This window comes from Rappaport israeli (assembly GCF_001888055.1).
GTDB lineage: Bacteria > Pseudomonadota > Gammaproteobacteria > Cardiobacteriales > Cardiobacteriaceae > Rappaport > Rappaport israeli.
Genome location: NZ_LXHZ01000022.1, coordinates 57,672 through 115,342 on the forward strand (window position 1 = coordinate 57,672; position 57,671 = coordinate 115,342).

At 44.8% G+C, this 57,671-nt stretch carries 61 protein-coding genes, 1 other RNA gene and 5 pseudogenes (2 of these 67 cut by a window edge); 23 read left to right on the forward strand and 44 right to left on the reverse strand.

From position 1 onward, the window contains the following. A protein-coding gene (locus A5N84_RS05615; RefSeq protein ID WP_072281586.1) for a sensor histidine kinase crosses the window boundary here: on the forward strand, positions 1–357 show its final stretch. 396 nt of this gene lie to the left of the window's left edge; 357 of the gene's 753 nt are visible here — the last part of the coding sequence; its start codon lies beyond the left edge, outside the window; its stop codon occupies positions 355–357. A gap of 62 nt (positions 358–419) precedes the next feature. Here the strand turns inward: A5N84_RS05615 and A5N84_RS12720 are convergent, their stop codons facing one another. The 29 genes and pseudogenes from A5N84_RS12720 to ruvX all read right to left on the reverse strand — a co-directional run bounded on the left by A5N84_RS12720 (position 420) and on the right by ruvX (position 31,091). Beyond that, entirely contained in the window at positions 420–551 is a 132-nt protein-coding gene (locus tag A5N84_RS12720) for a hypothetical protein (protein WP_269844304.1), read from the reverse strand. A gap of 371 nt (positions 552–922) precedes the next feature. Then, positions 923–1,101, reverse strand: a non-coding RNA gene (ssrS, locus tag A5N84_RS05620) — 6S RNA. A 138-nt stretch (positions 1,102–1,239) separates the two neighbouring features. Beyond that, entirely contained in the window at positions 1,240–1,563 is a 324-nt protein-coding gene (locus tag A5N84_RS05625) for a type IV pilin protein (RefSeq protein WP_233119981.1), read from the reverse strand. Next, complete coding sequence (locus A5N84_RS13425) at positions 1,542–1,700, reverse strand: prepilin-type N-terminal cleavage/methylation domain-containing protein (protein ID WP_198923823.1); 159 nt, start codon at positions 1,698–1,700, stop codon at positions 1,542–1,544. The genes A5N84_RS05625 and A5N84_RS13425 overlap by 22 nt, the downstream gene beginning before the upstream one ends. A gap of 15 nt (positions 1,701–1,715) precedes the next feature. After that, positions 1,716–2,141, reverse strand: a complete 426-nt coding sequence (locus A5N84_RS05630) for a GspH/FimT family pseudopilin (RefSeq protein ID WP_332882141.1) — start codon at positions 2,139–2,141, stop codon at positions 1,716–1,718. Continuing rightward, positions 2,136–2,192: pseudogene (locus tag A5N84_RS11790) on the reverse strand (prepilin-type N-terminal cleavage/methylation domain-containing protein); the annotation flags it as partial. The gene A5N84_RS05630 and the pseudogene A5N84_RS11790, both read right to left, overlap by 6 nt. Before the next feature lie 30 nt (positions 2,193–2,222). Further along, positions 2,223–2,846 (reverse strand): pilus assembly protein, encoded by a 624-nt coding sequence (locus A5N84_RS05635; protein ID WP_072281588.1) that lies wholly within the window; start codon positions 2,844–2,846, stop codon positions 2,223–2,225. 18 nt (positions 2,847–2,864) lie between these two features. Next, the gene (locus A5N84_RS05640; RefSeq protein WP_072281589.1) at positions 2,865–3,863 is read right to left on the reverse strand and encodes a PilW family protein; all 999 of its coding nucleotides are present in this window, start codon (positions 3,861–3,863) and stop codon (positions 2,865–2,867) included. A gap of 17 nt (positions 3,864–3,880) precedes the next feature. Continuing rightward, entirely contained in the window at positions 3,881–4,420 is a 540-nt protein-coding gene (pilV, locus tag A5N84_RS05645) for a type IV pilus modification protein PilV (RefSeq protein WP_072281590.1), read from the reverse strand. A gap of 50 nt (positions 4,421–4,470) precedes the next feature. Then, entirely contained in the window at positions 4,471–5,727 is a 1,257-nt protein-coding gene (locus tag A5N84_RS05650; RefSeq protein ID WP_332882142.1) for a PilC/PilY family type IV pilus protein, read from the reverse strand. A 28-nt stretch (positions 5,728–5,755) separates the two neighbouring features. Continuing rightward, the gene (locus A5N84_RS12725; protein WP_072281592.1) at positions 5,756–6,109 is read right to left on the reverse strand and encodes a PilC/PilY family type IV pilus protein; all 354 of its coding nucleotides are present in this window, start codon (positions 6,107–6,109) and stop codon (positions 5,756–5,758) included. Then, on the reverse strand, positions 6,106–6,927 hold the full coding sequence (locus A5N84_RS05660) for a pilus assembly protein (RefSeq protein ID WP_072281593.1): 822 nt from the start codon (positions 6,925–6,927) through the stop codon (positions 6,106–6,108). The genes A5N84_RS12725 and A5N84_RS05660 overlap by 4 nt, the downstream gene beginning before the upstream one ends. A gap of 167 nt (positions 6,928–7,094) precedes the next feature. Then, a complete protein-coding gene (locus tag A5N84_RS05665; protein WP_072281594.1) occupies positions 7,095–7,667 on the reverse strand; it encodes a hypothetical protein in 573 nt (190 codons plus the stop codon). Positions 7,668–7,905: 238 nt separating this feature from the next. Beyond that, positions 7,906–10,545, reverse strand: coding sequence for an aconitate hydratase AcnA (gene acnA / locus A5N84_RS05670; RefSeq protein ID WP_072281595.1), 2,640 nt, complete (start codon positions 10,543–10,545; stop codon positions 7,906–7,908). A 154-nt stretch (positions 10,546–10,699) separates the two neighbouring features. Beyond that, positions 10,700–12,544: an ABC transporter ATP-binding protein gene (locus tag A5N84_RS05675; protein WP_072281596.1), complete on the reverse strand. Its 1,845-nt coding sequence runs from the start codon at positions 12,542–12,544 to the stop codon at positions 10,700–10,702. 36 nt (positions 12,545–12,580) lie between these two features. Continuing rightward, positions 12,581–13,066: an FtsB family cell division protein gene (locus A5N84_RS05680; RefSeq protein WP_072281597.1), complete on the reverse strand. Its 486-nt coding sequence runs from the start codon at positions 13,064–13,066 to the stop codon at positions 12,581–12,583. Beyond that, positions 13,066–14,355: pseudogene (gene eno / locus A5N84_RS05685) on the reverse strand (phosphopyruvate hydratase). The gene A5N84_RS05680 and the pseudogene eno overlap by 1 nt, the downstream one beginning before the upstream one ends. Positions 14,356–14,430: 75 nt before the next feature. After that, positions 14,431–15,243, reverse strand: a complete 813-nt coding sequence (kdsA, locus tag A5N84_RS05690) for a 3-deoxy-8-phosphooctulonate synthase (protein ID WP_072281598.1) — start codon at positions 15,241–15,243, stop codon at positions 14,431–14,433. Further along, complete coding sequence (locus A5N84_RS13060; RefSeq protein WP_072281752.1) at positions 15,240–16,874, reverse strand: CTP synthase; 1,635 nt, start codon at positions 16,872–16,874, stop codon at positions 15,240–15,242. The genes kdsA and A5N84_RS13060 overlap by 4 nt, the downstream gene beginning before the upstream one ends. Before the next feature lie 87 nt (positions 16,875–16,961). Then, positions 16,962–18,182: pseudogene (gene tilS / locus A5N84_RS13065) on the reverse strand (tRNA lysidine(34) synthetase TilS); the annotation flags it as partial. A gap of 219 nt (positions 18,183–18,401) precedes the next feature. Continuing rightward, the gene (locus A5N84_RS05715; protein WP_072281599.1) at positions 18,402–19,361 is read right to left on the reverse strand and encodes an acetyl-CoA carboxylase carboxyltransferase subunit alpha; all 960 of its coding nucleotides are present in this window, start codon (positions 19,359–19,361) and stop codon (positions 18,402–18,404) included. A 3-nt stretch (positions 19,362–19,364) separates the two neighbouring features. Then, a complete protein-coding gene (locus A5N84_RS05720; protein ID WP_072281600.1) occupies positions 19,365–19,820 on the reverse strand; it encodes a hypothetical protein in 456 nt (151 codons plus the stop codon). Next, positions 19,820–24,841, reverse strand: a complete 5,022-nt coding sequence (locus tag A5N84_RS05725; protein WP_072281601.1) for a response regulator — start codon at positions 24,839–24,841, stop codon at positions 19,820–19,822. The genes A5N84_RS05720 and A5N84_RS05725 overlap by 1 nt, the downstream gene beginning before the upstream one ends. After that, a complete protein-coding gene (locus tag A5N84_RS05730) occupies positions 24,835–27,942 on the reverse strand; it encodes an Hpt domain-containing protein (protein ID WP_072281602.1) in 3,108 nt (1,035 codons plus the stop codon). Before A5N84_RS05730 ends, A5N84_RS05725 begins: the two co-directional genes overlap by 7 nt. Positions 27,943–27,985: 43 nt before the next feature. Further along, the gene (locus A5N84_RS05735) at positions 27,986–29,137 is read right to left on the reverse strand and encodes a methyl-accepting chemotaxis protein (protein ID WP_233119982.1); all 1,152 of its coding nucleotides are present in this window, start codon (positions 29,135–29,137) and stop codon (positions 27,986–27,988) included. Between the two features lie 364 nt (positions 29,138–29,501). After that, a complete protein-coding gene (locus tag A5N84_RS05740; protein WP_072281604.1) occupies positions 29,502–29,834 on the reverse strand; it encodes a chemotaxis protein CheW in 333 nt (110 codons plus the stop codon). Beyond that, the gene (locus tag A5N84_RS05745) at positions 29,831–30,196 is read right to left on the reverse strand and encodes a response regulator (protein WP_072281605.1); all 366 of its coding nucleotides are present in this window, start codon (positions 30,194–30,196) and stop codon (positions 29,831–29,833) included. Before A5N84_RS05745 ends, A5N84_RS05740 begins: the two co-directional genes overlap by 4 nt. Positions 30,197–30,203: 7 nt before the next feature. After that, the gene (locus A5N84_RS05750; RefSeq protein ID WP_072281753.1) at positions 30,204–30,590 is read right to left on the reverse strand and encodes a response regulator; all 387 of its coding nucleotides are present in this window, start codon (positions 30,588–30,590) and stop codon (positions 30,204–30,206) included. A 66-nt stretch (positions 30,591–30,656) separates the two neighbouring features. After that, a complete protein-coding gene (gene ruvX, locus A5N84_RS05755) occupies positions 30,657–31,091 on the reverse strand; it encodes a Holliday junction resolvase RuvX (RefSeq protein ID WP_233119983.1) in 435 nt (144 codons plus the stop codon). A 134-nt stretch (positions 31,092–31,225) separates the two neighbouring features. Between ruvX and trxB the strand changes: the two genes are divergently transcribed. Together trxB and lpdA are read left to right on the forward strand one after the other, a co-directional pair. Further along, positions 31,226–32,182 (forward strand): thioredoxin-disulfide reductase, encoded by a 957-nt coding sequence (gene trxB, locus A5N84_RS05760; protein ID WP_072281606.1) that lies wholly within the window; start codon positions 31,226–31,228, stop codon positions 32,180–32,182. Between the two features lie 47 nt (positions 32,183–32,229). Continuing rightward, positions 32,230–34,011: a dihydrolipoyl dehydrogenase gene (gene lpdA / locus A5N84_RS05765; RefSeq protein WP_072281607.1), complete on the forward strand. Its 1,782-nt coding sequence runs from the start codon at positions 32,230–32,232 to the stop codon at positions 34,009–34,011. Positions 34,012–34,148: 137 nt separating this feature from the next. Here lpdA and A5N84_RS05770 read toward each other — a convergent pair whose 3' ends face one another. The 4 genes from A5N84_RS05770 to A5N84_RS05785 all read right to left on the reverse strand — a co-directional run bounded on the left by A5N84_RS05770 (position 34,149) and on the right by A5N84_RS05785 (position 36,460). Beyond that, positions 34,149–34,664 carry a hypothetical protein gene (locus A5N84_RS05770; protein WP_143324849.1) on the reverse strand — a complete coding sequence of 172 codons (516 nt, stop codon included), beginning with the start codon at positions 34,662–34,664 and terminating at the stop codon, positions 34,149–34,151. Beyond that, positions 34,589–35,278, reverse strand: a complete 690-nt coding sequence (locus tag A5N84_RS05775; RefSeq protein WP_143324850.1) for a YncE family protein — start codon at positions 35,276–35,278, stop codon at positions 34,589–34,591. The genes A5N84_RS05770 and A5N84_RS05775 overlap by 76 nt, the downstream gene beginning before the upstream one ends. Before the next feature lie 45 nt (positions 35,279–35,323). Next, complete coding sequence (locus A5N84_RS05780) at positions 35,324–35,884, reverse strand: copper chaperone PCu(A)C (RefSeq protein WP_158008657.1); 561 nt, start codon at positions 35,882–35,884, stop codon at positions 35,324–35,326. Positions 35,885–35,959: 75 nt separating this feature from the next. After that, positions 35,960–36,460: a TlpA family protein disulfide reductase gene (locus A5N84_RS05785; RefSeq protein ID WP_072281611.1), complete on the reverse strand. Its 501-nt coding sequence runs from the start codon at positions 36,458–36,460 to the stop codon at positions 35,960–35,962. Positions 36,461–36,527: 67 nt separating this feature from the next. Here A5N84_RS05785 and A5N84_RS05790 point away from each other — a divergent pair, with 67 nt between their 5' ends. Continuing rightward, a complete protein-coding gene (locus A5N84_RS05790; protein ID WP_072281612.1) occupies positions 36,528–37,985 on the forward strand; it encodes a chloride channel protein in 1,458 nt (485 codons plus the stop codon). Positions 37,986–38,239: 254 nt separating this feature from the next. Here A5N84_RS05790 and A5N84_RS13640 read toward each other — a convergent pair whose 3' ends face one another. Genes A5N84_RS13640 through A5N84_RS13650 form a run of 3 tightly spaced genes read right to left on the reverse strand, consistent with a single transcriptional unit; the run spans position 38,240 to position 39,174 of the window. Next, a complete protein-coding gene (locus A5N84_RS13640) occupies positions 38,240–38,455 on the reverse strand; it encodes an ATP-grasp domain-containing protein (RefSeq protein WP_233119984.1) in 216 nt (71 codons plus the stop codon). After that, positions 38,430–38,657, reverse strand: coding sequence for an ATP-grasp domain-containing protein (locus tag A5N84_RS13645; RefSeq protein WP_233120020.1), 228 nt, complete (start codon positions 38,655–38,657; stop codon positions 38,430–38,432). The genes A5N84_RS13640 and A5N84_RS13645 overlap by 26 nt, the downstream gene beginning before the upstream one ends. 31 nt (positions 38,658–38,688) lie before the next feature. Further along, on the reverse strand, positions 38,689–39,174 hold the full coding sequence (locus A5N84_RS13650) for a hypothetical protein (RefSeq protein ID WP_233119985.1): 486 nt from the start codon (positions 39,172–39,174) through the stop codon (positions 38,689–38,691). A 91-nt stretch (positions 39,175–39,265) separates the two neighbouring features. Here A5N84_RS13650 and A5N84_RS12735 point away from each other — a divergent pair. The 3 genes and pseudogenes from A5N84_RS12735 (at position 39,266) to A5N84_RS05805 (ending at position 41,979) form a co-directional block, all read left to right on the forward strand. Then, positions 39,266–39,735, forward strand: a pseudogene (locus A5N84_RS12735) (hypothetical protein). 52 nt (positions 39,736–39,787) lie between these two features. Continuing rightward, on the forward strand, positions 39,788–40,810 hold the full coding sequence (locus A5N84_RS10745; RefSeq protein WP_143324851.1) for a glutamate--cysteine ligase family protein: 1,023 nt from the start codon (positions 39,788–39,790) through the stop codon (positions 40,808–40,810). Between the two features lie 23 nt (positions 40,811–40,833). Beyond that, a complete protein-coding gene (locus A5N84_RS05805; protein WP_233119986.1) occupies positions 40,834–41,979 on the forward strand; it encodes an aminotransferase class V-fold PLP-dependent enzyme in 1,146 nt (381 codons plus the stop codon). Positions 41,980–42,117: 138 nt separating this feature from the next. Here the strand turns inward: A5N84_RS05805 and A5N84_RS05810 are convergent, their stop codons facing one another. Beyond that, positions 42,118–43,008, reverse strand: a complete 891-nt coding sequence (locus A5N84_RS05810) for a tetratricopeptide repeat protein (RefSeq protein WP_072281613.1) — start codon at positions 43,006–43,008, stop codon at positions 42,118–42,120. A 112-nt stretch (positions 43,009–43,120) separates the two neighbouring features. On the opposite strand from A5N84_RS05810, the gene A5N84_RS05815 reads away from it, so the two are divergent. Both A5N84_RS05815 and A5N84_RS05825 read left to right on the forward strand, forming a co-directional pair. Then, the gene (locus A5N84_RS05815; protein WP_072281614.1) at positions 43,121–44,344 is read left to right on the forward strand and encodes a DUF5710 domain-containing protein; all 1,224 of its coding nucleotides are present in this window, start codon (positions 43,121–43,123) and stop codon (positions 44,342–44,344) included. Between the two features lie 118 nt (positions 44,345–44,462). After that, positions 44,463–44,846, forward strand: a complete 384-nt coding sequence (locus A5N84_RS05825) for a hypothetical protein (protein WP_158008658.1) — start codon at positions 44,463–44,465, stop codon at positions 44,844–44,846. A 927-nt stretch (positions 44,847–45,773) separates the two neighbouring features. On the opposite strand, the pseudogene A5N84_RS13435 reads toward A5N84_RS05825, so the two are convergent. From A5N84_RS13435 to A5N84_RS05845, 5 genes and pseudogenes are all read right to left on the reverse strand, one after another. Next, positions 45,774–46,604: pseudogene (locus A5N84_RS13435) on the reverse strand (hypothetical protein). An 83-nt stretch (positions 46,605–46,687) separates the two neighbouring features. Then, positions 46,688–46,807 carry a Com family DNA-binding transcriptional regulator gene (locus A5N84_RS13440; RefSeq protein WP_143324853.1) on the reverse strand — a complete coding sequence of 40 codons (120 nt, stop codon included), beginning with the start codon at positions 46,805–46,807 and terminating at the stop codon, positions 46,688–46,690. 139 nt (positions 46,808–46,946) lie between these two features. After that, on the reverse strand, positions 46,947–47,786 hold the full coding sequence (locus A5N84_RS05840; protein WP_233119987.1) for a phage portal protein: 840 nt from the start codon (positions 47,784–47,786) through the stop codon (positions 46,947–46,949). After that, positions 47,783–47,980, reverse strand: a complete 198-nt coding sequence (locus A5N84_RS11825) for a hypothetical protein (protein WP_233119988.1) — start codon at positions 47,978–47,980, stop codon at positions 47,783–47,785. Before A5N84_RS11825 ends, A5N84_RS05840 begins: the two co-directional genes overlap by 4 nt. Positions 47,981–47,992: 12 nt before the next feature. After that, the gene (locus A5N84_RS05845; RefSeq protein WP_078055600.1) at positions 47,993–49,780 is read right to left on the reverse strand and encodes a terminase large subunit domain-containing protein; all 1,788 of its coding nucleotides are present in this window, start codon (positions 49,778–49,780) and stop codon (positions 47,993–47,995) included. Positions 49,781–49,910: 130 nt separating this feature from the next. Between A5N84_RS05845 and A5N84_RS05850 the strand changes: the two genes are divergently transcribed. The 9 genes from A5N84_RS05850 to A5N84_RS09960 all read left to right on the forward strand — a co-directional run bounded on the left by A5N84_RS05850 (position 49,911) and on the right by A5N84_RS09960 (position 54,731). Next, positions 49,911–50,711: a GPO family capsid scaffolding protein gene (locus tag A5N84_RS05850; RefSeq protein ID WP_072281618.1), complete on the forward strand. Its 801-nt coding sequence runs from the start codon at positions 49,911–49,913 to the stop codon at positions 50,709–50,711. Positions 50,712–50,720: 9 nt separating this feature from the next. Further along, complete coding sequence (locus A5N84_RS05855) at positions 50,721–51,740, forward strand: phage major capsid protein, P2 family (RefSeq protein ID WP_072281619.1); 1,020 nt, start codon at positions 50,721–50,723, stop codon at positions 51,738–51,740. A 15-nt stretch (positions 51,741–51,755) separates the two neighbouring features. Continuing rightward, positions 51,756–52,400: a phage terminase small subunit gene (gpM, locus tag A5N84_RS05860; RefSeq protein WP_072281620.1), complete on the forward strand. Its 645-nt coding sequence runs from the start codon at positions 51,756–51,758 to the stop codon at positions 52,398–52,400. A 106-nt stretch (positions 52,401–52,506) separates the two neighbouring features. After that, positions 52,507–52,950, forward strand: a complete 444-nt coding sequence (locus A5N84_RS05865; protein ID WP_072281621.1) for a head completion/stabilization protein — start codon at positions 52,507–52,509, stop codon at positions 52,948–52,950. Continuing rightward, a complete protein-coding gene (locus tag A5N84_RS05870; RefSeq protein WP_072281622.1) occupies positions 52,947–53,147 on the forward strand; it encodes a tail protein X in 201 nt (66 codons plus the stop codon). Before A5N84_RS05865 ends, A5N84_RS05870 begins: the two co-directional genes overlap by 4 nt. Before the next feature lie 2 nt (positions 53,148–53,149). Continuing rightward, on the forward strand, positions 53,150–53,539 hold the full coding sequence (locus A5N84_RS05875; RefSeq protein WP_072281623.1) for a hypothetical protein: 390 nt from the start codon (positions 53,150–53,152) through the stop codon (positions 53,537–53,539). Beyond that, positions 53,536–54,015 carry a lysozyme gene (locus A5N84_RS05880; RefSeq protein WP_072281624.1) on the forward strand — a complete coding sequence of 160 codons (480 nt, stop codon included), beginning with the start codon at positions 53,536–53,538 and terminating at the stop codon, positions 54,013–54,015. The genes A5N84_RS05875 and A5N84_RS05880 overlap by 4 nt, the downstream gene beginning before the upstream one ends. Next, on the forward strand, positions 54,008–54,397 hold the full coding sequence (locus A5N84_RS09955) for a hypothetical protein (protein ID WP_072281625.1): 390 nt from the start codon (positions 54,008–54,010) through the stop codon (positions 54,395–54,397). Before A5N84_RS05880 ends, A5N84_RS09955 begins: the two co-directional genes overlap by 8 nt. Positions 54,398–54,521: 124 nt before the next feature. Further along, positions 54,522–54,731 (forward strand): TraR/DksA C4-type zinc finger protein, encoded by a 210-nt coding sequence (locus tag A5N84_RS09960; RefSeq protein ID WP_072281626.1) that lies wholly within the window; start codon positions 54,522–54,524, stop codon positions 54,729–54,731. Here A5N84_RS09960 and A5N84_RS05895 read toward each other — a convergent pair. Together A5N84_RS05895 and A5N84_RS05900 are read right to left on the reverse strand one after the other, a co-directional pair. Then, complete coding sequence (locus A5N84_RS05895) at positions 54,724–55,029, reverse strand: helix-turn-helix domain-containing protein (protein ID WP_072281627.1); 306 nt, start codon at positions 55,027–55,029, stop codon at positions 54,724–54,726. The two genes, A5N84_RS09960 and A5N84_RS05895, sit on opposite strands and share 8 nt — an antisense overlap. Positions 55,030–55,041: 12 nt before the next feature. Beyond that, positions 55,042–55,296: a type II toxin-antitoxin system RelE family toxin gene (locus tag A5N84_RS05900; protein ID WP_072281628.1), complete on the reverse strand. Its 255-nt coding sequence runs from the start codon at positions 55,294–55,296 to the stop codon at positions 55,042–55,044. Between the two features lie 56 nt (positions 55,297–55,352). On the opposite strand from A5N84_RS05900, the gene A5N84_RS05905 reads away from it, so the two are divergent. From A5N84_RS05905 to A5N84_RS05925, 5 genes are all read left to right on the forward strand, one after another. Further along, positions 55,353–55,805 carry a phage tail protein gene (locus A5N84_RS05905; protein ID WP_072281629.1) on the forward strand — a complete coding sequence of 151 codons (453 nt, stop codon included), beginning with the start codon at positions 55,353–55,355 and terminating at the stop codon, positions 55,803–55,805. Further along, complete coding sequence (locus A5N84_RS05910) at positions 55,798–56,238, forward strand: phage virion morphogenesis protein (protein ID WP_072281630.1); 441 nt, start codon at positions 55,798–55,800, stop codon at positions 56,236–56,238. The genes A5N84_RS05905 and A5N84_RS05910 overlap by 8 nt, the downstream gene beginning before the upstream one ends. Next, on the forward strand, positions 56,235–56,747 hold the full coding sequence (locus A5N84_RS05915) for a phage baseplate assembly protein V (RefSeq protein WP_072281631.1): 513 nt from the start codon (positions 56,235–56,237) through the stop codon (positions 56,745–56,747). Before A5N84_RS05910 ends, A5N84_RS05915 begins: the two co-directional genes overlap by 4 nt. Beyond that, positions 56,744–57,157 (forward strand): GPW/gp25 family protein, encoded by a 414-nt coding sequence (locus A5N84_RS05920; protein ID WP_078055601.1) that lies wholly within the window; start codon positions 56,744–56,746, stop codon positions 57,155–57,157. The genes A5N84_RS05915 and A5N84_RS05920 overlap by 4 nt, the downstream gene beginning before the upstream one ends. Before the next feature lie 184 nt (positions 57,158–57,341). Beyond that, positions 57,342–57,671, forward strand: partial view of a baseplate assembly protein gene (locus A5N84_RS05925; protein ID WP_158008659.1) — the 5' portion only. The gene runs 456 nt beyond the window's last position; the window shows 330 of its 786 coding nt (coding positions 1–330); it begins with the start codon at positions 57,342–57,344; the stop codon falls past the right edge of the window.

The following is a 57,671-nucleotide window of genomic DNA, read 5'->3' on the forward strand; positions in this document are numbered from 1 at the left end:
AACCTATTAGACAACACCGTTAAATACACCCCAAAAGGCGGTACAATCTGCCTCATCGCTAAAATTGTTAACAAAGATATCCTAATTAGCGTAACCGATAATGGGCATGGCATTCCAAGTGATAAACGCAACGACGTTTTAAAACGCTTTTACCGCCTAGATAGCGCCAGAAGCACCCCTGGCAATGGTCTTGGACTTGCGCTAGTTAGCGCCGTAGTTAATCTTCACGGTGGCGCAATTGAACTAAAAGATAATCAACCTGGACTAATTGTTAACCTCCTACTGCCCAATGTTGAAAAATTCAAAGCTCGCCTAAGCAATCAATCCATCTCCAATCATCAAGACAGCACTCAATAAATCACCAATGACAGCGCCCTTTAAAAACCCCTCATTCATACCTCGCGCCTCTATTCTAGTTTTTAAAACCGCCTAGCAGATATAGTTGAAGAAGTGAAAAAGTAGTACAAGGCGGCGAGCCGCAGACAGTACAGATAGTACGGCAAGGCGAGCCAACGCCGTAATACTTTTTCAATTCTTCGACTATAACCCAATCCATACGCCCTAAAACATCTAGCCCTTTCTAGCAAAACATTTGCGCCCATTGCTTATTTTCACAATCTTTAACCCCCATCCGTTAGAGCTCTACTCTTTAACCTATCAGACGCCCTCTTTATTTTGTCGCTAATTCTTAGTCAATTTAAACTTATCTGCAAACCAACCCATTGCTAGAGCCCATTCATATAAAAGTAAAAAGAATACCTATAACTAATATTTCAAACTAAAAATACAGTCGACCATTACCACCAGACTAAACAGAACACAGAACACGCATATTAAAATCAAAACACGCCATTTAAATAATTCAAATCATTTAAAAATAAAATACGCATAAAAAAACCAACCCTAAGGTTGGTTTTAAAAAAGCATAACCGCTTAAGCCGTTTAACCTAATGCCCTTGAACCGATAGGTTCAAGTGGGCGCCTCAGTAAGCTTTCGGGCTTCTCATCTAAAATGAGCTTGCGCACCCAGCTACGTCTGACTCCCTAGCGTATTCAATTAGGGTCAAGGGGTCTAAGGAAACACGCACTCAGCAGCTATGCGAACGCTACTTTAACGCTTTAGCCCTTGCTTGTAAAGTAACTTTCATTTCAAAATAGTATTTTAAAAAGCCATTAATGCACTAAAAATATTCGTATTTATAAATTGATTTTACATGAAATTCGTGCAGTCATTTTGAACTAGCTTTGCCAGCATTTAATAGATAAATCACCGCGACCACCTTGCCCTGCCGCTGTTTTAACGCCCGACTGATTTAAAGTAAAGGTTCCGCATTCATCGCTGTTTTGTGCAGCAGTTGGCACAGCACTAATGGTATAAGTATTTGCTGTCGTCGTAACGCTAATATCATAGCGCTTTGTTCCAGTAGCAGGCGATCGATTTAATCCCCAAGCAGCTAAATTTACATTAGTAGGATACTGACGATTTACGCTATAGCTTTGTTGTAAACGTTGGGCAATTTCTTGCATTGCATTACGCGCATCTACGCGATGACCTCGCAACACATATTGGGTATAACTAGGAACAGCAATTGAGCTAAAATGCCAATAATTGCCACTACAATAATTAATTCAACCAAAGTAAAGCCCTTAGATTGATACTTAGCAGATGCGTATTGTTTTAAACTTTTCATATTATTCATTATCTCTACTCTAAATTAACTGGATCTTATTCGCCCTGTACGTGCAATAGTTAAACTTGCTTGTAAATTACTATGCTTTGTATGCATTGCGCTTAGCGTTCCAGACGCAAAACTGCTTTGTAAGCGCCCATTATGTAAAAATATAATATCGTTTGGGGTATTTATATTAAGCTTAATCGTATTATTTTTTAATGTTGGGGATGGGGGAAAATCGCGGATTAATTGATTGTTCTCTAAATCTAACACAATCCAGCCTACAGAAAAGTCCTTTTTATTATTCGCACATGTTGCCCCATCACTGCTTGGGCAAAGTTTAATACGGTGTTTTAATCTTAAAGCTTCTGTTTGTGCTAGATTAAAGCCATCGCGCCATTGCCCTATCACACTATTGATTTCTGAAGTTGCCAACATACGGCTAAAACTAGGCGCTGCAATAGCCATAATAATGCCAATAATCGCGACAACTATCATCAACTCAATCAAAGTAAATCCAGTTTGATTTTTTTCATAAGCCTGTCCTAGCTATTGCACAGATAAAATATAAGTATTTTGCAACATAACAGTAGTTGCGTTATCACCGACAGAATTATTACCATTAATTCCAATGCCCGTTACGCGCAAAACCAATGTATTTTTATCTCTGCCACTTAATCCAAGTTTACCATCCCCTTTGAAACGTTCGATAATATACTTCCCTCTATTTTGAGCATTTGCGTTATTCGTCGCATCACCAGCACAAATCAATCCACTTGTCCCCCCACAAGCCACATTCCAATTTACATGATTAGAACATTTCTCATCTGTGCAAGGATTTGCATCGCCATCATAGACGCCATTAAGATTAAGACTTGTATTTTCTTTCCAAAAATCCACTGCTTTTTTAAGCGTCTCCTCTTCAGTTTCAATGACATTGGTTTCTAAAGACCTACCATCAGCTGATTGTCTTTGCACAAATAATTCTGCATCACGCATTATTAATAATGCAGCTTCTTTGGCATTCATTTGATCGAGATCAGCGCCTACTTTCAATTCGCTAATTCTTGCGCTCCCAATAGTAAAACGCATCAAAATAAGCAACAGTATCAAAAATATCAAGCAGCTTAACAATACAATCCCACGCTGATTAACCTGTTTTTTTCTATTCATTATTAAATCTCTATAAATTTAAGGTGACAAATACAAAGCATTCGGAACATTAAATATTTTAACGTAGCGTTGATACAAACGATCATCCTCGTTTGGTCTTGTGATATTATCTGCGAAAGTCCCATCATTTTTTCTTGTGCAGACAGGAAGAGTCGGTTGATTCTCCAGAATATTTTCTAATGAGCCTTGCAATGGCGCTCCCGCTACAACCATGCACACCTCAACCCCTGTAACCCCAGCCCATTTTAAAAGACTTGCTTCCACCTCACTAGCGGTTTTAATATCAGAAACATACAGCCCAGATTGACTGTTATAAACATTCACATCGGTTGTTTTTTCAGCTGGATTAGTTACCAAATAGCGAAACGTCATTTGTGTAATTGTCGTACCATCTACTGAATCCTCACCCACCAAAGGCTGAGATCCAATCCCTCCAGATTTTGTTACTGTTTCACATATAAACGTATTATTTTCATAAATATATTTATTTGTTATAAATTTATTACCTTGATCTTGAGAAAGACAATCCAGCCCCCAACCACTATTGGCATTAACTGCAGTAGGCAAAGTTACCGGATTGGCGCTGGTATTAGTCGTTACGGGTAAAACTTGATAGGTAATGGTTAAGCTATTATCTGTACCAACTAACCCTCTTCTCCCTGTTACTTCTTCTATTGGTGTTTTAGGGGCTATTGATGAAGCGCTTGATGTATCCATTATCCGCCCATACATATTCTGCACACCCTCATCGCTTAGTTTTACCAACTTTTCTGCTACTTTGTTACCATTTGCATCTGCATCAAAAATATCAATATAGCCCGCTAAATCCAAATCGTACTTTAAGCGGTCAAAAATTTGTCTTGCCGCATCATCTAAATCTGCATTGGCATTGCGCAATTTATTGGTATTAGAAGCAGTAAGATAGACCGAAGCTAAAGTAAGTAATAAAATAACGCCAATAGAAAGAGAGATCATGAGTTCTAATAAAGTAGCCCCTTTTTGTTTATTCAATAGCATGATTATTCCTGTAATCTTTATAAATCAAACGTAAAATCTATTGATTCAGTGCGAATGTCATCTATTCCCAGAGAATCGCTTTCTGCATTGACTTGCCACATCACGGTTACGGTATAAGTTGAGCCATGACGCCCAATAGAGGCTTGCCCACCAGGAAGAGAAGTTGCCACCTGCCCAAGCCAAGTAATCAAATCAGCTTGTGCACGTCTATAAGCAATAGATTCTGCTTGGTCTTTTAATGTGTCTTTGGTTTTACAATTAGTTACACAAGGCGTAACCGTTTGTAAAGGAACATTATTTGGATTATAACCCGTTTCCATATAATTACTACGCCCCCAAACATACCCCTGCCCACCTAATGCATTAGCACGCATGCTATCTGCAATCGATTGAATCTTATCAATCGCCATACTGCGATATTCTGCTGATTCACCATAACGGTTGCTGGCTTGTATCATCGAGGCTGCCATTACTAATCCTAACCCAATAATGAGCATAGAAACCACCACTTCTAGCAACGACATCCCAGATTGTTTTTTAAGCTTATACACTTTCATAATAAATTCCGTATTAAGCGGCTTAGCTATAAAGCCAAACCGCTAAAAGACTATTTAATTTCACGCGTTGTGGTTCGAATCAAGCGTACCCCTTCAGAACAATAGGGCACTGGCACCTCTCTAGCTTGGTAGCCCGTCCCAGCTACAGTATAGCTGAGCCGAACTGGATTGCTGCGACTCACGCATTTTGGTGCACCATCGATAGTCGCACGAACATTGCCAATCTCTGGTAACTCGCCACTCCCTATTTGACCATATACGTTTACTGCAGATTGTTCAGGTATTTTCTCTTCAACGATTACAGAAGAAGCTAATGAGCCCAAGTCAACGCCAACTACTTCTTCCTCTGTTGTTAATTTGGCAGAAGTAGCGGCATCTGGCAATGCGCCTGTTTTAATGTCAATTGCCATCAACTGACTGTCGCCTGATGATTTATCACTTTCTGTCGAAACACTACAGGTTTCTTTGGGTGTATTGCTTGTATTTCCACTAGAAGATTTAGAGCCTTTGTAGGTTCTTGTGGTAAAAAATACAGTACTAAGTAATATAGAGGGTTGTGTAACTACCATTTCACTGGTGCTAAACTCACCTGATTGACCACTGGGTAAAGCACGTCCTGTTATCAAAGGAATCCACCATCCTTTCTTTCCTTTTTCTAATTCAGAGATTCTAATAGAGGTGCGTTTATTCCCTTTAGTGGTAAGTGAACGTTGCGCCAAATCATTATTAGTCACTGCCGCTGGATTTTTATTTGTTAAATCATCATAAATCGCAAAAAATCCTTGTTGTGCGACGCGATAACGATCCCGTTCATACAAATCGCTTCCTGTTCCAAATGCGATGATTGGTTTGTTTACATCCGTATCACGATAAACGACTGGAGCTGCTGTAATTGGACGTGAAGAATCGCCATTATAGATTTTTTTAACCGTCCAATCGTTTTGATTTCCACGCAAATCAAAACGATATAAATCGCCAAAATAATCGCCTGCATAGACCACATCAATAATACCATCATTTTCAATATCATAACCAATAGGCGAAGCTAAGGCACCTTTACTATCGGCATCTTGCGCTTGAAGTTTAGTGATAAGCTCACCCGCGCTGCCATTAGATTGCAAAGCGCCTCTAGTAATATTTGTGCCTAACTCTTCACCAAGCATATTGTAGATGTAGAGCGATGGCTTATCGTCATACGCAATATTTTTATTAGCCGCCTGATGTCCGTTTGCAACAAATCCTGCCAAAATAACGTCTTGCGCCACTGTTGGGGTGTTTTGATTCCAAGTTTTTGCCAACCCATACATGAAGGGTCTGCTAACAGTATAGCCTAACTTATTTTCTTGGCTTTTTTTTGCTTTCCCATAATGGTACACCAGATAAGAGCGCACTGGACTCCAGTCCAACTTTATCACAAGCTTCAGAGGTAAGCTTGCGCTCACAACCAGAAATATTGAGCGCATAAACCCCTCTACCGCCTTGACCCATAGCACCAAACGCTACTGTGCGCTGATGGCGTTCGCCCCCTTCTGCATATTTTGGCGTTTTAACAAAACTAATGCCGCCATTAACGCCATACATATGTGGATTGCTAGGCAAACCATAATCACTTTTTGCCAAATTAGGCATATTTTTCATTAACGTATCATCACTGCTTTCACGCTCCATCGCGCCAGGAATATAATTCAATTTAAGAGCATAGGCTTATTTTTATTTCTTGTTTGCTCAAAGAGATAAACCATTCCATCATTAGCGCCAGTCATAATGTATTTAGCGCCATCAATACTTACAATATCTGCATCTAAAACATCACCCATTTGACGCTTATCATCTCTAGCGTCATCAGTACGCACGCGATATTCTGATACGGTTCGCTGTCTTAAGCGAAGATTTTTAACCTGTTGTTCAATCGTTTTATCATCTACATCATAACGAGCAATCCAAGGCAAAAACCCTTGTCTAAATTCTTTTACATCTGCAAAACCAAAATCTCTCGCTGCTTCTGAAGCCGTAGAGTTATCCATCCAATAATTTTTACTGCCATTATTTAAAATGACTTTACGTTGAGAAATATAGTTAGCAGGCACAGAAAGCGGCTCACCTTTTGCATTTGTTTTTACCTGCCCGTTTTCATCGAGCTGATGAAAATGAATTTCACTGCTCCAAATTTTAGTATCCAGCGTGAAAGTAGCCGCTAAATCATCAATTGGCGTAGTAGCTACCACAGGGGCTGTAACTGAAGTGGTTTTCTTAGACTCTTGTTGGACATTTTCTTTATCTACATTGCTAAATATTGTCTCAAAAGCATCAACCAAAGATTGCGCATTATCTGCATGAAAATAAGTTTGAACACCTCCTTCAGCAGCGCCTCCATGTTCCAAATAACTTTTACCATTACGGCTCAAGCCACTGCCAAAGCCAACCGTATACGTTTGTACATTTTGCTTACCTTTCCAAGGATTTCCCTCAATATCTGTTCCAGTGTTTTTCCAATCTCTATTGAGCATCTGTCTACTAAAATAAGCAATTCCATTATTACTACCTCCTGCTGCCGAATTATAGTAATCAGGGAGATCACCGAAAAGAGACCTACCCCCATATGGACCACGATAGAAATCGTAATTAAACCAACGAAGATACTTCCTCCCATCATTCGCATCACCATCAGATAAAACTACAATATAGTTTTTTGACAGTGATATTTCATAGCTTCTAAGGCAGTTTTAGCTGAATGGATATAACGCTGTGTTGAAGGTGTTCCACCACTTGCATACAACCTACTGATATAAGGTCTTAATTCCGCCGCTGTCATATACTCATATCGTCTTGATACATAAGCAACTGGTACATAATTATTATAACTACCATATCTACCATATCTATCACTAGCTGTTCCATTCAGGGTAATCATATTCCAATGCATCTGCAAAGGTCTACCCTGAGCATCTTTTTTGGCATTAGGATTACTGGGATCATAGTTATTCAATAGATTAAACAATGCTTCCTTTAGGATATCCATCCTAGTAGTCCGTCCTATTCGTGCTGACATAGAACCTGAATCATCCACCTGTAATAAAATATTAGGTAAAGCGGTTAATTTACTCACTTCACTTTTAATATCAATTAAATGCGGAGGTGTACTTAAAAACGGAGATTGCGGCGCGGCATAAACGCTCTGCGCTGCAAAATATATGGCAATGGCTAATGGCTGGAGTCTCATTTTTGTTAACTTATTCACTGTGGTCATGGCGTCTCTACATTTGAATGTTCTATACACGGCTGAGCTTACTGGCTTTCAGCGTTGCGCTTATTGCTTCTTAGTCGCTTAGTCGCGCTTAATAGGCGCAACTAACCTTCTTACTATACTACACAATTATCCGTTTAATCTAACAATAAAGTTACTACCCTCAAGGAATTTTGAGGCATTTATTCTCTTACGCCATAAAAAACCCCCTTTTACGGGGGTTTTGTGTCAAGGCTTAATGCTAGCCTTTTTGGTCAAGTTGGCGTAAAACGTATTGCAAAATGCCGCCATGTTGGTAATACGCCCATTCTTTTGGCGTATCAATCCGCACGTTAACGGTGAAGGTTTTTTCTTCGCCTTGAGGATTTTTTGCGGTAACTTTTAGTTGTTTTGCGCCTTTTTCTAAGGGTGCAAAGCTAAAGACTTCATCGCCTTTTAGCGCCAAAGAGTCGCGACTCTCCCCTTCGACAAACTGCAAAGGCAATACGCCCATGCCTACTAAGTTGGAGCGGTGAATGCGCTCGTAGCTTTCTGCAATAACAGCGCGCACGCCTAGGAGTAAGGTGCCTTTTGCCGCCCAATCGCGTGAAGAGCCTGTGCCATATTCTTTACCAGCTAATACAATAAGCGCTACATTATCTTGCTGATAGCGCATAGCTGCTTCATAAATACTGGTTACTTCGCCACTAGGGAAATGGGTGGTATAGCCGCCTTCTGTACCTGGAGCAAGTTCGTTGCGCAAACGAATGTTGGCAAATGTTCCGCGCACCATTACATCATCATTGCCTCGACGTGAACCATAGGAATTAAAATCTTTAGGCTCTACTCCACGTTTGATTAGATATTGTCCTGCTGGAGAATCGGCGCTAAAAGAGCCTGCTGGTGAGATATGGTCGGTGGTAATGGAATCGCCTAAGCGCGCCAATACGCGAGCTTCTTTGATTTGTGGGAGCGCGCTGGGCGCTTCTTTGCTCATGCCGTCAAAATAAGGTGGGTTTTTAATGTAGGTTGAATCGCTATCCCAAGCATAGATTTTTGACTCATCAACCTCAATGTTTTGCCACATTTCTGACCCTTTAAAGACATCTTCATAGCCTTCTACATACATCTCACGCTCGATGGCTTTTAGCTCGGATTGGATTTCCTCTGGGGTTGGCCAAATGTCTTTTAAATAGACTTCTTCGCCTTGTGCATTCTTACCGATAGGCTCTTTGGTAATATCTTTATCCACACTGCCTAACAGCGCATAAGCCACAACCAAAGGCGGAGAAGCTAAGAAATTCATTTTAACTTTAGCATGCACACGCCCTTCAAAATTGCGATTGCCTGATAAAACAGATGCAACGGTGAGATTATGCTCATCAATGGCGTTACCAATCACTTCAGGCAAAGGCCCTGAATTGCCGATACAGGTGGTGCAACCATAGCCCACCACATTAAAACCAAGTTCTTGCAAATAAGGTAATAATCCTGATTTTTTCAGGTAATCGGTGACCACTTGCGAACCCGGGGCAAGTGAGGTTTTGCACCATGGCTGACGAGTTAAACCATGCTCCACTGCTTTTTTAGCCACCAATCCTGCAGCTAATAATACGGATGGATTAGAGGTATTAGTGCAACTGGTGATGGCATTAATCACTACATCCCCATCTTTTAAGGTGTGCGATTGTCCATCGATGCTGATGTTGACAGATTTACGCTCACTGGGGAGTAATTTTTCAACTTGATTGCTGAGTTGGTCTAAGTCGATGCGATCTTGCGGACGTTTGGGCCCTGCTACAGACGGCACAACTGTTGCCATATCAAGTGTGAGAGTGGCATTAAATTGTGGTTTAGCGCCTACTTCACGCCACATGCCCTGCGCTTTTGCATACGCCTCAGTTAGGGCAATAAGCGCTTCATCACGCCCTGATAGGCGCATATAGTTCAGCGTTTCTTCATCAATTGGGAAAATGCCACACGTTGCGCCATATTCAGGCGCCATATTTGCAATCGTTGCTCTATCTGCTAAAGGCAAATCCGCCAAACCATCGCCGTAAAACTCAACAAATTTTCCCACCACACCATGTTCTCTAAGCATTTGCGTAACAGTTAGCACCAAATCAGTCGCGGTAACGCCTGCCTTTAATTTACCCTCTAGGTGAAATCCAACCACTTCAGGCACAAGCATGGTAATAGGCTGTCCAAGCATAGCCGCTTCTGCCTCAATACCACCCACGCCCCAACCTAGCACACCCAAGCCGTTAATCATGGTGGTATGGCTATCAGTGCCAACCAAGGTATCGGGATAAACTAAGGTTTGCTCACCCTGCTCTTTTTGAAAAACCACTTGCGCTAAATATTCTAAATTTACCTGATGCACAATGCCAGTATCAGGTGGAACTACGCGGAAGCGGTCAAAGGCTTTTTGCCCCCAACGCAAAAATTTATAACGTTCACCGTTACGCTCAAATTCAAGCTCAGCATTTTTTTCTAGCGCGTCGCTAGTGCCAAAATAATCCACCATCACTGAATGGTCAATCACTAAATCCACGGGGACTTGAGGGGTGATTTTGGCTGGGTCGCTCCCTAATTTGCGCATAGCATCACGCATCGCTGCCAAATCCACCACCGCAGGCACACCAGTAAAATCTTGCAACACCACACGGCTTGGTGTGAAAGCAATTTCTTTATCCTCTAATTGATTAGGCGCCCAAGTTGCAAGCGCCTGCACGTCTTCTGCGCTTACTGATTCATCATCTTGAAAGCGCATTAAATTTTCCAAAAGAATTTTAATAGAATAAGGAAGCTTTTTTAAATGCGCTGACTCTACTACGTCTTCTAAAGCGTAATATTGATAGGATTTATCGCCAACCTTTAGGGTTTTGGTTTGATTTGTCATACTACCTCTCTTTTATGTTTTTGTTTTATATAACTTTTTAAAATCTTATCACATTTTCTAGCTGACCTATTTTGCTAGAACAAGTATTGTTTAATCTAAAAATATCTGCGCTAACAAGTCAACAGCCATTTATCATAGCACAGAAACTAATCCCTTAATCCTGCCCTAAATAACCGCCTGTTTGTCTTGCCCAGAGTTGCGCATAAATGCCATTTTGTGCAATTAGTTCATCATGATGCCCTTGCTCAACAATTTTACCCTCATCTAAGACAATCAAGCGGTCCATAGCGGCAATGGTGGATAGGCGGTGTGCGATAGCAATCACTGTTTTGCCTTGCATCAGTTGCCATAAAGTATCTTGGATAGCGGCTTCTACTTCACTATCTAGCGCTGAGGTTGCCTCATCTAAAATCAATATGGGCGCATCTTTTAGTAATACGCGCGCAATGGCAATACGCTGACGCTGTCCTCCTGAAAGTTTAACGCCACGCTCGCCAACTTGTGCATCTAATCCTTCATTGCCATAACGATCACTAAGATTTTGAATAAAGCCAGTTGCCTCAGCGCGTTCAATGGCTTTTCTAAGCGCTTCATCGCTGGCATCAGGGCGTCCGTAGAGGATATTTTCGCGGATACTGCGATGTAATAATGCGGTGTCTTGCGTTACCATGCCAATTTGTTGGCGCAAGCTTTCTTGGCTGACCTTGGCAATATCTTGCCCATCAATACAAATACTGCCACTTTCTAGGTTATAAAAGCGCAACAAGGCATTAACCAAGGTAGATTTTCCCGCCCCTGAGCGCCCCACCAAACCAATTTTTTCACCTCCCTTGATGGTAAAACTCAAATTATCAATCACCTTGCTGGGGCTGTCTTTTTTCTGCTGATAGCTAAAGCCTACTTGTTTAAACTCGATTTTGCCTTCTTCAACGTGCAACTCTGGCGCATTGGCAACATCTTGCACTAATTGCGGTTTGGCGAGCATTTTCATGCCGTCAATGGTGGTGCCGATATTTTCAAACAAACTGCTCACCTCAAACATCACCCACTGCGACATACTGTTTAAACGCAATGCCAGCGAAACCCCTACCGCCACCGCGCCAACCGTTAATAAAGATTCTACCCACATGCCAATACCAAGCCCGGCAATGCCAAACAGTAATAAATAATTCAAAGTGCGCACCGAAAGCTGCAACCCTGTAACCAAACGAAACTGCTCATATACCGTTTGCAAAAAGCCTTGCATGGATTGTTGCGCATAGTCGGCTTCGCGGTGGGTATGGGCAAATAATTTAACGGTTGCGATATTGGTATAAGCATCTACGACGCGCCCTGTCATCGTTGAGCGGGCATCAGCTTGTCTTCTTGAAATGTGCTGTAAACGCGGAATAAAATAAATCTGCAATCCCACATAAATCACCAACCATCCCAGTATTGGCAACATCATCAACCAATGCAATTGTCCTAACAATATCACCATGGATAAAAAATATACCGCGATATAAACCAATACGCCTAAAAACGTCATCACACTTTGGCGAACCGATAAGGCAGTTTGCATCACCTTTGTTGCAATGCGCCCTGAAAACTCTTCGTTGTAGAACGTCATGCTCTGCTTGAGCAATAAATTATGCATTCGCCAGCGCACTGCCATGGGAAAATTGCCCATAATACCTTGATAATGCAATAGTGCCTCACCAATTACAATTAATGGCAAAATCACTAAAAGCACCGCCGCCATACCCCATAACGTAGTGCTTTCATCGGCAAAAAAAGTCGCGCGGTCGTGGCTAGAAAGCCAATCAACCAACTGACCCATAAAAGCAAATAGCATGACCTCAAAAACCGCCTGCAAAACATTAAAAAAGGTAATGCCAGCAATATGCCATTCAAACCCGCGCAAATAATGACGATAAAAGGCTAATAAGGTTTTAGGAGGCTCAACATCATTTTGAATATCAGGAAAAGGTTTGGTCAGGCGTTCAAAAAAAGACAGCATAATATTCTCGCAATCATTAGCGCCTAGCGCTGAAGGTTAAGGGGATAAAGATTCTAATTGAAGTGGCACAGGACTCACAGCAATCGGCTCAATGCCTTCGCTTGTTTGTTCTTTGGGTGAGTCTTGTTGTATGAATGGGGTTAAGCTTCGATTGATGGTTTTAGTTGAAAGCAATAAATCTTTTTGCCCATTGTCTAAGCCTTTAATATCAGGAATTTGCTCTAATTCTTTTCTTGGCAAAACAAAAAAAGTTTCATTTTTACCAATCAAACCATAATTTTCACGCGCTTTTTCTTCATAAGAAGCTAATGACTCAGGCGAACGTAGATTTTGCACTTCAACATTTAAATCATTATTGCGATCAAGCAGATTTTTATTCTCTCGCTGATGCAAAGCAATTTGTGATTGCAAGCCCTCAAGTCGCGTTTTTTTGCGCTCTTGGACTTGCCACAAATAAACGTTTAAGACCACCAAAATGGTGGCCAACGTCCATAAAATAATGGAAACCGACAAGCGTTTCATTAGGCTTTGATTTTACCTAACAATGCCGCTTTACCGCCATAACTTGCCTTATCGCCAAGCTCTGCCTCAATGGTTAGCAAGCGATTGTATTTCGCGACGCGGTCGCTTCTGCATAAAGAGCCGGTTTTGATTTGTGTTGCACTGGTTGCAACTGCAATATCAGCAATAGTGGTATCTTCTGTTTCGCCAGAGCGATGCGAAACAATCGCGGCATAATTTGCTTGTTCTGCCATCGCAATGGCTTCTAACGTTTCGCTTAATGAACCAATTTGGTTAGGCTTAATCAAAATTGCATTGGCAATATTTTTATCAATCCCTTCTTTAAAGATTTTCGTATTGGTTACATACAAATCATCACCGACCAACTGTACTTTATCGCCTAGTTTTTCGGTTAAGATTTTCCAGCCATCCCAATCGCTTTCATCTAATCCATCTTCAATTGAAACAATTGGATAGCGCTCAACCAATCCTGCCAAGTAATCGACAAAACCTGCTGAATCGTATTCTTTACCTTCTGAGGCAAGCGAATACACTCCGTTGTTATACATTTCTGAAGCTGCCACATCTAGCGCTAAATAAATTTGCTCACCTGCTTTATAGCCAGCTTTATCTATCGCGGTCATGATGATTTCAAGCGCTTCTTCATTAGAGCCCAAATCAGGTGCAAACCCGCCTTCATCGCCTACAGCGGTTGATAATCCCTTATCGTTTAATACTTTTTTCAGCGCATGGAAAATCTCTGCTCCTGCGCGCAAAGCTTCTGAAAAACTTTCAAACCCAGCAGGCATTACCATAAATTCTTGGATATCAACAGAATTATCTGCATGCTCACCGCCGTTAATGATATTCATCATAGGCACAGGCAATTGATACGCTCCGCCAGTATGCAATACTTCATATAATGCTTACGCGTGCTATTGGCTTTGGCGCGCGCCAATGCAAGCGAAACGCCCAAAATAGCATTAGCCCCTAATTTATCTTTATTTTCGCTTCCATCAAGCTCTAGCATTTTTTGGTCTAAGGCTTTTTAAATCTTCAATACTTTGACCAACCAACAATTGCGCCAGCTCATTATTGACATGCCCAACTGCTTTGCTTACCCCTTTGCCTAAATAACGGTTTTTATCTCCATCTCGCATTTCTAGCGCTTCACGCGAACCCGTTGAAGCGCCTGAAGGCACAGCGGCAATTGCTGTAGCGCCATCTGATAAGCTAACGCTTACCTGAACCGTTGGATTACCACGAGAGTCTAAAATCTCTAACCCTTCAATTTTGCTAATTGTCGTCATCTCTTTCTCCTGTCTTTTAAAAATATCTTCAAAAAATATCAGGTCTAATAAATTTCACCCACAATAAAAGCGCCATTATAGCGCTTTTACCCATTTATCTAAGCCAATTAATTGTTCTAGCAAGGGTTGCATTTGTCCAAGAGGCCAAGCGTTAGGACCATCTGATAAGGCGCGCTCAGGGTCAGGATGTGTTTCCATAAATACCCCCGCCACCCCAACTGCAACTGCCGCACGCGCCAACACAGGAACAAACTCGCGTTGCCCTCCTGAAGAAGCGCCTTGCCCACCTGGTAATTGCACAGAATGCGTGGCATCAAATACGACAGGACAACCCATTTTCTGCATAACCGCTAATGAACGCATATCAGAGACCAAATTGTTATACCCAAACGAAGCGCCACGCTCGCAAAGCATAATTTGGGTATTGCCAGTGCTTTTTGCTTTATCGGCAACATGTTGCATATCCCAAGGGGCTAGAAACTGCCCTTTTTTGATATTTACAGGCAATCCTTGTTGGCAAACTTTGTGAATAAAATTGGTTTGCCGACATAAAAAAGCAGGGGTTTGTAACACGTCCACCACCTCCGCCACCTCATCTAATGGCGTATCTTCATGCACATCGGTTAATACTGCCACGCCCACCTGCTCTTTAACCTTGGCTAAAATGCGCAATCCTTCAGCCATTCCTAATCCGCGATAGCTCTGCCCAGAAGAGCGATTGGCTTTATCAAATGAGGATTTATAGATAAAAGGGATATTAAGTTTTTGGCTGAGTTCTTTTAGAGTTTGGGCGGTTTCTAGCGCTAATTTTTCTGATTCAATCACACAAGGACCTGCAATTAAAAATAATGGCTTATCCGCGCCTACTTCAAATCCACATAAATTCATACATTTTTCTCCTGTTGATAGTCAATCGCCGCTTGCACAAAGGCGCTAAAGAGCGGATGACCATCACGAGGCGTAGAGGTAAATTCAGGATGCGACTGACAAGCGACAAACCAGCGATGCGTAGGAATTTCTACCACTTCTACTAAACCATTATCTTCAGAACGTCCACTAATCACCAAACCTGCTGATTGTAAATCTTTCTCATAGTGCGTATTGACTTCATAGCGATGGCGATGGCGCTCGCTGATAATTTCTTTTTGATAAATGTTGGCGATTTTGCTACCTGATTTGAGTCTGGCAGGTAAAGCGCCTAAGCGCATTGTACCGCCTAAATCACTCTCTACGGTGCGCAGTTGTTTTTCGCCACGGTCATCCACCCATTGTTCTACCAGCGCAATCACGGGGTCTTGCACTTTTTCATCCCATTCAGTACTGCCAGCATTCTCAAGCCCTAAGACATTTCGCGCATATTCAATCACCGCTAATTGCATTCCCAAACAAATGCCTAAATAAGGGATGTTATGCTCACGCGCATAGCGCACCGCCATTAATTTTCCTTCAATCCCACGATTGCCAAAACCACCTGGCACAACGATGGCATCAATATCTTGCAAGCGCTGAGTGCCTTGTTTTTTCAAATCTTCAGAGTCGATATAATGAATATTGACGTTTACCCCTGTGCTAATAGCTGCATGATAAAGCGCTTCATTAAGCGATTTATAGGCATCCGTTAAGTCAACATATTTGCCCACCATGGCAATATTAACCTCTCCTTCTAAACTATCGATGGCATCAACAACGCTCTGCCAGCGCGATAAGTCAGCAGGCTTAGCCTTTAGATTAAAGTAATCAATCACCAGCTCATCCACCCCTTGTTTATGATAGAGCAAGGGAATTTCATAGATGTTGCGCACGTCTAACCCTGTAACCACCGCTTGTGGGCGCACATTGGTAAATAAGGCGATTTTACGGCGTTCTTCTTCGGGAATTTCGCGATCGCTACGGCAAATCAACATATCTGGTTGAATGCCAATAGAGCGCAATTCTTTAACAGAATGCTGCGTGGGCTTGGTTTTCAGCTCACCAGCCGCCGCAATATAAGGCAATAAGGTTAGATGAATAAACATGGTGGCTTGACGCCCAAGCTGGGCGCTTAGTTGGCGAATCGCTTCCATAAAAGGAAGTGATTCTATATCGCCTACTGTGCCGCCAATTTCGACCATGGCAATATCTGCCCCTTCGGCAGCGCGTAAAATATACGATTTAATTGCATCAGTGATATGCGGTATAACTTGTACGGTTGCGCCTAGATAATCTCCCCGTCGCTCTTTACGGATTACTTCTGAATAAATACGCCCTGTGGTGCAATTATTAAATTGGGTGGCGCGCATCCGCACAAAGCGCTCATAGTGTCCGAGGTCTAAATCGGTTTCTGCGCCGTCGTGGGTTACAAATACTTCCCCATGCTGAAAGGGGCTCATTGTTCCAGGGTCTACATTAATATAAGGGTCAAGTTTGACCATGGTTACTCGCAAACCGCGTGATTCTAATATAGCGCCTAAAGAAGCAGCGGCAATGCCTTTTCCAAGCGAGGAAACCACACCGCCTGTTACAAAAATAAATTTAGTCATGATGATTAAAAACCGACTGTAGAGAAGATGGAATGCTAACAGAATGGGCTTTTTTTGCCAGTTAATCCCAAGCCATGCAAACTGCGCGCTAACGCCTAGACCGCCCACCCAAACAATTTGCATTGGCGCTGTAGTTTGCGCATTTGGGATCAGCAATAAAATGGGGGTGCGTCTGCGAATATAGGGCGGGATTTCATAACGGCGAAACCATTCTTTGAGACTATGCGAATGCTGGGCGTGTTGCGGTTGAAAGCGTGGACTGGGCGTAAGCGGATAAAGCGCCCATATTGGGGTTAATTGTTGCGCGCTACAATAAGCGCTAAGGCGCTGCCAACCGCTATAAATATCAATCTCACCAATGCCCTGCCAATGGGTCTGTGCTTTTACAATAGGAGGATTGCTTGGTGTGGTGTGGTGATAAAGCTGTAAATAAGGCGCGCGATTTAAGTGGCGATAAATAATGTGATAAGCGCCATGCTGCCAGCTGGGATTGCCATTGCCTTGGCGGATTTGTATTAACCATTCATGCAACCGCTTGTGTGGCAAGGCTTGCAACTCTAGTCGACGCAACCACTGCCGTAATACCGCTTTTTGCACTAATTCGCTGGCATTAAGCATTGGCGTAAGCGCTAATCTATCTGCACGCTGAGAGTCAAAATAAGGCGCTAACAGCTCTGTTTCTAACGCTAAAGCCTCACCTAACCACTGTGCGCTACGCGCTATGGCTTGAGTAGCGCTGGGTTGACGTGCATTGAGTTTAGGCATGATATGGTGGCGCAACCAATTGCGTTGATAGCGTGTATGACTATTGCTGGGGTCTTCTAAATATTGAATATGATGTGTTGCAATGTAAGTGTTGATGGTTTGACGGCTGTGCATGAGTAAGGGTCGCCAATGCTCACCACCAGCAAAAGCACTTCTACTAGGCATCGCGGCTAAACCTGCCAAGCCACTTCCACGCAATAATTGCAAGAGTAAGGTTTCGGCTTGGTCGTCTTGGTGATGGGCGGTAAGCAAGACGGGGCGGGGGTAATCGCGTTGGTCAATATAATGTTTAAGCGCTTGATAGCGCGCTTGACGAGCGTTGCCCTCAGGCCCTTGATTTATATTAAGTAGATGATAATCAGCGCTTAATTGATAAGCTGGAAGAGCTAACGCTTGCGCCTGTTGCACCACCCATTGTCCCCATTGTTGCGCCTGTGTTTGCCAATGATGATTGACGTAAACCACCTCAATCGGTATGGATAATTGCGCCTGCATTCGTGCGATAGCATGCATTAATGCCATACTGTCGCGCCCACCGCTCACCGCTACAATATAGGCACTTGGGCAATAGCTTTGATGCCAATGGAAAAATGGTTGATTGCGTAAAATAGAAGTCAAAATAAACTACGATGCGATTAAATAGCAAGCGCCAAAATTTTATATCTTTAAAACAAAAATAATTGATACATTAGAATATTAGTAAAGCGCTTATCAACAAGCTTTTATTCATAATACATTTCAAGCATCACCACTAACGTACGCTTATGCTTCGCTAAATTGTCCATAATGACGCAACTTATCCATCCGTTTGCTTAAGCGCTCTTCAGCACTAAGTGCTAATAAAGCGTCAAGTTCTTGCGTTAGTGAAGATTTTAGCAATTGCATCATCTGCTCAGGATTGCTATGCGCGCCCCCCAGTGGTTCATTTACAATCGCATCAATTAGCCCAATATTATGCAGTTTTTTTGCCGTTACTTGCATAGCTGCAGCGGCTTCTGAGGCTTTCTCAGCGCTGCGCCACAAAATAGAGGCGCAACCTTCTGGCGAAATCACGGAGTACATACTGTATTGCAACATTAATACTCTATCTGCCACCCCGATAGCCAATGCTCCCCCTGAACCACCTTCCCCAATGACGCAGGCAATGGTTGGAACATTAAGTTGCGCCATTTCGTATAAATTGCGCGCGATGGCCTCGCTTTGTCCACGCTCTTCTGCGCCAATACCAGGATAAGCCCCTGGAGTATCAATAAAGGTAATAACGGGTAACCCAAAACGCTCTGCAAGTTTCATCAAACGCAAGGCCTTACGATAACCTTCTGGTCTGGGCATCCCAAAATTATGGCGCAATTTTGATTTAGTATCGCGTCCCTTCTCTTGCCCAATTACCATCACTGCTTGCCCATTTAAACGCGCTAAGCCAGCCGTGATAGCGGCATCATCACCGTAATGACGATCACCATGTAGCTGGTGAAAATCTGTAAAAATCTGTTCAATATAATCTTTGCTATAAGGTCTGCGGGGATGACGCGCCACTTGTGCAGTTTGCCAATCGCTTAATTCAGCAAAAATAGATTGAGTCAGTTGTTGTAACTTGGTCTCTAATTTTTTGATTTCATCAGCCAAATCAATGTCAGACTGTTTGCTAAATTGCTGTAATTCAGCCAATTTATATTGCAAATCAGCAATCGGCTGCTCAAACTCCAAATAATCTGCATTCATAAATTAGCTCATGGTTAATTCTGATTCAAAATTTAACAAGTTTGGAATATAACAAGACTTATCTAGCCACTGCTCATTTTCAATTGCAACTTGCTGCGCAATATAACGATGATCACCTAAATTCATTGTCTTAATTTTATCCGCTTGTAGCGTCAATGCTTTAGGCTCTTGATAGGCCAGCAAAGCATAATGACGATATCTTGCCTGAGAAGAGACGCTATCAATCATCACAATACGAAACCCTTCATTACTATCTAATTCATCGCGTTTATGGTCAAAATCCAAATCCACCAAAGGAATAATTTCATTGTTTATCAATAAGCTACCAATAACAAACTCTGAAGACTGCTCATTTTTAAGCGAGGGTGCATAAGGATAAATATTTCTCACCAAATCCTTGGGCAAAATTAGCCAACGTGAGGCGGTTGGGATACACATAACTTCCAGTGAATTAACCATTATTTTGATTCCTCTAACATGCTTTCAATCGTTTCAATGAGCACATCTTCACGATATGGCTTACCTAAATAACCTTGAACCCCAATCATATCTGCACGTACACGGTGCTTATCCCCCGTTCTTGAAGTAATCATAATAATTGGCACCTCAGGAATTTGACTGTTTTGGCGGACATGGTTGGCAAATTCGAAACCATCCATTCTTGGCATTTCAATATCTAATAGAATTAAGTCTGGCGTAAATTCTTCTAATGCTTCAATGGCATCTATACCATCTTTAGCACTACGCACAACATAGTTATGACGCTCTAATAAACGCGTCGCTACCTTACGCATGGTTACCGAATCATCTACAACCAAGATATGAGCTTGACGGAGCTCTTGTTCATCTACCACAGACGCATCTTGCATTGGCGTAACACTGCTAATATGACGTGATAAATCAACAAATTCTAATACAGGCACTACACTACCATCCCCCAAAATGGTTGCGCCTAAAATACCTGGAATATTGAGCAACTGACGATTGACATTTTTAACAATAATCTCTACACGATTGAGAATACGGTCAATAAACAACGCTACCTTAGTATCACCAGCATTTACATAGAGCACCGGCAAAGTACCATCTTCACTGGTCACCTCATACCCTTCAGGGTTAAAGTACTGACCTAGAACAAAAAGGCGATATTCTTCATTGTTATACTCGTGATAAACCGTCTCTCCTTGTAGCGCTTGTTGTAATTTTTCTGCAGGAATTTGCGATACCGCCGCAACAGAAGACATTGGCGCAGCATAAGTCCGTCCAGCAATCTCTATCAATAACACCTCGGAAATACTCATAGAGAAAGGTATATTAATGGCAAATTCAGTACCTTTATCAGCAATAGAGTTTGCCAAAATACGACCACGACGCTGCTTGATCATCTCATTAACAACATCCATCCCAACACCGCGTCCAGATACTTGCGATAATGATTTGGCTGTTGAGAAGCCTGATTTAAAAATTAAACTACTTAAATAGCGCTCATCATTTTGACGCTCTGGATCAAGAATGCCTTTTTCTGATGCTTTTCTGCGAATGGCATCAAAATCTAACCCTTTACCATCATCAATAATTCTAACGACTAATTCTGATGCATTTAAAGAGACGTCAATTTTAATTGTGCCTGAACGTGTTTTGCCTTTTCTTACCCGCTCTTCTGGTTTTTCAATTCCATGAGCAATAGCATTACGCACAATATGCTCTAGCGCTGGCAAAATATCTTCAAGCAAGCGACGCTCCAATTCAACCTCGCCACCTTGTAAAATAAAGTCAACCTCACACCCAAGCGTTAAGCTTGTCTGCTTAACCAAACGTCTTAAACGTGGCTCATGCACATCAAAACGCATCATTTGTGTAGTCATCAAGCTACTTTGAATATTACGCTGCAACAATGCTTGCTGATGAGTGATATTACGGATAAGAGAATTATCATGCTCTAAAGAGTCGTTAAGATTTTTAAGGTCATCCACCGCTTCTGCAAGTTGGCGTGATAACTGTTGCATTTCTGAGAATCTATCCATTTCTAATGGATCAAACTCTTCATTTTTATAACCATGTTGCTCATGTCTAAACAACATCTGAGCTTCAGTTTCACTATCTAAACGACGCGTCTGCTCACCAATACGGATTGCAACGCGTGATAACTCTGTCAAACTATAATCAGTCGTTGCAACCAACGTTTCAAACCGAGAACGTAAAATCGCCATTTCACCAACCATTGTAATAAGCTCATCAAGCAATTTCGCATCAACACGAACCAAATGCGGTAGCGTTGAGGTCGGCTGTTTAGGAGTATTTTTTTCCTTGACTGTTTCTTTGTATTGGTCAACGCGTTGCTCAGTAGAGTCTTCTTTCTTGGCTGGCAATTGCTCTTCTGGTTTTTCCGCTTCTGTTGCTTCTAATGATTTTTCTAAAGACTCTGCATTTTCCTCTAACTGAGCGCCCTCTTCTGCCAATGGCTCTAAAGAATCCTTTTCATGTGAAGTCGCAATAGATTCATCATGAACATTTGTTTGAGTAGAGCCTTTTTCTTTCTCTGTAAGATTTTGCAACTCAGCAACTTGAGTATCTTCTGGTTCAGCTTTCTTTGGCTCTGGCAATTTAAATTCGCCAGTTTGTGCAAACAATGATAATGCTTCATTTAAGCTGCTAGCCTCTTCAGGCAATTCACGACGCAACATCGTATCAAGCATATCTAATAAAGTATTAGAGCCGTGTTGTAATAGAGTTTTTGCTTGACGCTTTTTAGCCTCACTATAATCATCTAAATTCTCAACGATAGACTCCATCTCATGCGCGGTATTCCCAATACTAAAAATACCTACCAAACGCGCTCCCCCTTTTAGGGTATGCAAAGCCCGTTTTAGCTCATCAAGATTTTCTTTATCGTTTAAATTATCATTAACCTGCTGTTGAATATTTTCAATAATTTCTTGTGCCTCATCACTGAAAATCTCCACCAATACTGGGTCAATACTATCATCAAAGCCATGCGCTTCTATCTGCTCCTCAACCAAAGGCTCTGATAAGGTATCTTCTTCAGCGACTTCTTGTGTATCTTGTTGATGCTTTTTCTGCTCAACCGCTTCTTTTTCTTGCTGAATTGCTTCAGCAATCTCTGGGTATGGCAACGGTTCATTAATAAACCCACTAATATTATTTAATAAATATGGGTCTTCTTTTGGCAAGAAACCATCACGAATGCTATCAAGCATCAATAACCCCTGCCAAATAGCACCAAGGAGTAAAGACGCAGAACGACTAGAGGCTGGAACTTGTCCTTCAACAACTCGCTCAATTAACGACTCTGTCGTATGTGCTAAATTACCCAAAGCTTGATAACCTGCCATCAAAGCACTTCCTTTCAAAGTATGCATATTACGGCGAATATTATCTAAGCGACTTAACTGCTCAAGATTGTCTGACCACATTTCAGCATCCTCTTGGCTCTTAGCAAGCAACGCTAATGCCTCATCTAAAAATGTTTCAGACAAGAAAGAGTTAGCATTTGGATCTAAAACATCTTCTCTACTGAGCAACTCAGCAACTGTTTTTACTGGCGCTGAATCTATTGTTGAAGCAAGTTTTTCATACGCCAAAGAACTTACAGGAATGTCTGCATGCTGCTGGCGCTCTTTCATTAATTTACTAATAACTTCATCAACTTCACTGCCATCATTTTGCGCATGGTCTTGAATTAATTCAACTCCTTCACGCAAAGTAGAAGTCAAACTGGCAGGAATGGCCACATCATTTTCTTGATAAAGCAGTAATAACTGTTCGATAGCATCTAATAAACGCCATAGCCATTGAGGCGCTGTATCAGGATTTAAACTTTCTTCAATATCATAAAATGCTTCGATTAATTCACCAGCTGCATTTTTAGACAAACTCTCTGCGTTAGTTAAAGGCTCTAACTTATCCATTGCACGCAAATAGACCGCCTGCCTATATTCTTCATCTTGTTTTTTCGCTGTAGCACTCTCTTCTTTTAAAGTTGGATGCTGCGCTAATTGTGAAAGCTCTTGGTCTAGGCGCTGTTGATAATTTGATTGAGCTGTTTTTGCAGGCACAACTTCTTCTGCTACGCTATTTTGATTTCTTTTCGCATCAACTGAAAACTCTTTCTCTGCGACAGCAAATTCTTGGCTAGTTTCTTTTGCTTCTACCTCTTGTGCTTCCCAAGATGGAATGGCTAAATTTTCTGATATTTGATCCTCTTCCTGCTTGCTGGTTGTAGCAATTTTAGATGAAGAATCAGACTGTTCTAAAGTTGATTCTACACCGCCAGCAACTTGTTGATACTCAACTTCATTTAAACGACCACTTTGCGTTAAATCAGCCGAAGTTTGATACTCTTCTTTATTAATACTTTCTAAATTACCACTTTCTGAAAGTTCTTGTTGTGATGCAGATGGCACAACATCAGATTTCGTCTCATCTTCACCAGAATCAGAAACTTTGCTAATTTGAGCAACCTCAGAACTGATTCCTTGTTCTTCTTTATCTAAGATAGATAAATCAGCCGTTTGTTTGTCCGCAATTTCTAAAGATTGCTCCTGTTCTGCATTAGATGTGGTCAATGAAATTTCATTTTCGCTTGTAGTAGCTTCTTCATCATGATCTTGAGCATAACTAAATGACACTGACCGCTCAGTTTCACTGCGAACACCACCAAGCCCAGTTTCCGTTAATGCAGCACCTAATACAGCTTCACCAGAAGATTTCTCTGATGAGAAACTCTGCCCATCCAATGAATCGTCATCTTTTATATTTGAGAAGCCAGAAACCGCATTGATGGTCTCATTCTCAACTGAAGAATCAACTGTTTTATCTATTGATTGTTCAGCACCAGATTCAGCGCTATCAGTTGAACCGTAAGAAGATATTGTTTGAGCATGTCCCTCTGCTTTTTCATCAGAACTAGTTCTGTTAGCAAAATTAGCAACCACATCTGCTAGAAAATCTTTATCCTCTGTTTGAATATTTTCAAGCGCTTCAACTAAATGAGCACGCAAAGCTGTACGCGCTTGCTCATCTTGTGGAAGCTCTAATTGTTGCCATTGATTTTCTAATAAATTAACAAAAGCCTCTACAGAAGCCTCATCATGCTGCGCTACTGCCATTCCACGTGATAAACGCTGTGATATTTTCGCAAAAACTTCCTGTTCATCTTTTGAAAGTGAAGCTGTAGATTCAGATAAAGAATGAGCTATTGGCGAAGCAGAAGCTGAAATTGACTCATCGGCAGTTGTTCCTTCATGTTGTGTAGAAAATACCGCATTTACCCATTGTCCTGCAGCAACCCCTTGTTGTTCCAAATCTTGTTTAATTTGTGCAGTTAAAGCAGACAAAGTACCATTATCTTCTGGCAAATCATATTGTTGCATTTGATATTGTAGCGCACTTATCACAGCGTCATCTTGCGTTGATAAATCGCCACCATGCTTAGAAACTTGCTTTAAAGAAGTTAGCATTTTCTGATAAGTTTTAGCATCAACCCTGTTTGGGTGTTTTTATAATTCTGTCCAGATTGAGAAGATTGATTCAAATCAGCAGCAAAACCTTCACTCACTGCATCGCTATCACTATAAACTTGCTCAATGCTCGCATCAGATACGCCACTAGTTTCTTCAAAATCATCAAATAAATCAAATGAAAGCGCTTCAACATCGCCATCTAAGGATGCTTTATCCTCCTGCGTTAAGGTATCAACAAAAACAGGAGATTCTGATTGATTAGGTGCAAAAGATTGTGTAGCTGTTTTTTGTTCACTACTTTGTTCTAGCTCATCAGTCAAACTTAACCCAACAGTACTTTGAGCTTTCTTCGACAAACTTGATTCATCAGAAGATTTTTGCGGGCTAAAAACCTTCTCAGATTTAGATAAGAATGTTTCTAGGGTTTTATTTTCACCCGTAACTGATTCAGCTGTATCAACAAAATCATCCACTAAAGCTAATCCATCATTACTTCTTTGACTAGCGTATTTGTTCGTTTCCTGATCATGCAATTTAGCATCATCACTGGTATTGATTGTACCAAACTCTTCTTTATCATCATCAACCAAACTGAAAGTCAAAGACTTTTCTTCAGACTGCCGCGCAGATAGCAAGGACTCTTCTTTACTTGCTTTATCATCAAAATCAAGCGCTTTACCACCTTCAACAGAACTAGGCTCTCCCTGTATAGAGTACGGCGCTGTTTCATTGGAAAATTCAGCGGTACTTTCAAGCTCACCTACGTTAGCTGAAGTAGCACTTGATATTTCCTCAGATTGCGCTTCCCCTGAAAGTAATTCATTACGCAATTGATTAATATAGTTATCTATATTTCCAGTATCTGGATCAACTAATAATGCCTCGCGAACTTTTTGCGCAACTAATGCCTGCTCTAATAAAGCACCTTTTTTTTCTTCAAATTGTCCGCCACTTCTTAAAAGTAATAATAACTGATAGGCATCACTAACCGTATGCTGCACTAGAGGGCTAACTGGATATTGTCCCTCCATAACATTATTAAGCAATTGTTCATGTTGCCAAGCAAACTCACCTAAAGACTCATAACCAACCGTGCGCCCAGAACCTTTTAAAGTATGGAAAGAACGCCTAATTTCTTTAGTATTTTCTAAATTTTCAGGTTCTTCTTGAAAAAGAGGAATCGTCTCACCTAAAAACTCAATAATTTCATCTAGCTCTTCTAAAAAGAATTCTCGGATTTCATCATCTACCACTGCATCTTCATGCGTTACAGAAAACTCAACCTTCTCTTTAGGAACCTCAATATTATTTAAATCTTCCAATGACTTATTCAAATAATATTGCCCACTAATCGTACTTGCGCTTCGATTAGATTGCTGCTCATCTGAAGACAATATCGCTGTAATAGATTGCTGTGATTCCTGCGTAGCGCTGGCACTATCAGAACTAACATTAGAAAAATCTACAACGGTATTTACACGAGCGTTTTCACTAGACTGCGTAACAGACTCACCCAGCCCCCCAAAAGCTCCAACGCCATCGTCAGCATTATTCTTAGCAGAACGCTCTGCTTTAACTTCTTCTTGAGCTAAAGAGTTATCAACTTTTTTATTAGCGCCTAACTCTTCTTTTTTATTAGCACTCAATTCTTCGGTAGAACGTGCCTCATCTTGTGCTGTCTCGCCCAAAGGAAGTTCTGTATCCAGCGACTCATTAACATCCTCTTCTTGTTCTTCTTGTTCTTCTTGTTCTTCTTGTTCTTCTTGTTCAAAGAATTCAGCAGCAGAGTAATTTCCATCCAGCGCATTCAATCCTACATCTAAATCAGATAACAAGTTAGAACTGTCTGATAAATTGTCTTCACTCACATCATCAGCAAACTGCTGATACAATTTCATTGCCTGAGGATTTTCTGGCAGAATTTTGTTAATGCTTTCAATGGCTTTCTCTAAAAAAGAGACATCTTGATCACTTACTTTCCCCATTAAAGCGATATCATTAAATAAATATTCAATTCCTACCAAACTATCTACAATTGGAGCATAAAGCTCTGTAGCAAAACTTTGTTTATGAAGTGAGATGGTTAAATAAATAACTCCTAGCTGTTTTAGAACATCACTGAATCTTTTTAAGCCTGCAAGTTCAATAAATGATTGATAATGAGCGACTCTCAAACTCATTTCTTTCCAATCATGAGAAGAGTCAATTTTTTCTTGCAACGCAACTTCTTTACGAAATTGCTCAAAATAATAAATAGCTTGACCACCAATTTCTTTTAAAACATCTTCAACAATCAAACGGCGGTTAAAAGATTTTTGTTTAGACAATAAATCTTCCCCTTCTTCGTTGTCTAAACTCCTATCTTCTTGTCCAGCTACAAAAGCAGTCTCTACAAGTAACATTGCTTCTGCAATATCAACCCATAGCTCAGGAGTTGGATTAGAATCGACAAGTTCATTGATTTTATTTAATAAAATTTTAGGGTCTGACATCCCTAATACTACAAACAAATCAGCAAGCTCGCTATTTCTTTCCTTAATTTCAGCAATAATTTGCTCTTTATTATCACTTCTATGATATTGCTCTATTTGCTGACGGCTTTTTGATAAAATCTCGGAAATATTACCAGCAATAACTTCATAAGTTTGCGCATCGATATTTGGCGTAATATTAAAATCAACCAAGTCAGAACGTTGTCTTTCACCATTTAGTAACGTTTGATAGCTATGTTTAACAAATTCTAAATCAAGCTCTTTTACGCTACCTAAGCGCTCTACAAAATCTTCTAATACTAAAATAGCCGATGCAATATCTGCACCTTCCTCTAAGGTATTAGGAGTATTGCTCTTTTTATTGGAAATATTATGGTTAAGATTTTGAATAGAAGATAAAATCACATCCGTTAATTTAGCAACATCTGCATATCCCAATAAGGATAAACTACCGCTAATTTCTGAAAGTTTTTCAGCAAGGCTTGACACTCCGCCAGAATCAGGTCGTTCCAACCAGCCTGCGAACTCTGATTTTACAGTTTTCATATTGCCAGACATTTCTTTTCTGACCTGAATTAATACCTGATTGCCTAATTCCATTCCCATTCAAACCTCTGCTTTTGTCTAACGTACTTGCGACTTAGTTTAATTAATACCCTTCTGGCAAGATAAATCCAGATACAGATTGTTTTAATTCTTCTGATAGCAAGTTTAAGTTAGCAATTGAATCTGATGTTTTTATTGCATTTTCTGTGGTCGAAAAAGCAAGCTCATTAATTTCGTTCATATCTTTTGATAAATTATCTGCTGTTTCTGATACTTTTCTAGTTGCACTTGAAACGCGATCAATTAATGCTGCCAAAGAAGTTGATACTTCTTCAATTTTAGTTAGTGCCGTACCTGCTTCCTCAGCAACATTTGCACCAGTTACTACTTGGTTAGTTGATTTCTCCATAGAAGCAACCGCCTCATTAGTATCCGTTTGGATTGTTTTAACTAGCAATTCAATTCTTTTAGTTGCATTAGAGGAGCGCTCTGCCAAACGTTGAATTTCATCAGCAACAACGGCAAAACCTCTACCTGCCTCACCAGCAGAGCTTGCTTGAATAGCCGCATTTAACGCCAAAATATTTGTTTGGTCTGCAATACCTTTGATAATCTCAACAATATTTCCGATTTCTTGAGAACTTTCACCAAGGCGCTTAATTCGTTTGGAGGTATCTTGAATATTTTCTCGAATACTATTCATACCATCAATCGTATCATGTACCTGCTGTGAGCCATCGCGCGCGATAATAACAGAATTACGAGCGATTTCTGCCGAGCTTGTAGTGCTCATCGATACGCGGTCAAGGGCTTGTACCATTTCAGTAATTGTTTGTGAAATATCATGGATTTTTTTTGCCTGTTCTGTTGAACGTGATTGCATTTGCTCTGCAATATAGCGCGTCCCTCCAGAAGCCTCTGCAACCTGTAAAGCGGTGCGGTTAATTGTACCGACCAGCTCTCGCATTGATTCCACCACATAATTTAAAGCATCTGCCATGCCACCAGTGTCATCTTCTGTTACTTGCGCTTCAATCGTCAAATCACCATTAGAAAGTTCCGCCATTTGATCCATCAAGCGAATAATGGCTTCTTGGTCTTGCTCTGAACGTACCGCATTATTATCAATAAGAAGCGACGTAACCGGCATATTGCGCCATAAAATAGTCGAAAGCACTCCAAAAACAACCGTACCCAACAAAAACCATTTTAATGAACCATAATGCAAACCAAATCCTTGGTATGTTGCATTCACGTCTCCTGTAAAGACAATATATAAGCTAGCTATCGCTAGTAATATAAACACCGTCGTGCAAAGCATTGCTGATAAGCGCATTGTTCGCATTTTTTTTACAAATTCTTCCGAGTTTGTGCCACTTTAATCTCTCCTAAAACAACTATGAAAATTGGTAGTTAATGTATGTTTTGTGCAAGCGATTCATCATTGGTTAATTCACTTAAATTAATAGTGAAAAATTCCTCGCCATTTATCTCACCTTTGCCATCAATAAACTTTTCTTCAGATACAAAGTAAGAGACATCGCACTCACGAATGCCAATAACGGCATCAACCTTAAAAACATATCCTAAAACTTGCTTTAAAATAATATAAGACGAATCTAGATCATTTTTTTGCTCACAGAAATATCTTTATTGAAAAGCTTTTTTAAATCTATTGTTAGATAAACCTCGCCTCTAATGCCACTTAGTCCCAACAACCAGTTAGGACTAAAAGGCAAAGGAGTAATTGTAGAGACTGATTGCGCTACCTCAGCAACATCTTCTATATCTATCAATAGATTTCTTTCCCCTACTCGAAAAGCAAAGTATCCACCTATACTCTTACGATGAGAAGCTTGCTCAACTCTTTTATTCTCTTGATATAAATTCAAAAATTTTTCTAGCAAAGCTAGTGGCGACATACTTTCAGGTATTGTTACTTGCGTATTCATGCGGATAAAACAGCATTAATGGTTTGAATTAATTCATCTTTAGTGGGTGGCTTAACCAGATAATCAGCCGCGCCATTGCGCTTTGCCCATGCTTTATCGCTAACTTGTGATTTCGTTGTTAGCATAATCACTGGAATTCTTCCAGTTTCAGGGTCTTTGGTTAACTTACGTGTTGCCTGAAATCCGCTCATATTCGGCATAACCACGTCCATTAAAATCACATCAGGCTTTTCTTCTTTGGCCATTTTTATGCCTTTATCACCCGATGCTGCCAAAATCACTTCATACCCCTGAGCTTCCAAAATGGTTTGGACAAATTTTGCTTCAGTAGGTGAATCATCCACAACAAGAACTTTTAACATTTTATCCTCATTTTTTTCTTACATGTTCGCCAATTGCTGACAAAAGCTCATCACGGGAAAATGGCTTGGTCATAAAAAATTCCGAACCAGCAATTCTACCTCTAGCTTTATCAAACACACCATCTTTACTTGAGAGCATAATGATTGGTATTTCTTTAAATTCTGGATTGCTTTTTATTACCGAACAGACCTGATAACCGTCTAATCTTGGCATCATGATATCTAGAAAAATAATATCAGGCTTAAATGCCATGACTTTTGATAATGCTTTAAACCCGTTATCAACGCTACTGACATTATAGCCTTCTCTTGACAAGATAGCCTCAGCAGTTTTACGGATTGTTCCGCTATCATCGACAATTAGTACTTTTACAGATGCATTGTCTTCAGACATCCTCATTTCCCCAGTTTAAATTCCAAATAATAAAACCCATTTTTACCTTTTATTTACCTTTTAGAGCTATTCATTTACATTTTGAGCCAACCAATCTTCAGCGATAATACTTGCTGCCATTGCATCAATATATCGCGCTTTTGCATCTCGTTTTTTTGCTTCATGAGAGGTGAGATACTCCTCAATTACAAAAACAGGCAGTACAAATTCTAACTGACAATCCTCTACTAAGCGAATAATACTTTTATGCAAAGGATGTTCGGTTGTATCTTTATGCACTGGCAATCCTATTACAATCGCATCTATTCGCCATTCTTTTACAATTTCTGCAAATAAACTTGCTTTTAATTGACCGATAGGACAACGAATAATTTTCAAAGGCTTGGCGGTTTTTGTGATTGTCTGCCCAACCGCAACCCCTGTTTTCTTTTGTCCAACATCCAGCGCCATAATCCACTGGATGTTTTTTTGCTTTGCAATTATACCGTTTTCTTTGTTCACTACCACTGGAAAATTACTTTATTTTTATCAATTATAACAAATTAAACGAACTTTATACGCCCATCTTTGTCTTCTGTTATTCTAACCATTTCCGCTCACATCCGAGCTTTTAACCTAACTTTGCGAGATACTCTATGAATACAACAGCGCATAACCCTATTGAATTACTGATTATTGGTTCTGGCCCAGCAGGTTATACCGCAGCAGTTTATGCTGCTAGAGCGGGATTAAATCCTGTGATGATTACCGGCTTGGAGCAAGGGGGGCAACTTATGACAACTACTGATGTAGATAATTGGCCGGGTGAGGCGCAAGGCATTCAAGGCCCTCAACTGATGCAAAACATGCGCACACATGCCGAGAGGTTTGATACCACTATTATTAATGATTATGTTACCCGCACTGATTTTTCTGTTCGCCCTTTTGTGATTGAAACTGAAAAAAACACTTACCATGCCAAGGCAGTTATCATCGCTACAGGCGCTAGCGCTAAATATTTGGGCTTGCCATCAGAAAGTATTTTTAAAGGGCGTGGTGTTTCTGCCTGTGCCACTTGTGATGGCTTTTTTTATCGCAATAAACCTGTGATGGTTGTAGGGGGTGGTAATACTGCGGTAGAAGAGGCGTTGTATTTATCTAACCTTGCTAAAGAAGTGATATTGGTTCATCGTCGCGATAGTTTTCGTGCAGAAAAAATCTTAATTGACAAACTGATGGATAAAGTTGAACACGGCAATATCCGTTTAAAATTATTTTCTCAACTACAGGAAGTCATTGGCGATAATTCTGGTGTTAGCAGCGCTGTTATCAGCCACGAATCTGGCGCACAAGAAACAATCGATGTTGAGGGGATTTTTATTGCTATTGGTCATAAACCAAATACGGATTTATTTATTGGTCAGTTAGAGATGCACAATGGCTATCTTAAGGTGCGAAGTGGGTTAGAGGGCAATGCTACACAAACCTCAGTTGAGGGAGTTTTTGCTGCAGGAGATGTAAGCGATCATGTGTATCGTCAAGCCATTACTTCAGCGGCTACAGGGTGTATGGCAGCGCTAGATGCAGAACGCTTTTTAAGCAATCTCTCCTAATGGTGCTAAAATAGAGATTTTTATTGTTAAGAAAAGGAAGGCTTATTATGGCGACCAAACAAACCATTACCATTCCTGATTTAGGGGATTTTAGCGACGTTGAAGTCATTGAAGTTCTTGTTAAGTCAGGCGATAAAGTTAATAAGGAAGATTCCCTTATTGTTTTAGAAACTGATAAAGCTTCTATGGAAGTTCCTTCACCTTATAGCGGCACAATCGTATCGCTGACTGTGGAAGTTGGCGCGCGCGTTTCCCCTAATGACAGCATTGGTGAAATTGAAGTAAGCGATGACAACAGTTCAGATGATAAAGATTCGCCCAAAAACGAGCATTCACAAAGCAAATCTGAACATAAAGAATCTTCAAAAACAGATAACAAAGCACAATCTAACACAACACAAACTACAAACAGCGCACCAGAGGGGGCGGTTGATTTAGTGGTATTAGGCGCTGGACCTGCGGGATATTCGGCAGCTTTCCGAGCGGCTGATTTAGGGTTATCTGTTACGTTGATAGAGCGCTACGCTACTTTAGGCGGTGTATGCTTAAATGTTGGGTGTATCCCTTCTAAGGCTTTGTTGCATGTATGTGAAGTGATGGAAGAGGCAAGTGAGCTATCTCATTTAGGCGTAAGTTTTAGTGAGCCAAAAATCAACCTTGACCAACTACGCATACACAAAGAAAAAGTAATTGGCAAACTTACTACAGGGCTTGCTTCTATGGCAAAGGCGCGCAAAGTAAACGTCGTGCGAGGTACAGCGCAATTTAGCGGCAGCCATAGTCTTAAAGTCAGTGGCGAGGACGGCGAACAAACTATTGAATTCAAGCAAGCCATCATCGCTGCTGGTTCACAAAGCGTCAAACTCCCTTTCCTGCCTGAAGATCCCCGTATTGTAGATTCTACTGGCGCTTTAGCGCTTAAAGATATTCCTGAAAAAATGTTGGTCATCGGAGGCGGTATTATCGGTTTGGAAATGGCGACTGTTTACGCCTCTCTTGGTAGCCAAATTGATATTGTTGAAATGACGGATAATCTCATGGCAGGCGCGGATAAAGACTTGGTCAACGTATGGAAAAAACGCAACCTTAAGCGCTTTAACCGCCTCATGCTTTCTACTAAAACCACGCAAGCACAAGCAAAAGATGATGGGATTTATGTAAGCTTTGAAGGCGAAAATGCTCCTGAGCAAGCTCAACGTTATGACCGCGTATTAGTTGCTGTTGGGCGCTCACCCAATGGTAAGAAACTCAATTTAGAGGCTTGCGGTGTAGAAGTTAATGAGCGTGGATTTATCTCTGTCGACAAGCAAATGCGCACCAATCAAGCCCATATTTTTGCCATTGGCGATATTGTTGGGCAACCGATGTTAGCGCATAAGGGCGTACATGAAGGGCATGTTGCGGCAGAAGTTGCCGCAGGGCATAAAGCCTACTTTGATGCGCGCGTTATCCCAAGTGTTGCTTATACTTCGCCAGAAGTTGCATGGGTTGGCGTAACTGAACAGCAAATTAAAGCTGAGAAACTCAACGTCAGTAAAGCCGTATTCCCTTGGGCGGCGTCAGGGCGCGCGATTGCAAATGGTTGTGATTATGGCTTTAGCACGCTATTTTATGATAACGACAGCAAACGGATTGTTGGAGGCGCTATCGTTGGACCCAACGCTGGCGATATGATTGGTGAAGTTGCTTTTGCAATTGAAATGGGTGCAGATACCATTGATGTTGGACAAACCATTCACCCACACCCAACACTTGGTGAAAGCATTGGTATGGCAGCAGAAGTGGCAGAAGGGACTTGCACTGATTGCCCACCTGCACGTAAAAAATAATCTTCTGTACAATTTAAAAACTCCGCCTCTGGTGCGGAGTTTTTTTATGCGCACAATCTCAAAAAACCCGCATTAAGCTAAATACAACAGCGCATTAATAACCATAAAAAATCTAATACAATCAGAAATAACTCATATTAATGACACAATATACTGCCAATCCCCATAATCACTTTTGCAGGCGATTGCATATTGTCTAACTCAATTGATTTCGTTTGTTTATTTTTAAAATCAAAGATAAATAGGGCATTTATTCCTTCTTGAACAAACAACCCCGACTTGCTATCAGCGCTAACAAACACATCCCGCATTGCCCCTTGCAAAGACTGCACCCTAGACTCGGATAAATCATCCAAATCATAGTTTGCAAGCGCCTGCTCACCCCCTATTAGCAACCGACTATCTAGCCATCCTAAGGTTAGCTGCTTTGGGTTAATCTCACTTTGCCAGCGCACAGGGTTTTCTAACGCATCACTGCTGATACTAAACAACCCACCTTGCTCATCGGCTACCACCACGCGATGAGAATTACTATCAACAAACGGCTGAATACTTTGCGCCTGCAAAGGATAAGTTTTTAAAATCTGCCTCTGACTTGTATCCCACAATACCAACTGCCACTGCCCATCATGCCCATCTCGTATCGCAAACACCAGCCACTCCCCATTTGGCTTAGCGCACTTAAACTATAATCCTGCCACTGACTTGGCAAATCAAAATCATGCAATTCTTGAGCTGTTAAATCATAAGAATGCACCTTTGCGCGCTTATCATCTATCGCCCACAACGCACGCCCCAGCGCAAAATAATGCAATCTGCGACCATCACCCAACCCCACTATTTTCTCTTGAGCTTGTAAATGCTCACTGTCCACCGCCTGCACCACATCCTCACCCACCAGCCAAACCTGCGTCTCGCTTGCATTCGTTACAATCGCCTGAATCACAAAATCCAACTCTAACGACTGCTCCTCATGCGTTTGTACATTATACGCATAGAGCTTCCGCCCACCTTCATGCGCATATAACAATTGCGTACTCAGTGGCACCAAAGCGATAAAATCCGCCACCACCTGAGTCTTAAGCGTATTAACCTGCTGATTGGTCAGCAAATCCACCACCGCGATTCGTGGCAACTCATCATCAGCAATAAACACATAACGCGTTGGTGCGCCCATATCCAAAAGCTTCGTCAGCACCTTATCCGTGCTCAAAGCGCTTAGCGCACCACTTGCCCAATAAATCATCGCGCAACCGATTAACGCCAAAACCCACAATCCTACTTTTTTTATCAGCGCACCATTATTTAAGCATTAATGTTTATGCTCATGCCCTGCATGCGCATGGTTATGCATAGACTCATCATGCGCATGGTTATGCATAGACCCATCATGCGCATGGTTATGCATAGACCCATCATGCGCATGGTTACCACGATAGCGTTGCATCACCTCATCAATGCTCAATACCAACGCGTCGCAAGAGACCTTCTCACCATTATCAAAATGCAAGTCAATCGCATACGACTCCCCCACAGTAGGCAAATGCTCAATATCCATCACCATCAAATGATATCCGCCTTTTTTAAACTCATGCTCACCCGTCTCAAGCTTATATGTTGGAATTTCTTGCATACTCATCACATGGTCCTTCATTACCATTTCATGCATCTCAACATGCAAAGACAACTCTGGAATCTCCGCTTTTACCAACGCCAGCGCCTGCCCATCATTATGCATTTTCATAAAAGCTGCCGTCGTATCATTCCCAGCAATCACCTCTTGAATATAACATTCTGATACCGCCACCTTAGCCTGCACTGACACAGCCAACATACCCATCATAGCAACAACCGCCGTCTTCATCTTAGCCATAATTTCTCCTAAGTTAAAAACAAAATAAACTGACATTCTCAGCGCCCATAGTATAAATCTTATAAAAAATTTATGCTAACTTTTATCCGACTCTGTCACACATTGCGCATATGCAACCACTTCTGCCTCATCAGATAAAATCCCCAACAGACGAAATCGCGCCACTTCATCAACAAATAACACCGTCAACGGAATCCCACTAGCGCCAAATTGTTTTAAAAACGCCAACTCTGCGCCCAACTGAAGAGGCAACTCCGCCACCCCCAACTCCTGCAATAACGCACGCGCCGCTTCAGGCTCATCCCCCAAATTCAACAATTGTACCGCCAAATGCTCATGCGCATGCAACTGCGCCAACACCGGCAATTCCTGACGACACGGCGCACACCAAATCGCCCATACATTCAACAACTGCACCCTAGGCTGATGCTCTTTATCCGCCTGCTCATGAACCACCAAATCCCAGCTCACAGGATTTTCCACCGCCTTCCAGCGCTCTTCCAGCGTGCATTCTGCCGCCACACAACCCCACCCCAACAATCCTGATAATGCTAAAATAGCTCTTCTTTTTCTCATCAATCACTCCCTTATCTAAAAAAATCATGACAAATCAACAGAAAAATTTTAAGCGTCATACTAGCCCATGAATACCTTTTTTCACAAACTCATCGGCTACCTTCTCTCCCTTATTATTGGCGCCAGCGTCGCCATCGCCACAGGTGCATTTGACTTTATCGTCCACCACCTTAGCCGCCACTGGCATAATAACCTCCTCGCTACCACACTCAACATCCCCCCCGCATGGCTGCGTGCAACCCTCCCCATCCTCGCCATTCCCCTTATTCTCTACACCCTAAAACACCTACCCAATCACCGCCAACACAACCAAGCCGATATCATCGAAAGCATCCACATCAACCAAGGCAACGTCGATTTAAAATCTGCAGGCTACTCCATTCTAGGGGCGCTTATTTCTCTTTCAAGTGGATACTCCGTTGGGCAGTACGGCCCCACTGTACAACAAGGCAGCGCCGTCGGTTATATCTTCTCCCGCCTAAAAGTCATAAAAAATGACGCCTTCCACGTCTACATCGCCTCAGGTGTTGCCGCCGCCATCGCCGCCATCTTTCACGCCCCCATCGCCGCCGTCGTCTTTGCTCATGAAGTCATCCTGCGTTTTTTCTCCATCAAAGCCTTTGCCCCCATAACCATCAGCGCCGTTACCAGCTATGTTTTATCCAGCATCGTTTTTAACCGCACCACCTTCCTAAGCAGCAGCCCACAAATCATCGCCTCCCCAAACATATACGCCATCGTTGTCCTACTAGCCATTTTAGCGGGCATCCTAGGCATCTTATTTATCCGCAGCATTATGAGCCTACAAATCCTAAGCCGCCGACGCCACCTTCCTGTTAGTTTACGCATAAGCCTCGCCGCCATCGCCATGTCCTTTTTTGCCTACTACCTCCCAGATGTCATGGGAACCAGTGACTACTTCCTCCACGCCATCGTCAACGAATACGACATCGCCCTCCAAACCATCGCCCTCATCCTTATCGCCAAATTCATCGCCACCACCCTCACCCTTGGATTTGGCATTCCAGGAGGCGTCTTCTCGCCTGCCATTTTCATGGGCGCTTTATTAGGCGCCTGCGCCACCCAAATTATCAATCACTACCTCCCCAACTTCGAAACACAAGACGGACTACTCACCATCACCACCATGGCGGCTATGGCAAGTGCCGTCATGGGCGCCCCCCTATCCATGATACTCATTATCCTAGAAATCACAGACAATTTCACCCTCACCAGCGCCGTTATGCTCGCCGTCGTCATCGCCAACCTAACCGCCTACCGCCTCCTTGGCGCCAACTCCTTCTTTGACGCCCAACTCAAAGCCCGCGGCATTAACATGGAAATCGGGCGCGACCTCCTATATTTCAAACAACGACGCATCCAACACCTCGTCAGCGACCAATACCTCAACCTAAAAGACCACACTTCATTAGCTGATGCCGAACGCCTCCTACTTGAAAAACGCCAATACACCGCCTACGTCACCACCGACGAACAACACTACCTAGCAAAATCACCCTCGTAAACATCCGTCACGCCCTACGCAAAGACCCACAAGACACCCTCACCATCGCCGAACTTGCCAACGACGAAGGCGAAAAACTCTACCACCTCAGCACCATTTGGGACGCCATCGAAGTAATGGGACACTTCGACGGCACCCACATCCCCCATCCTCCAAAGCCCCGAAGACCCAATCCTCATCGGCGTACTCTACGAATCCACCCTCATCAAAGAATACCTAAACGACATGCAACACATCCGCTCCCGCGAACATGGCTAACCGCCCAACCCCTGCCAAAAGCGCCCAGCAATATCCTCCCCCATAAAAGCCTCAATTTCGCGCAAACACGTTGGACTTGTCACATTAATCTCCGTCACATACCCCCCAATCACATCCAAACCCACCAAATACAAGCCCTGCGCCTCAATCAAAGGACGCACCTGCTCACACAACCAATACTCCCGCTCAGTCAACGCCTGAACCACCCCCACGCCCCCCCGCAGCCAAATTCGCCCGAAACTCACCCTCAGCTGGCAAACGTGCCAACCCATACTCCACAGGCACCCCATCAATAATCAAAATCCGCTTATCCCCCTCCACCACCTTATCCAAATAACGTTGCACCATCAAAGTCTGCAAACCATCAGGATTCATCACATCTAAAATCGCGCTTAAATTCTTATCCCCCTGCACCAAACTAAAATCCCACTACCTCCCATTCCATCTAACGGCTTAACCACCGCCTGCCCAAACGCGCCACAAACGCCCGAATATCCTCCCTTGATTTTGTAATCAACGTCTCAGGCGTACATTGCGCGACCGAAGCAATCGCAAACTTCTCATTCATATTGCGCAACGCCTGAGGCGGATTAACCACCCGAACCCCCTTCGCCACCAACAAATCCAACATATACGTATCATAGATATAGCGCAAATTAAACGGCGGATCCTTACGTTGCAACACCACATCCACCGTCGACAAATCCATTAATCGTCTTTCTAAAACCTCATAATAATCCTTTTCTCTATCTACCAACGCCACCACAGACACCATCGCCTCAACACATCCATCCACCACCCGCCAATCCTTCTGCTCAAACACCATCACCTCATGCCCACGCGCCTGCGCCGATAACATCAACGCAAAAGTCGTATCCTTATAAGGTTTAATTGACCCAATATCATCCATCAACACCGCAATCTTCAACATCACACCGCTCCTAAAATAATAAAAATCAAACATCAACAAGCCCAACATTTTAAGCTATCATACCCTCCTTTAACCACCATCCAAACCACACATGAACCAATCCTTTCAAAACCTACCCCTTGCAGGCGGCAATATCGGCATCGAACGCGAAACCCTACGTACCAACCCTGACGCCACCCTCGCCACCACCCCACATCCCCCAAGCCTCGGCAAAGCCCTCACCCACCCCCATATCACCACCGATTTTGGCGAAAGCTATTAGAACTCGTTACCAGCATCTACCAAACCCCCCAACAAACCTACGACGCCCTCCACACCCTCCACCGCTACACCCAAGCCAACATTGGCAAAGAAAACCTATGGGCAGCCAGCATGCCCTGCATCCTCCCCACAAACCCTGATAACATCGCCATCGGCTACTACGGACAAAGCAACAACGGCAAACTCAAACGCCTCTACCGAAAAGGACTTAGCCTGCGCTACGGACGCGCCATGCAAATGATCGCAGGCGTTCACTTCAACTACTCCCCCAACCCAGAACTCCTACAAACCCCTCGCTGAAAAAGACCACACCCCCCTCACCCAAGCCTACATAAACCAACGCCTACTTGGCATGGTACGCAACATCCAACGCCACGGCTGGCTCATCTGCTACCTCTTTGGCGCCTCCCCTGCGGTAGACCAAAGCTTCCACCCTGCACAAGGCATCCTCCCACAAATTGCCCCACACACCCTCGGCAACCCCCACGCCACCAGCCTACGCATGAGCGAACTCGGCTACCAAAACAAACTCCCCTACAACGTCAACCTAAACAGCCTAGACCACTACATCCGCGACCTCACCACTGCCGTCAGCACCCCCGCCCCAACCTACCAAAAGCTAGGACTCAAAGACCCCCAAGGCAACTATCAACAAATCACCATCAACATCCTCCAAATCTCCAACGAATACTACAGCGCCGCCCGACCCAAAACACCCATCCACCCTAACGAACTCCCCCTAATCGCTCTAAGCCAACGTGGCATTACCTACGTCGAACTCCGCCTACTTGACACCAACCCCTATGACCCCTGTGGCATCTCCCTAGAGCAAATCCACTTTTTAGAAACCTTCATGCTCTGGATGCTCCTACAACCCAGCCCCCCTTTAAGCGCCGAAGAACAACACTACATCAACACCGACCGCCTACGCATCGCCTGTTGCGGACACGACGACACTCTCCAACTCACCCACCCCAAACAAAACGCCAAAACCCTCGCCACACAACAGCTAGAACAACTCACCCCCATTGCCCAACAACTTGACCAACAACACCAAAGCCAACGCTACACCCAAAGCCTCACCAACCTCCAACACGCCCTAACACATCATCAACTCATCCGCCACCACATCCACCAAAGCCTCACCAGCCAAAGCCATATCGACTGGGCACAACAACTCACCCAACAACACCGCCAACAGCTCAGCCAACCCCTCTCCCCCTCCCAACAACACTCCCTAGACCAACAGCGCGACACCTCCATCGACGCCTACAACACCCTACAAAACCAACCCCAAGAACCATTTGACACCTACCTCCAGCATTATTTTGACCCCCTCAACTCCCTAAAAAACCACAACCTAATCAACCATTAACCCAACATACAAGGAAAGCAACCATGCAACCTAAAAACCACATCAGCGCCCCACTACATTTCGACACCCAAACCATCCGCTCCGCCCACTGGCAATCCCAAGCCAACGAACATTCCCAAGCCCTCTTCCTCACCTCCTCCTACACCTTCCAAAGCGCACAAGACGCCGCTGATATCTTCGCTGAACGCAAACCCGCCTACAGCTACAGTCGCTTTGCCAACCCCACCGTCAACATGTTCGAACAACGCCTAAACCAACTCGAAGGCGGCGCACGCACCATCGCCGCCGCCACAGGCATGGGCGCCATACTATCCCTCACCCTGGCGCTTCTAGAGCAAGGCGACCACGTCATCTGCGCCCGCAACAGCTTTGGCTCAACCCTCGTTTTATTCACCCAAATCCTCACCAAATTTGGCATCCACACCACCCTAGTTGACCTCAACGACCACCAACAATGGCAAAACGCCTGCCAACCCAACACCAAACTCTTCTTCCTAGAAAGCCCAGCCAACCCCATGCTCAACATCGCTGACCTCAGCGCCCTCGCCCAACTCGCCCATCAACACAACGCCAAACTCATCGTTGACAACTGTTTTGCCACCCCCTACCACCAACAACCCATCCAACACGGCGCCGACATCGTCGTCCACTCCGCCACCAAATACATCGACGGACAAGGACGCATCCTAGGCGGCGCCATCGTCTGCGCCTACCCCGACGACGGCGACAAAATCTACCGCACCCTACGCACCATCGGCACCAGCATGGGCGCTTTTGAAGCATGGATACTCTTCAAAAGCCTAGAAACCCTCCCCCTACGCATGGCACGCCACAGCCAAACCGCCCTGCAAATCGCCACATGGCTCGAACAACAACCCCAAATCGCCAGCGTCCACTACCCAGGACTGCCCAGCCACCCCCAACACCACCTCGCCCAAAAATACCTCAAAAACGGCTACGGCGGCATCATCACCTTCAACGTCAAAGGCGACAAAACCAACGCATGGACACTCATTGACAACAGCGACTGGATCAGCATCTCTGGCAACCTTGGTGATGCCAAAACCATTCTCACCCACCCAGACACCACCACCCATTGGCGCGTTAGCAAGAAGACAAAACCCTCCTTGGCATCAGCCCCGCCACCATCCGCCTCTCCATCGGACTAGAACATCCCCAAGACATCCAAAACGCCCTACAAAATGCCCTAAGCCACCTCACCCCATAATCCCTCACACAATCCCCCCCACAAAAAAGCCGTCTAAAGACGGCTTATCTTCATCTAACAAAGCGCTAAAACCTCCCCCCTACTTTTCCTCTAACCCGCGAAAAGCCTCACACCCTTTTTGACTACCATCATCACAAGCTTTTTTAAACCATTGCTTCGCAGCAGCATGATCTTGAGCCATCCCCTGCCCCCTAAGAGACATCACCCCAAGATTGAACTGAGCCTGAACATCGCCTTGCTTAGCCGCCGCTAAAAACCACCTCACCGCTTGCGCCTCATCTTGACCTATCCCCTCCCCACTATAAAACATAAACCCAAGATTATATTGAGCAACAGCATCACCCTGCTCAGCAGCCTTTAAATACCATTCTTTAGCTTGATGATAATCTTGAGAACCCCCTAACCCTTGGTTATACATCAACCCAAGATTAAATTGCGCCTTAATATGCCCCTGCTCAGCAGCCTTTAAAAACCAATAACTAGCTTGCTTATAGTCTTTATCAACTCCTAACCCTTGATAATACATATTGCCAGCGCTAAATTGCGCCTCTGCAACTCCCTGCTCCGCGGCTTTTAAAAACCACTTACTAGCTTGCACATAATCTTGAGCTATCCCTAATCCTTGCTTATACATCACCCCAAGATTGAATTGTGCCTCTGCAACTCCCTGCTCCGCGGCTTTTAAAAACCACTCACCAGCCTGCGCATAATCTTGAGTTATCCCCAATCCTTGTTCATATAACAAGCCCAAATTATATTGCGCCTGAGCAATCCCCTCACCCGCCAACATTTTTATCCACAGAATAAAATTCTCATAATCTTGATGCTCTTGATAATAACTAGCCAGTGCAATTTGCGCCTCAGTATCGCCAGCATTTGCCTGTTGAATCAAAACAGCCAAATCCTCCGACATAGCCGATACCGACCACATCAACCCCAGCGCAAACGCAGAAAATCGCTTTAAAAACATTCCTTACTCCTTAGTCATTAACCATTAAAATGCATACAAATAACCGCCTTCATACTCCATCCCTCAGTTTTCTCACCCACAAAAAAGCCGTCTAAAGACGGCTTAAAATCTTATGCCAGCCTCAAAAGAGAACCAGCCAATCCATCAGGCAAAATCAATCCTCATGCCATTCAAAATCGCAAGTCAAACATTGGCTATTATACTTGAGCAACGCCACGCGCTACGAAGTAAAGATGCTTTGGCAACCGAGGTTGCCCGGTCGCATACTTTTGGCACGAATGTCATTGACGGCAGTAGCAGTGAAAAACTGGGTAAATTACAAAATGCGTTAAAAGAATTACGTGATGAGTACGCCAATGATGGCCGACAACAAGATATCTCAAATGTTGATGATGTTTTACAGCAGGTTAAGGCGGCAATTAACCCATCGCCACGTCAAGTAGCTACTAAAACACAAGAGCGGACTTATTTGGATGTTCCTTATGCTGAAAAGAACCAAGCTAAAGCATTAGGCGCTCGTTGGGATGGCAAAGCAAAAAGTTGGTATGCACCGGAAGGCACGGATCTAAAATCTTTGCAGAAGTGGATGCCGCAAACTCAGGAGCAAGCGCAATCTGAAGTACAAGCACCGCAGCAGTCCGATCCAATCAGAGAATTTGCCAATGCGATAAAGCAAGCCGGTTTGATTGTCAATGACATCAAAGTTGACGGTGAATTGCATCGTGTACCGGTAGAAGGGCGGCCACGTGGTAAAGATGGTGCATACAAACTGCACTTGGATGGACGCCCGGCTGGGTATATCCAAAACTTTGTGACTGGCCACAAAGAAAACTGGCGTGGCGGTGAGCAGCAGCTGTCACCTGAAGAGCTGGCAAAGCAGCAAGCTGTTTTAGCCGCACAACGAGCCAAGCGTGACCAGGAACGTGAGAAGCAATACAAGGAAAATGCCCGGAAAGCGACCGAGGAACAGAAGAATCTACCCAAAGCCACACCTGACCATCCTTATTTGGCGAAAAAAGGACTTAATCAGGACATCATCGACAAGCTAGACTTGCGTGTTGATAAACTCGGCAACCTTGTTGTGCCGGTTAAAAATAAAGACGACGAGATTCAAAGCTTGCAGCGCATTGGCGGCAATGGCTTTAAGCAGTTTGAAAGTGGTTGTAAAGCGCAGGGCGGATTCAATGTGATTGGTGAATCAGCATTGAAGGCGCAAGACAAGAATGAACCGATCATTATCAGCACCGGTGTTGCAACAGCCGCCAGTATTCACATGGCGATCGGCGAGCCGGTTGTTGTTGCTTTTCAAGATATAGTCGGAGAAGTGAAAAAGTAGTACAAGGCGGCGAGCCGCAGACAGTACAGATAGTACGGCAAGGCGAGCCAACGCCGTAATACTTTTTCAATTCTTCGACTATAGCAACTTGAAAGCCGTCGCCGAAGAGTTTAAGTCCATGTACCCTTATCGTAGCATATTCATTGCTGGAGACAACGACCAACATAACGTTGATAGAGGTTTGAAAAATAGCGGTCTGGAAAGCGCAAAAGTTGCAGCCAAGGCTGTGAACGGCAAATACATCATACCGAAATTTTCAACGTCGCAACGTGGTCGAGAATACAGTGATTTTTCTGACTTACATCGTATCGCTGGGCTTCAGGCCGTCAAGCGGCAAGTCCAAGCAGGGCTCATGATGGCTCGTGCTAACGTTGCTGAAGATAAAGAGCGTCATCAGTCTCAAGAGCGGAGTTATGATCGCGTGGAAGAGCAGAAGGAAGTGCGTAAGCACAAGCTTGAAGAAAAGGAGGCGAGAGAGAAAAAGCGCGGAAGGTCAATTTAAGTACGCCATCCTTACGCCAGTCATAAGAAAATTTTGTTAATAAACAGTTTTATGTGGTGCCCGGGGCCAGCAGAAAACAACATATAATAATCAGGCAGTTGGCATTGTGCAGACGTATTTTTAACGTAAAAGTATCAAATAAACAAAGACCGCTTAATTATAAAAAATATAGTTGATTGTTATCACCCCTCCGATTTTAACTTAAGTGACTCTGCTACAAAAGCAACCGCCCCATATTTTTTGAGGGGGTGGGAAAAGTGCAATATTTGCAATATTTTTGCAAATCAGCACTCATCAAGTTGATATATATAGGAAAATATGATTTATTAAAGTGCAATATTTTTGCAATATAAATGCAAGTTGCTTGCACTTTTTTTTGCAACAATCCCTAAAATTAAAACAAAATAATTTCAATAACTTAAATAAAAGTGCAATATTTTATGGCATTTTATTGCACTTTTTTGCAATAAAATTTATTTATTTTTTTCAAATGCTTAAGCGGTAAAAAATGAAAGAATTGCAAATATTGCACTTTCCCCAGCCCCTATAGGCACTTTTGACCTATACTCATTTTATGGGTGCGATACTTTATGATTGCAGTGCATCAAAACGCATCAGATTATCAACCATAACTCTGCCCGCCTAAGCCCTGCCCTGTCGCATATCCGCCCGCCTACCCTGCTATGTAAAAAACCACCCCAAAAGGTCGCGGGCGAGGCGGGGAGTAGAGCGCGCTGTGTGGGGGATGAGGTGGTGGTCTGGTGAGTGGATGGGTCTGGCCCCGATCACGCATTTTGGTACCTTCATTTATGAAGGCACCAAATGTTAATAATATGCTGTTATGGTAGTCATGTGCTAGAGCTCAACACTACGTGATGAGGTGGTGCTACCGACATTGGTGTCGGTAGCACTGCTTTATGGTGATTATTAATTAAATTTGTAAATCAAGTTATCCTCATATATGGCGTTGCCATTGATATGTGCTTGTATGCTGAGGGTTTTGTAGCCAATCAATCTATCCCATCCTTCGAGTTTGTTTTGAACAATGAACTCAAGATAGGCAGGGAGCTCACTGCGTGTGCTGCTAAAAAATATAAATGGCGGACGGACCATCCGCATTAGCGCCAGAAACTCAACCATCCCAAAATAGCCTGCTTTGCGATAGGCGCCCTGCTTGGTGCACACATACGGCGGGTCTAATACAAATAAGGTTTTGTCTCGGTCGCTATATTGAGGCAGCAACGTTTCGTATGACTCATTGACGATCTCTAAGCCGTCGAGGTAGCCATCCGCTGGTGGGTAGTCGTTACGTCTCATTTTGTTATAGAAGGATTTTTTTTGCATTTCCTCCAGCGAGCCGACCATTTGCCCGGAAAACAATATCCAGGTAGTCAGTGCATCGAGGTCAATGTATCCGTCGAATGAGTCAATGGCCGCGAATATTTGCTGCTTAATTTGTGGTGGAATGAGGATGCCGCGCGGGCAGTCTTTGACGATCTGCGCAATGGTTTGTCGTAATCTGTTGGTGTCGGGGATATTGCGCAGGCGCTCTGCCTAGCCGTCGAAATCATTGTAGATGACGCGGGCTTTGGGCTTGATATGCTTGCTAACATGTGAGAGTAATCCAGAGCCACCAAAAGCATCGACGATCGTCCAGCCGTCGCCGTCTGCTTCGATGTGCTCATTGATCACTTGACTGTATAGCTTGATAAATTTCCGTTTTTGGCCAATAAATGGCAGGGGTGCTTGAGTGTACATTGTTGCTCCATTTTTTTGGCGCTCGATGGCACTCAAAGATAAAAACGGCGCTCAATGGCACTCTTATGACTAATAGCTGATTGCTATCTTTTGGTTTTATGTACGGTTTGTACATGCTTACATCGCGGGCATTTAATATTGATGTATCCATCAAACTTTTTTGCCAGCATTTTCTTGCATTTAACGCAGCGTAGCGCTTCCACTGTTGCCTCCAATAGTTACTCTTACAGTTACTGTGGTATGCTACCCGCGCTCCTCGAGGGGCGGGGCAGCCTTGGTCGTAGTGGCGTGGTCACTGCGATGGCGAGTGTGCTGGTCCGAACAGCACGCTCGTCGCTGTCTCTATTTTTTCGCGCCCTCCTCTATTGCGATTTGATATGGGTTAAAGCTGATAACGTCTTGCCCGAGCCAGTCGTTTATTTCCCCGAAGCGCTCTTGTAGGGTGGTGACTTCGTTGCGTGCGAATACTTGCGCGGCGTCGGTGACGCTGCCAAAGCCGCTGGTATTGGTCGGCACGATACCCATGATGTTGGGCGGGACGCGCGCGGCGGCGAGCTGGTCGTCGCGACTGATCGATTTGATGTTAAAAAACTCATCTTTGGCGGTCACTTCACTGATTGGCATGAGTTTGAGCCCATCGGTTTTGCCGTTGGGCGCGTAGTAGAGCAGGTTCCTAAAATTACCGGGGCCTTTGCTGTCGCGCAAGGCAGTTTCAAGCGCTTCGATGTCGCTTTCGTCTTGCGCTGGATCAGTGATATAGAGGATATAGCCTGCATGGCTGCCGTTGTTGTAGTAACGCAAGCGGAATTTGGTCGCTGCTTCGTTGAGCTGTGCCGATTGTACTGCGGGCAACCATTCTGGCACGCCGTATAATTCTTGGTTGACGTCGGGTTGCAGCAGATGAAAAATGCTGTCAGCCGGGAAGGTATGCACGGGCATTTGCTCGATCCAGCTCCACGCATTGGGGTCAGCCAACCAGCCGTCGGCCTGTGCTATAAACTTATAGCGGTCGTTCTTATCGCGGCGCATGTATTTTGCCGGTGAGTGTTTGAGCGCCAACAATTTACCTGTGCGACTGCGCACGCGCTCTAGGTAGCAATTACCGAACCACAGGTAATCAATCGCGAGTTTGGCGAATTGTTGCTTTGATAGCAACGGATGCTTGATATAGCAACTGGTCAAGATATCGGCTTTGAGCTGTAATGAGCTGCGCAGATAGAGCAGCGAGTAAAAGTATTTGGCGTGCGCTCGATGCTATACGGCAGCTCGTAATATTGGCCGTTGTGCATACATTGAAAATAGTGCACCAGCTCGATGCCGTTGACGACGACGCGCTCGTCGCCAAAGGTAAATGCTTTTATTTTTTGGTCGCTCATTAATCTCTCCTTTTAAAAAACTTTTAATTTGCCACGGCCTTTGCCCGTGCCTGCGTCCGCGACGGCGCCCAAGGGGTCGTTGCTCAATGCATTCATGATGGCCCACGCGACGTCTGCGTGGCCTGTTTTCGCTGTTCGCGATGCTTTATACGTCACGCGCCCACCGCCGGTTGGCGCTTGGTGGATGGTTAAAAATGCACTGGCAATGTCGGTTGACTCTGCGTCAAATTCCAGTCGGCCGTGGTGCATGAGCTGGTAGGCTTTGAGTACCATTTCGTTTTTGTCGTCGACGTTGTAGATGATTTCGCGGGCGCGCGGATAAAATTTAGTGACCAAGTCATGCACGGCTTTACCAATGCCCGTCGCATCGATACCGATAAATTTAACGTTGTAGCGCTTTGTGTATTCCTTGATTTTGTTCGCCTGCGCTTCAAAGTCGAGGCCGTTAAATGACTGGGTTTCGATGATTCTAAACTTACCGCCAGCTTCGGTTGGCGGTGCGATCACGGCCAACGATGAATCGTCTTGTGATCTGCTCGGGTCGTAGCCAATCCACACCGGCAAATCGCCCAACGGACGCTTGCGCAACGGTTGCCAATCCGCCCATGATGCACGCGCGTCGATCATGCAACGTTGTAGGTCGCGCATCTTAAACAGGCTATTCATATCATTAATGAATTTACCCATAAATAGGTTGTCAAACTGCGCGGGATTAGGGAATTTTTGCTTTAGTCGTGAGAGCGTGACGCGATCAAAGCCACTGTTGACGGCGTCCTCGATGGTAATCAACTGGCGCCAATAACTGTCCGAGCAAAGCGCGCCATCTTTGAGCGACCTATGCGATGTGTCTATTTTGACGTGGTCTTTTTTCGGGCGCTCGGCATTGTAGTGCTCGCCCGTCCACAGTGGATACGCCTCGTGCGCGGTGGTCGACGGGGTAGAAAAATAGGTAATGCGGCGGTCATCATGCACCGTCATCCCCGAGGCGACGTGCTGGATCTTGTCAAAGCGTGGTATCCAAAAATACTCGTCTATATAAAGGTCGCCAGAGTATGACTGCGCGGTGTTGTTGTTGGTGCCGAGGAAATACAGCATGCAACCTGGCCCAATTTTCAGGTGCTCGCCGCGCAATGTGATGCCCGTCGCCTGCTCGACAAAAGCGACGATATTGGATCTAAAAATATTGGCTTGATTGCGCGACGCCGAAATAAAGATTTGGTTTTTGCCCGTTTCAATGGCGGTGAGCAGCGCCTCGGCGGCAAAATAATACGTCGCGCCAATTTGGCGACTTTTGACGATTTGGCGCATATTGTGGTGGCGATTGGCGTACCAATGTTTTTGGTGTGGATACATCGTTGCATCAAAATGCGCTTTGAGTTCGTCAATCTGTGCGTCAGTAAATACACACTTGCTTGCCCTTTCCTCGGCCTTTTGCTTTTTTGCCTTATTACGGTTTTTAACTTTGGGGTTTAAATCGGCTTCATTTCCGCCGTTTTCAAATTTTTGAATGCGCGCAACCCGCTCTAACTGCTTGCCGAGCAACTCTATCTCGTTGCAATCTTTTGCGCTTTTATCCTCTTTGGCAATGAGTTGACCATAGCGCGCCTCGATTTGCTCTGCGCAACGCTTGGCGACGCTGGCTTTATCCCATTTGTCACGCTGGTGCCAGCTACGCACCGTCGCATCCGGCTCATCTAAGATCCGGGCAATCTCGGCGCAGGAATAGCCGCGCCAATACATCAGCGCCGCTTTTTTACGGTTTGGGGCAGGATAAGTCGTCATCATGCGCGCTATTGTCATTGTGCTGACGACTTAAAAAAACAAGCAAGCGTCCGCAGACGACCTTGGCGGACGCTTAGGCGTTGATTGGTGCTTAAGACATGATGACAATGCGCATATCACTCGCAATCTCGCACCGGAGCCACAAAAAATGAGATATTTCCGCATCGCCACCGAAGGCAAGACTATCGACGGACGCGTCATCACCGCAGAGCACATCAAACAGATGGCCGCTAACTACGACCCAAACAAATACGGCGCACGCATCTGGATTGAGCATATGCGCTCGCTGGTGCCTGACGGCGCATTTAAAGCGATGGGCGACGTCACCGCGCTCAAAACCGAAAAAAACGCCGACGGCAAACTGGTATTACTCGCCGCAATTGAGCCTACCGCTGAACTGGTCAAAATGAATCAAGACAAACAAAAGATCTACACCAGCATTGAGATCGACCCCAATTTTACCGACAGCGGCGAGGCCTATCTGGTGGGCCTGGGCGTAACGGACAGCCCCGCATCAACCGGCACCGAACGCTTGATGTTTAGTGCGATCAGCCAAGAAAAGACCCATTTATTTAGCGCATACGACGACGCTGATTTTGAGTTTGACGATACACAGACTGCTGACAAATCCAACATCTTTTCCCGCGTCAAAGAGCTGCTACAAAAGCACGACACTGCGCAAAACCAAAAGGCAGACAGCCAATTCAGCGCTTTTTATAAAGACGTCGCCAAATCTATAGAGCAAGTCATCGAGGACTACAGCAAGCGCGATAAAGCACGCATTGAGCAATACAACGCGCTAGCGCAAAAACACAACGCGTTACAAACGAGTTTTGACGAGCTCAAGCAATCCCTCGACCGCACCCCTGCCTCTGATCACGACGACTACACAACCCGTCCTACCGCTGACGGCAGTAGCGCCAATAACCCCATCGAAACAGACTGCTAAGGACTAATTATGCACAAGCTAACCCGCCAAAAATACAACCAATTTTTAAACAGGATTGCCGAGTTAAACGGTGTCGATGACGCTACCACAAAATTCAGCGTCGCGCCACAGCCAGAGCAAATACTGGTTGAAAAAATCCAGGATTCCCATCCTTTCTTAAGGTCGGTCAATAGCTACGTTGTTGACAACCAAGAAGGCGAAAAAATCCACATCGGCGTCAACTCGACGTTGGCTGGGCGCACAGATACCAGCGACGGCGAAACCGAACGTAAGCCACGTAACATCGCCTCGCTCAGTAACGACAAATACCGCGCCAATCAAACCAACTTTGACACATTTGTGCGTTACGCCACGCTCGACGCCTGGCGCCATAAAAAAGATTTTCAACGCTTGTTGCGCTTGGTCACGAGCAAGCAAATCGGACGCGATCGCATGATGATAGGCTTTAACGGCACCAGCGTTGCTGCCAATACCGACCGTAGCGCCAACCCGCTGTTGCAAGACGTCAATAAAGGTTGGTTACAGCACCTGCGCGAGAGCAAATCAAGCGCGGTAATGAACGGTGCAAAAATTGGCAGTATCAACGGTAAAGATTATACCCACGTCGACGCCGCCGTCTTTGACGCCGTCAATACCTTAATCGAGCCTTGGCACCGAGACAGCGAATTGGTCGTGATTTGTGGGCGCAAAATCTTGTCGAGCAAATATTTCCACTTGATTGACAGCAACGACGTACCGAGCGAGAGAAAGGCGCTTGAGTCGCTGATGGTCAATAAATCACTTGGCGGACACAAGACATACGCGATTCCATTTTTCCCAGAGGACGCCATTTTTATCACGCCATTGAGCAATTTGAGCATCTACACCCAGAGTGGCACCACGCGCCTCGCGTATTATGACAACCCCAAACTCGACCGCATCGAGGAGTACCGCAGCGTCAACGAGGCGTACGTCATCGAGGACTACGACGCGTGCTGCTTACTTGAGGGCATTAAGACACCCAACGATGATGGCAGCGCCTGGGTATAAGTGGAGGATCACACCATGACACCCGCACAAAGACACAAGCAACGCGAGGAGGCTCGGGCAGCAAATGCCCGAGCGTCTGAAAGCGACAACGAGCTCAGCGGCGGACACTACGAGCTCATGCTCAACCAGCTCGCACAACAAAAGCGCGCGCTGAAAGCGATTAAATCGATGAGCAAACGCATCGAGGCCAAAGCCGAATTGTTGCCGGAATGGTCCGGATACATCGAGGGCACGCTCAGCGAGGACGCTGGTGTGCAAGACCAAATCATCGGCCAATTATTGGTTTGGTCCATCGACGTCGGCGATTTTGCGCAAGCATTGAGTATTGGCGCGTACATGCTCAAGCACGATCTCGCCCTACCCGAGCAATTTGAGCGCGAGACCGAGGAAGTGCTCGCCGAGGAAATGGCCGAGGCGTGGATTAAATCTGACACACCTACGCTCACACTTGAGCAATTGCAGACGGTCGAGGCGTTAACCAGCAAATACGACATGCACGACGAGATCCGCGCCAAACTTTACCGCGCGCTCGGCGAGGCAGAGCACAACGCAGGCAACGACGCGACCGCGCTTGAGTGGTTGCGCCAAGCGCTCGCACTTAACGAGCGAGTCGGTTGCAAACCGCTATTTAGCAAGTTGGAAAAACAGCTCAGCGAATAACTCTCTCTACAGCCCGCGCGGGGGCGCGGTGGTGAACACGTTTTTGTGAAAGTTTCTGTTCCCACCGCAACCGCGCACCTTAATTCTTTATTTAATAGGTGAAAAAATGAGCGCATGGGTCCCCAAAAATAAGCCGAATGAACATCCAGTGCCCGACATTGTCGTCAATCCTGACGCCTTTTTCCCGGATTTTAGTTTATCCGAGTTTCGTCGCGAGATGCGCAACGACGACACAATCACCAACGAGCGCCTGACGGAACATTTTGAGGTCGCGATCATCATGATTAACGCGCTGATCGCTGATTGGCGCGCGCAGCAATTGGGCATCCATCGTTTACCCGTCGGCACTCAGACAACGCTCTACAAAACCGCCGTATATCGCCGAGTCAAAACATACATCCTCGAGCAATACTGCGACATCGACACCACTGGCGACGGCAACGAGCGCGCTGAGGCATACGAGCGCCGCATCGCGCACGAGCAACAACGCGAGCGCGAGGCAGTCCGACTGCTCACCGAGCGCAAACGCACAACCGCGGTATTAATATGATTGTCATCACCCAACAACACGACACCCTCGACGCTTTGTGCTACCGGACCACTGGGCGTACCGATATTATTGGGACGGTCATTGAGGATAACCCTCACGCCATCCACCCACCAATATTACCTGCCGGGTTGCGCATCAGCGTGCCTGACCTACCCAAAGCACCACCACGCAAACCATCAATAAAATTATGGGACTAATTATGCCAGATCCAATCACTAATAGTGCATTTGCCGGCGCGACGCAAACCGCGCTTGGCAGCATCATTTACAAAATACTCGTCTATATCATCGGCCCTATCCTTGCCGCCGTGGTGGTGATGTTTATGGCACAACCGCGCAGCCCAAGAGAATGGTTTAGCGCGATGATTAGCACCGTCATGGCGTCCATCGGTTTGGGCAGTTACGTGCTGACGCATTATCTCGTACTCAACCCCGCTGCCGATGAGCTCTCTGCGATGCAGGCTGGCGCCGTTTATTTTATGTGTGGATTGCCGGGGTGGTTTTTTGTGCGCGCGCTGTTTTATACCTTTGAACAACATCGCAATACCAATATTTTAGAGCTTTGGCAAAAATTAAGGGGGCTTAAATGACGCGACAAATGACATCACAAGGCATGCGCGCCTTAATCGTGCGCGAGGGATCGCGCAATAAAATGTATCACGACGCCGCCGGGCTACCGACCATCGGCGTCGGCCACCTACTCACGCGCAGTGAGCTAACCAGTGGCAAAATCATCATCACCGGCAAGCCAGTGCATTGGCGCGCGGGGCTCAGCGACAAACATATCACCGCGCTACTTGATCAAGACAACGACATCGCCGAGCAAGCGGTTAACGATCTCGTGCGTGTACCGCTCACGGACAATCAATTTGATGCGCTGGTGTCGTTTGTGTTTAACGTCGGCGTCGGTGCATTTAAGCGCTCGACGTTGTTGCGCGAACTCAACAAAGGCGACTATCAAAGCGTACCACATCAGCTTAGACGTTGGGTATACGCCGCGGGCAAACCCGTCCTCAAAGCTAGGCGCGAGAGCGAGGCGATGCAATGGTTGAGCGACTATGTTTAAAAAATTACACATTTATATCGCGGTTTTTGTCTTGCTCGCCTACAACATCGTTTCAATTGGGCTTGCCTACCGCGCAGGACAACGTAGCGTGCAACATCAGCAACTTAACGCTGCACTTGTTGCAATCACAACAGCGATTGACCAGCAAAAAGCACAGCACAAAATCTATGCGCAACTTTCAGACGAGTTTGCCGCGATCAGCACGCGCCAACACAACGCCGCACGCCACATGGAGGACAACATCAATGCGTACCTACAAACCCTTGAGCATCGCGATGATTGCATTGAGCCTGACGCTGTGCGCCTGCTCAACCAAGCCATCGACACCGCCAACGCTGCCGCCACCACCAGTGGAAGCGAGCGCGCTTACCCCCTGCGCTGACCTACCCGCGCTAAGTGACGGCAGTAATCACGCGCTGATCCGCTGGATAGCGCAGGCAAACGAATACTACGCAAATTGTCGTATTAAACATCTATACACAAGCAATTGGATAAAAATCAACACCATGGACATCATTGACAGAGCCAGCGAAACCGAAGAAATGACGCGCAATATCGCAATTAACAAAGCGCGACAAAGACAATCGTTACAAGGCACGACTGAATGCATCGACTGCGACGAGCCCATCCCCGCTGCCCGTCGCGCTGCCAACCCAAGTGCGCAACGTTGCATTGATTGCCAAACGGATTTTGAGCGTAAGCGCCGTGTTAAATAACCAACTCAATATCGGCATCAAGCGCTGTCGCAATGGCTTTGATGACTTTGATCGAGCCATCTTTTTTGCCGCGCTCAATATCGGATATATAGCTTTGCGACACGCCAATGCGCGCCGCGAGCTCAGTCATCGTCATGCCGCGGTATTCACGCCAAACGCCGATTTTGTTGTCGCTGTCAAACAGCTTGTCGACAAACTCAGATGGAAAACGCTCACTGTCGCTGCCCGCGCACATTTCATCGTATGCGGTTTTTTCGATGATGACATAGTCCTTGTTGTTAAGTGTGATGGTTTGCATCCTGTAATCTCCTTATTTTTTATAAACTTGACCGCGAGGCAGCACCCGCCAAATATCAATCACCGTGTCGTATTCATCGAAGCGCACACGGTAATCGCCCACCCGCAGGCGATAGCCAGGCTCGCCAGTCATCTTGATGACATTGTTGGCGAGCGACGCGGGGTCAGTTGCGTACTGATTGATTTTTGCACGCACGTTTTTTTGCGCATTGGCTGGCATTTTCGCCAAATCTTTCATCGCCTTTTTGGTGTAAGTGATCTTTTTCATGCGGTTAATTATAGCAAATAGATATAAATAGGTCAATTAAAATAGCGGATAGATATATGCACACATTAAAGCAACTCAGAGACACCCTGCTCGACGCCGGCATTGGCATCGAGCCAGAAAACATCAGCGCCTTTGCTGATAAGGGCACAGTGCGCCATTATCCCGCGCGCGCTGGTGATCCCGACTGCAACAGCAATTTTAGGCTTGAGTACAACGCGACCTTGGTCATCATCAACTACGCACGCGCCCCCGAAATCCTCATGCATATCGTCGGCGAGTGGTATCACCGCGTACAGCCTGGTCACAAAGCAGACGGCATCAGTTATGAGGCGGAGATACTCGATCACGACAGCGTCGACATCCGCATCACCATTGACGGACTAATCGATACTTACAAACCCAACGAGTTAGTCGACGGCACGTTGATCATCAACTGTGCCAATCAAGCCGCCGACCCAATTATCCGCCAAGCCGGGATAGTTAGCGTGACAGGTGCCAAAGATGCTTGAGCATAATCTAGACGAGCTCGACACATGGTGCGCACTACAGATGGCACGCTTATCGCCCGTTGCGCTCAGGCGCCTACAACGCGATATTGGCTACCACCTGCGCGAGCAAAACCGCAAGCGCATCAAAGCGCAAACAGGGGCAGACGGTCAACGCTGGGCACCGCGCAAGCCCGACACCGGCGACGGCAAGGGTAAAATGTATAAAAAACTAAAACAGAACAAACATTTAAAAATCAGACATACAACCAATGGGCTACGGGTTGGCTGGTTTAATCGCGTCGGACGCATTGCGCGCACGCATCATTACGGATTGCGCGAAGAGCTTAAACACGGTGTCGCCGAGTATCCCGCGCGACCACTACTAGGCATCACGGCGGCAGACAAGGCCGGCGTGCAAGAGATCATCCTGCGACACCTCTCGGAGGCGCCATGAATTTTGACCAGACGGACAGCAAACGCCGCTTGCACAATACAATATTAATTGCCACAGTTGATAAAATTGACTGGGAGCACCGTAAATTCCGCGCGCGACGCGGTGATATTTTGACGGGCTGGCTACCGATGCCGGCAAAAATCACCAACAATTACAAATACTGGTATCCATTGCGTAAAAAAGCACAAATTCTGCTTGCGTGTATGAGCGGTGATCTCAATACCGCCTCGGTAGTGGGCATGCTTTGGTCAGATGACGTCAAAGCCCCCGACATCCCAATCGATGAGCGCCAGACAACTGAGCTAATCGAGTTTGAGGACGGCACGGAAATCCGCTACGACGCAAAGCGCAAAACAATCACGATTGACACGCCCTGCGATCTGACGATTAAAGCAAAAACAATCAGCCTGCAATCCGATGCACTGACGCACAACGGCATCAACATCGGTGCAACCCATACACATAATGGCGTTGTGTCTGGCGGATCAAATACGGGGGTGCCACAATGAGCCAACAACCCAACCACGTTCCCCAAAAAAATCACTATCGTGATTTTAATGGGGAGCCCCGTGGAGCATTAGCTAAGCTCGGCATGAGCCGTCACGATGGACGCAAGCTCTCGCCTCAGATTGCGCATATTCACCAATCGCTAACCGATATTTTTACCACGCCAATCGGCACGCGCATCCAGCGCCGCGACTACGGTAGCCACTTATTTGCCTTGATAGATAGCCCGATGAACCCCGCCGGGCGGTTGCGTTTGGCTGCCGCCGTGGTTGACGCGACATATCGTTGGGAGCCTCGGGTTGTCATCACCTGGGCGATGATTGACGCGAGTATCGACGGCAAAGTCACGCTCAATTATCAAGCACGTACGCTTGATGGCGAGGATATACGCAATGCCATACGCATTAGATGAGGCCGACACAAAATGAGGTTACACCCACTATCTCTGGCAATTTTTACCGCGATATATGCACGCGTCCGCACAGCGCCTGGGCGGATATCATCTACTAGCACAGCAACAGACAAATGCAGACAATAATGTTATGACAAATCCAGCCAAGCCCAACGTCTATCAAGCGCTAGACTACGAGACAATTTTGACCCGTCGCAAAACGGCTTTTATCTCATTGTGGCCGAGCGATGAGCGACAAGCGTGGGCCGATACGCTCGCGCTCGAATCAGAGCCTGTCACAAAATTACTAGAGGAGTCGGCGTATCTTGAGATGTTATTACGCGCGCGCATTAACGACGCCGCGCTTGCTAACTTGCTCGCATTTGCACGCGACAAAGACCTCGAGCGCCTCGGCGAATTTTACGGCGTTGAGCGCTTTGAGGGCGAGAGCGACACGGCATTGCGTGAGCGCATCATTGAGCGTATCCGCGCATCATCAACCGCCGGTCCTGCCGCGCACTACCGCTATCACGGC

Bases quoted from the DNA above. Each gene is read 5' to 3' on its own strand.
- A5N84_RS05875 (WP_072281623.1), top strand. From the start codon at position 53,150: ATGCCAGATCCAATCACTAATAGTGCATTTGCCGGCGCGACGCAAACC.
- gpM (WP_072281620.1), top strand. From the start codon at position 51,756: ATGACACCCGCACAAAGACACAAGCAACGCGAGGAGGCTCGGGCAGCA.
- A5N84_RS05790 (WP_072281612.1), top strand. From the start codon at position 36,528: ATGAATACCTTTTTTCACAAACTCATCGGCTACCTTCTCTCCCTTATT.
- A5N84_RS05855 (WP_072281619.1), top strand. From the start codon at position 50,721: ATGCACAAGCTAACCCGCCAAAAATACAACCAATTTTTAAACAGGATT.
- A5N84_RS13060 (WP_072281752.1), bottom strand. From the start codon at position 16,874: ATGACTAAATTTATTTTTGTAACAGGCGGTGTGGTTTCCTCGCTTGGA.
- A5N84_RS05675 (WP_072281596.1), bottom strand. From the start codon at position 12,544: ATGCTGTCTTTTTTTGAACGCCTGACCAAACCTTTTCCTGATATTCAA.
- A5N84_RS05900 (WP_072281628.1), bottom strand. From the start codon at position 55,296: ATGAAAAAGATCACTTACACCAAAAAGGCGATGAAAGATTTGGCGAAA.
- A5N84_RS05750 (WP_072281753.1), bottom strand. From the start codon at position 30,590: ATGTCTGAAGACAATGCATCTGTAAAAGTACTAATTGTCGATGATAGC.
- A5N84_RS13650 (WP_233119985.1), bottom strand. From the start codon at position 39,174: ATGTTGAAGATTGCGGTGTTGATGGATGATATTGGGTCAATTAAACCT.
- A5N84_RS05850 (WP_072281618.1), top strand. From the start codon at position 49,911: ATGAGATATTTCCGCATCGCCACCGAAGGCAAGACTATCGACGGACGC.
- A5N84_RS05815 (WP_072281614.1), top strand. From the start codon at position 43,121: ATGCCAGCCTCAAAAGAGAACCAGCCAATCCATCAGGCAAAATCAATC.
- A5N84_RS05810 (WP_072281613.1), bottom strand. From the start codon at position 43,008: ATGTTTTTAAAGCGATTTTCTGCGTTTGCGCTGGGGTTGATGTGGTCG.
- A5N84_RS05680 (WP_072281597.1), bottom strand. From the start codon at position 13,066: ATGAAACGCTTGTCGGTTTCCATTATTTTATGGACGTTGGCCACCATT.
- A5N84_RS05650 (WP_332882142.1), bottom strand. From the start codon at position 5,727: ATGTATGGGTTGGCAAAAACTTGGAATCAAAACACCCCAACAGTGGCG.
- kdsA (WP_072281598.1), bottom strand. From the start codon at position 15,243: ATGAATTTATGTGGATTTGAAGTAGGCGCGGATAAGCCATTATTTTTA.
- A5N84_RS05870 (WP_072281622.1), top strand. From the start codon at position 52,947: ATGATTGTCATCACCCAACAACACGACACCCTCGACGCTTTGTGCTAC.
- A5N84_RS05780 (WP_158008657.1), bottom strand. From the start codon at position 35,884: ATGGCTAAGATGAAGACGGCGGTTGTTGCTATGATGGGTATGTTGGCT.
- A5N84_RS05825 (WP_158008658.1), top strand. From the start codon at position 44,463: ATGTACCCTTATCGTAGCATATTCATTGCTGGAGACAACGACCAACAT.
- A5N84_RS05905 (WP_072281629.1), top strand. From the start codon at position 55,353: ATGCACACATTAAAGCAACTCAGAGACACCCTGCTCGACGCCGGCATT.
- A5N84_RS05725 (WP_072281601.1), bottom strand. From the start codon at position 24,841: ATGCTAACTTCTTTAAAGCAAGTTTCTAAGCATGGTGGCGATTTATCA.
- A5N84_RS05745 (WP_072281605.1), bottom strand. From the start codon at position 30,196: ATGTTAAAAGTTCTTGTTGTGGATGATTCACCTACTGAAGCAAAATTT.
- A5N84_RS09955 (WP_072281625.1), top strand. From the start codon at position 54,008: ATGTTTAAAAAATTACACATTTATATCGCGGTTTTTGTCTTGCTCGCC.
- A5N84_RS05865 (WP_072281621.1), top strand. From the start codon at position 52,507: ATGAGCGCATGGGTCCCCAAAAATAAGCCGAATGAACATCCAGTGCCC.
- A5N84_RS13425 (WP_198923823.1), bottom strand. From the start codon at position 1,700: ATGAATAATATGAAAAGTTTAAAACAATACGCATCTGCTAAGTATCAA.
- lpdA (WP_072281607.1), top strand. From the start codon at position 32,230: ATGGCGACCAAACAAACCATTACCATTCCTGATTTAGGGGATTTTAGC.
- A5N84_RS05665 (WP_072281594.1), bottom strand. From the start codon at position 7,667: ATGACCACAGTGAATAAGTTAACAAAAATGAGACTCCAGCCATTAGCC.
- A5N84_RS05895 (WP_072281627.1), bottom strand. From the start codon at position 55,029: ATGCAAACCATCACACTTAACAACAAGGACTATGTCATCATCGAAAAA.
- A5N84_RS05920 (WP_078055601.1), top strand. From the start codon at position 56,744: ATGAGCCAACAACCCAACCACGTTCCCCAAAAAAATCACTATCGTGAT.
- trxB (WP_072281606.1), top strand. From the start codon at position 31,226: ATGAATACAACAGCGCATAACCCTATTGAATTACTGATTATTGGTTCT.
- A5N84_RS05730 (WP_072281602.1), bottom strand. From the start codon at position 27,942: ATGGGAATGGAATTAGGCAATCAGGTATTAATTCAGGTCAGAAAAGAA.
- A5N84_RS11825 (WP_233119988.1), bottom strand. From the start codon at position 47,980: ATGAGCGACCAAAAAATAAAAGCATTTACCTTTGGCGACGAGCGCGTC.
- A5N84_RS05805 (WP_233119986.1), top strand. From the start codon at position 40,834: ATGCAACCTAAAAACCACATCAGCGCCCCACTACATTTCGACACCCAA.
- pilV (WP_072281590.1), bottom strand. From the start codon at position 4,420: ATGAAAGTGTATAAGCTTAAAAAACAATCTGGGATGTCGTTGCTAGAA.
- A5N84_RS05910 (WP_072281630.1), top strand. From the start codon at position 55,798: ATGCTTGAGCATAATCTAGACGAGCTCGACACATGGTGCGCACTACAG.
- A5N84_RS05845 (WP_078055600.1), bottom strand. From the start codon at position 49,780: ATGACAATAGCGCGCATGATGACGACTTATCCTGCCCCAAACCGTAAA.
- A5N84_RS05660 (WP_072281593.1), bottom strand. From the start codon at position 6,927: ATGCTCAATAGAGATTGGAAAAACACTGGAACAGATATTGAGGGAAAT.
- A5N84_RS05635 (WP_072281588.1), bottom strand. From the start codon at position 2,846: ATGAATAGAAAAAAACAGGTTAATCAGCGTGGGATTGTATTGTTAAGC.
- acnA (WP_072281595.1), bottom strand. From the start codon at position 10,545: ATGACAAATCAAACCAAAACCCTAAAGGTTGGCGATAAATCCTATCAA.
- A5N84_RS05630 (WP_332882141.1), bottom strand. From the start codon at position 2,141: ATGGCTATTGCAGCGCCTAGTTTTAGCCGTATGTTGGCAACTTCAGAA.
- A5N84_RS05915 (WP_072281631.1), top strand. From the start codon at position 56,235: ATGAATTTTGACCAGACGGACAGCAAACGCCGCTTGCACAATACAATA.
- A5N84_RS05640 (WP_072281589.1), bottom strand. From the start codon at position 3,863: ATGCTATTGAATAAACAAAAAGGGGCTACTTTATTAGAACTCATGATC.
- A5N84_RS09960 (WP_072281626.1), top strand. From the start codon at position 54,522: ATGGACATCATTGACAGAGCCAGCGAAACCGAAGAAATGACGCGCAAT.
- A5N84_RS05720 (WP_072281600.1), bottom strand. From the start codon at position 19,820: ATGGTTAATTCACTGGAAGTTATGTGTATCCCAACCGCCTCACGTTGG.
- A5N84_RS05740 (WP_072281604.1), bottom strand. From the start codon at position 29,834: ATGAATACGCAAGTAACAATACCTGAAAGTATGTCGCCACTAGCTTTG.
- A5N84_RS05880 (WP_072281624.1), top strand. From the start codon at position 53,536: ATGACGCGACAAATGACATCACAAGGCATGCGCGCCTTAATCGTGCGC.
- A5N84_RS10745 (WP_143324851.1), top strand. From the start codon at position 39,788: ATGGTACGCAACATCCAACGCCACGGCTGGCTCATCTGCTACCTCTTT.
- A5N84_RS05715 (WP_072281599.1), bottom strand. From the start codon at position 19,361: ATGAATGCAGATTATTTGGAGTTTGAGCAGCCGATTGCTGATTTGCAA.
- A5N84_RS05785 (WP_072281611.1), bottom strand. From the start codon at position 36,460: ATGAGAAAAAGAAGAGCTATTTTAGCATTATCAGGATTGTTGGGGTGG.